Raw genomic sequence first — 57,671 nt, forward strand, 5'->3', positions numbered from 1 at the left:
TTTCTGTTAAGAACAACAAATATAATCCTGGTGGATGTTTTTTTGGTGATTGTTGTTCTCCAGCTTTTTCTAATTTTAAAGCTGCATCCATTTTTGTTTCCCCCTAATCCTGTATAACGGATATTTATGTAATTATTTTAATTCACAAAATATTTAGAAGTCAATAGAATTATATGGAAATAGCAAGAAAATTTCTAAAAAAATCTATTTTTCTTCAACCGTTATTGTATTTTTCCCTGAAAACAAGATAATAAGCGTTTTCAAATGTAATAATTGAATTCTAAAAGAAAATAAAATAGTGATTAATCAGAAAATTTAGATTAAAAAATCTATTCTGATATAGAGAAAAAATATTTTATTTACTTTTATAATATAACATATTGGGAATAAAAATACAAAATGAAATAATGTGAAATTTAAATAAAATGAAAAATAACCAGCTCCATAGAAGGGGAGCTGGTTAGAAAAATATTATTTAACAAAGCGTTTTTCGATATCATCTAATAGTAGGTTAGCAGCCATTACACCACCAGCTGTATTCCAAATAACGTCGTCAACTTTGTATGCTTTACCATTCTTCACTGCATTTAAATTTTTAAATAGAGGATCATTTATATATTCTTTTTCTAGTTCAGAGCCTTTTTTCTCATTTCCTTTATCGAATGTGAAGTAGAATAATACATCGCCATCCATTGCTGAAATACGTTCTTTAGATACGTTACGTTCTGCGAAATCATTTTTATTTTGATCACCAGGACGTTTAAATCCAAGTTCTTTTAAAATAACACCAGAGAATGTATCACCATGATAAATACGAACATCACCAGGCATAAAACGTACCATAGAAATTTCTTGATTTACTTTATCGCCAAGTTTGCCTTTTAAATCTTTCATACGTGATTCGTAATCAGCTAAAACCTTTTGACCTTCTTTTTCTTTATTTAATGCTTTCGCATAAAATTTGAAGTTATCTTTCCATTCACCGCGTAATGTTTCAGAGAACACAGTAGGTGCGATTGCTTTTAGTTGCTCATATACTTTTTCGTGACGCATTTTGTTACCGATAATTAAATCTGGTTTTAAAGAAGCAATTGTTTCAACGTTAACTTGTCCTTCGTCGCCAACAACTTTTACATCTTTCATTTTGTCCTTAATATGTGGATACCACGGATCACCAGTCCAAGACTTTACAGCACCAACTGGTTTCACACCTAATTCAAGTAAAGCTTCAGTTCCTTCATTCGTTAAAATAACGACACGTTTTGGATTAGCAGGAACTTCTGTTTTACCCATTGCGTGTTCAACCGTAATCATTTCTTTTTTATTATCTTCTTTTGTTGCTTCTTCTTTGTTATTTGACTTTCCACAAGCACTTAAAAGCAGTGAAAATGCTAGTAGAAATACAAATACTGTAAACGATTTCTTTTTCATGAAATTCATTATGTACCCCCTACATGTTGAGAAAATTTTTCAATTGCAAGCATGATATTAAAACTTTGCTGCTCGGTTGTCAATATATATCACTGAAAATGATTATCAGTTTTATTGACAATGCGAATTAAGTTGAAATAAACTAACAACGTATCATTATACATTGAAGGGGAAACGCTGCATGTTATTAAAAACAAATCAAGCAAAATGGATTGGATTATTTGTTGGGATCATTGCAGTCGTTATTTGTATTTGGGGAAGTATTATTTTCGGATATACAAATACGAGTTGGAAATTAGCGTTAGATGCTTTTTTCCATTTTAATGGTTCAAATGAACATATTATTATTCAAAATGTGCGCCTACCAAGGGCACTAATTGCAGCCAGTGTTGGTGCTAGTTTAGCCATAGCGGGTTGTTTAATGCAAACTTTAACAAAGAACCCACTTGCTTCTCCAGATTTTATTGGATTAAATTCAGGTGCTGCTTTCTTCATAGTTGTAGCAATTGTGATTTTTTCCGTTACATCATTATCAGCTTTCACTTGGATTGCCTTTTTAGGAACGGCAGTTGCAGCAGTACTAGTATTCGCTTCTAGTTCTTTAGGAAAAGAAGGGACAACCCCGCTCAAGTTAACATTAGCGGGTGTAGCGATAAGTGCTTTGTTTTCATCATTAACACAAGGGTTACTTGTATTAAATGAAAAGGCGCTGGAAGAAGTTTTATTTTGGCTTGCTGGATCTGTACAAGGGAGAAAGTTAGAAATTTTACAATCTGTATTCCCGTATTTATTAGTAGGTTGGATTGCATCTCTTATGATGGCAGGGAAAGTAAATACATTGATGATGGGAGAAGACGTCGCGAAAGGACTTGGACAACGAATAATTTTAATGAAATCATTCGTACTACTTATTATTGTACTGTTGTCTGGTGGTTCAGTTGCGGTTGCTGGCCCAATAGGATTTATTGGAATTGTTACTCCGCATTTTGCTAGATCTCTTGTTGGAGTTGATCACAGATGGAGAGTACCCTATAGCGGCTTGTTAGGTGCAATACTACTAATCTTGGCTGATATAGCAGCAAGATATGTCATTATGCCACAAGAAGTACCAGTAGGGGTTATGACAGCATTTATCGGAGCCCCATTCTTTATTTATATTGCACGTAAGAGAGGGCTTAGCAAATGAAGAAGTATATTCCGTTTCGTATAGGAAAAGATGGGTTCTCGTTTTTAATGTATAAACGAGCTATTCTAGTCTTATTAAGTTTACTAGCTATTTTAATAGGATTATTTTTTGCCAGTGCAGGGATGGGCGATATGAAAATTGCTCCTTATGATGTATGGCAAGCGATTACCGGAAATGGCGATGAGATGTCAAATATGGTTGTAAATAAGTTTCGTATGCCACGTATTTTAATTGCTATTCTTGTAGGAATCGCACTTGCTGTAGCAGGATGTATTTTACAAGGGCTCGTTCGAAATCCACTTGCTTCTCCTGATATCATTGGAATCACAGGTGGTGCAAGTGTTGCAGTTGTACTCTTTTTAGCGATATTTAGTGATAAAAATAATGCGCTAACAGTAAGCATTCATTATATGCCGCTCGCAGCTTTTGCTGGTGCGACGATTGTTGCGTTTTTTGTATATTTATTTGCATGGAGAAATGACGGGTTATCACCGATTAGTCTTGTTTTAATTGGTGTTGGATTTTGGGCATTAACGAAAGCGGCAACGACTTTATTTATGTTGTTAGCCCCAATTTATCAAGCGAGTCAAGCGAATGTATGGATTACAGGTACTGTTTATGGTTCTTCATGGCAAAATGTTATGGTACTTGCGCCTTGGGTTCTCATTTTAACGGTAATATCATTTATCGCTGCGAGACATTTAAATGCACAAGAGCTAGGGGATGATATAGCAGTGGGACTTGGTGTTCCTTTAACGAAGTCGCGTGTATTTATGTTGTTACTTAGTACAGCTTTAATTGGCGGGGCAGTTGCCTTTGCAGGAGGAATTGGATTTGTTGGTTTAATGGCACCTCATATTTCACGAAGGTTAGTTGGCTCTTTCTACGGTGCATTGCTCCCAGTTGCGGCGATTATCGGTGCAATTTTAGTACTTGCTGCAGATTTAATTGGGCGTACAGTTTTCACACCACTTGAAATTCCAGCAGGGGTATTTACATCAGCAATTGGTGCACCTTATTTTATTTATTTACTTTATAAAAGTCGGAATTCATAAAGGGAGATGAATATGCAAAAAGCATTGGAGACGAAACGCTTGACGCTGTCGTATGGTGAAACAATTATTATTGATGAGCTGAATTTAGAAATTCCAAAAGGGGAAATTACAATCTTCATCGGTTCTAACGGTTGTGGGAAATCAACTTTATTACGTTCACTAGCTAGATTATTAAAGCCAACAACCGGTGACATTTTGTTAGATAATCAAGCAATTCAAAGTATGCAAACGAAGCAAATTGCTCGTCAAATGGCGATTTTACCGCAAGGTCCACAAGCGCCAGAAGGACTTACAGTATTGCAACTTGTTAAGCAAGGACGTTATCCATATCAAACATGGCTGAAGCAGTGGTCAGAAAAAGATGAGGAAATGGTACAAAAAGCGCTTGCGGCAACGGGTATGACAGAATTTGCTGAGCGTGATGTTCATGCTCTTTCAGGTGGACAACGTCAACGTGCTTGGATTGCAATGACCCTTGCACAAGATACCGATATTATTTTACTGGATGAGCCAACTACATATTTAGATATGACTCACCAAATTGAAGTGTTAGATTTATTATTCGAATTAAATGAAACAGAGAAAAGAACGATTGTTATGGTATTGCATGATTTGAACTTGGCATGCCGTTATGCAGACAATATTGTAGCTATTCAGGATAAACAAATATATGCGCAAGGTAAACCAGAAGAAGTTGTTGATCAAAAGTTAGTTCGTGATGTATTCCGTATGGAGTGTCAAATAAGCGCTGATCCGTTATTTGGAACACCGCTCTGTATTCCACATGGAAGAGGAAGAAGTGTACGTAAAGAAGCTGTTCAGGCGATGAGATAATAAAAAAACGATGAGCAATTCATCGTTTTTTTTATTTTTTGCAAGAAAATAGTAGGAAAAGGGGAATACGTAAGCGACGTTCATATTCTTCTTTACCCTGAAAATATTTTTGATTTGGTGTGGCTTCTTTTAAGTTTGTAATGGTAAATCCGGCTTGTTGTAATAATGTAAAATATTCTTCCGTTGTCCGATGATATTTAATAACTTCTTGATCAATCCACGGCTCAACTCGTTTCCCCGTTTTGAAATAATCATCGACGAGCCAGCTAGTTCTTTTACAACTTGTTTGTAAGCTTGCAAACGAAGAGGTAATAACGGGATGTTGAACGCTAAAGGTAAAGGTCCCGTTTGTTTTTAAAGTTTGAAACACATTTTGAAAAATGATATCAAGATGTTCAATATAATGTAAGGCGAGTCTAGATGTTACTAAATCAAAAGTAGAAGGAGGATAGGTATAGTCTTTGAGGTTTATAAAATGAACAGATCCATTTTTATTTTCTAGGTGCTTACTAGCTTTTTCATACATAAGCTCGGAGCCTTCAATGCCAGTGTAAGAGAGGCATCCATTTTCTAATAATTCTTCGCCGAATTTAGCATCACCACAGCCTAAATCGAGAATTTGTTTTCCTTGTACATTACCAATGAGCTGAAAGAATGCTGGTTTTTCAAGTACTTCGTTTGGGCTATTTTCTCGATATCTTCGCTTCATATATTGTTCTAAAAACGATTCGTTATTATATATATCAGATTCAGTAAATGCCATGTTTGAAGCCTCCTTAAATATTTTTTTAATTCTATCAAATTCGAAAAGTAAATAATAGATTTCTTTTACTCAATAATATATAATCTAAAACTGTAAGCGTTTTCTTTAAACTATTTTTCTATAACAAATTTCGAAAACGTGTTAAGCTAGTAGAGGGATTATTGGAATTATTGAGATATTAATCCGCTTACATGAACGATGGGAGGCTTCACGATGTCTAGTAAAACACTTGCAAACTTTTTAGAAGAAAATTTAGAGGATTTAAAATCAAAGGGGCTTTATAACGTAATTGATCCGCTTGAAAGTCCAAATGGACCGATTATTACAATTAGTGGAAAAGAATATATTAACTTATCTTCAAACAACTATCTTGGATTAGCAACTGATAATCGCTTACAAGAAGCAGCAATTGGTGCAATTCATAAGTACGGCGTTGGAGCAGGAGCTGTTCGTACAATTAATGGTACTTTAGATTTGCATATCAAATTAGAAGAAACAATTGCAAAGTTTAAGCATACAGAAGCAGCAATTGCTTATCAATCAGGATTTAACTGTAATATGGCAGCGATTTCAGCTGTTATGGATAAAAATGATGCGATTCTTTCAGATGAATTAAACCATGCATCTATTATTGATGGTAGTCGTCTATCAAGAGCGAAAATCATCGTTTATAAGCATTCTGATATGGAAGATTTACGCAAAAAAGCAATCGAGGCAAAAGAATCAGGTCTTTATAATAAATTAATGGTTATTACAGACGGTGTTTTCTCAATGGATGGAGATATTGCAAAATTACCAGAGATTGTTGAAATTGCAGAAGAGCTGGATTTAATGACATATGTAGATGATGCACACGGTTCAGGTGTACTTGGCAAAGGTGCAGGTACTGTAAAACATTTCGGTCTTTCTGATAAAGTTGATTTCCAAATTGGTACATTATCAAAAGCAATTGGGGTAATTGGTGGATATGTAGCTGGAAAACAAAACTTAATCGATTGGTTAAAAGTGCGTTCACGTCCATTCTTATTCTCAACAGCTTTAACACCAGCTGATGCAGCTGCTTGTATGAGATCAATTGAAATTTTAATGGAAAGCACAGAGTTACACGATCGTTTATGGGAAAATGGTCGCTATTTAAAACAAGGGTTAAAAGAACTTGGCTTTAACATTGGAGAAAGTGAAACACCAATTACACCTTGTATTATTGGTGATGAAGTATTAACGCAAGAATTTAGTAAACGTCTAAATGAAGAAGGCGTATACGCAAAATCTATCGTATTCCCAACCGTAGCAAAAGGAATGGGACGCGTTCGTAATATGCCTACAGCAGCTCATACGAAAGAAATGTTAGATGAAGCAATTCGTAAGTATGAAAAAGTAGGGAAAGAAATGGGTATCATTTAATTAACGACATCTTTTGAATAGCTTGCAAATGAGGAGTGGGAAAAATGAAAAAAATTCTAGTAACCGGTTCTTTAGGGCAAATTGGTTCTGAACTAGTAATGAAACTTCGTGATGTATACGGCGCATCAAATGTTATTGCAACAGATATTCGTGAAACAGATAGTGAAGTGGTAACGTCTGGTCCATTTGAAACGTTAGATGTAACAGATGGACAAAAATTACATGATATTGCAAAGCGTAATGAAGTAGATACAATTATTCATTTAGCGGCTTTACTTTCAGCAACTGCAGAAAAAAATCCGTTATTTGCTTGGAATTTAAATATGGGCGGACTTGTAAATGCATTAGAAGCAGCACGTGAATTAAACTGTAAGTTTTTCACGCCAAGTTCTATCGGTGCATTTGGTCCATCAACGCCAAAAGATAATACACCACAAGATACAATTCAACGTCCTACTACAATGTATGGGGTAAACAAAGTAGCAGGAGAATTACTATGTGATTATTATCATCAAAAGTTCGGCGTTGATACGCGCGGCGTACGTTTCCCAGGCTTAATTTCTTACGTAGCTCCTCCAGGAGGCGGAACAACTGATTATGCAGTTGAAATTTATTATGAGGCGATTAAAAAAGGTACATACACCTCATACATTGCTGAAGGAACATACATGGATATGATGTATATGCCAGATGCTTTACAAGCGATCATTTCATTAATGGAAGCTGATTCAAGTAAACTCGTGCATAGAAATGCATTTAACATTACAGCAATGAGCTTTGAACCAGAGCAAATTGCAGCATCAATTCGTAAACACATCCCGAACTTTACAATGGATTACGCTGTAGACCCTGCTCGTCAAACGATCGCTGATAGCTGGCCAAACTCTATTGATGCAACTGCAGCAATGAAAGAGTGGGGCTTTAAAGCAGAATATGATTTAGACAAAATGACAACTGACATGCTTGCTAAGTTAAAAAAAAAGCTTGCAGATGAGTTAGTGATGAATTAATAGGAAGAGCTGATTCTTAGGAATCGGCTCTTAATTATTTTAGGAAGGGAGAAAAGCAACATGCAAAGAGTTGATGTTGTATATGCACTAATATACGATAGCGAAAAAGATAAAATATTAATGGTACATAATGTAGAACAAAACGTTTGGTCACTACCGGGCGGGGCAGTTGAAAAAGGTGAAATGTTAGAGGAAGCACTAGTAAGAGAAGTGAAAGAAGAGACAGGTTTAACTGCTGCACTCAGTGGACTTGTCGCATTAAATGAGAAGTTTTTTGAAGAGAAAGGACATCATGCATTATTTTTTACATTCCGAGCAAATGTAGTAACAGGTGAACTTGGTGCAGAAGATGAAGGAGAAATTTCCGCAATCGAGTGGGTAGATAGAAAAATCGCGAATGAGCGATTCCCATACTACGATGGAGGGTTCGAATTATTATTAGAAGTTTCCATTCCATACAAGTTTCAACCAGAAACAAAGTAAGTTAACGAAGAAAAACAGGAGCCTCGTGGCTCCTGTTTTTTTATTCAATCGTCTTCAGTAATAGTTTCTTCAACAATGGTTTAATCTTCAGGCGTAAATCTTCAGCATGATTTGCAACTAAGAAGTGATGGTTATAAATGTTTTTCATTAGTTGATAAGTCGCTTCTTTTGCTTCGCCTTCTTCGATAAAGATGCCGATTACTTCCATACCACTTTTACGAGCAAGTTTGACTGCTTCGTGCGTATCTAAAATTCCGTCTTGTTGATAGTCTAGTGCAGAAGGTTCACCGTCTGTAAAGACAAGTAAGAATTTATGTTTTTCTGGTCTTTTCGCAAGCTTTTCAGAAACGATACGAATAATATACCCGTCGCGGTTATCTTCTTCTTCGCGAAGTTGCATAATCTCTGGACCGACGTTTGGTAACGTTGAGTTTTTATATGTCACTACTTCATGGATAACGTTCGGTTTATCTTCAGGTTTAGCACTAGAAGCATCTTCCCAAAATCCGCTAATAGCGTGCGGGATTTTTAAAGATTTTAAAGCTTCATGGAATAGGACCACACTCTTCTTCGTTTCTTCCATTTTGTTATACATAGAACCAGAGCAGTCCACTAATAGTTGGAATGCAACGTCTAATTCTTGAGATTCTTGTCCTTTTTTATAAAACATACGCGGCTGCTTTTCAGTATAAATACGAAGGAATTTCTTACGAAGTCTTCCGTAATATTTATCACTATTTGCATTCGTTTTGTTTTCAATTGTTTTTTCGATGATTTTCTTTAATTCTTTTACATCTTTATTAACGACTGATTTGATAGCTTGGTAATCTTTTTTCTCATCAGGATTTGATTTGCGAGCTTCTTTAAATGTATGAGAAGCTCCCACATTATACTTTCCGTATGCGCCGTCGTTTTGGCTAGAAGCATGAGACGCTCTTGCTTCCTCTGTATCAGCACCATCAAAGTTAGATTGTGTACTTTTTTGGGAAGTACCTTGTACAGAACCAAGTGCTTGGTCACCATCTTCTGATTCACGAGCAGTATCACCCATCATATTTGTTTTTGTTCCGCTTTCTAATTCAAAGCGTAAAAAGTTCTCGTTTTCATTGTTTTTATTTTCACGGTGCCATGTCGAGAAGCTTTCATCCATTTTGTTTTTGTTATCATCGTCATCTAGGAGCTGCGTATCATCATTTGCTAATTTTTCAGCGCGACTGTCTTTCTCATCTGCAATAACAGATAAATAAAGCGGGGCATGTCCGAAATAATTATTAAGCATATCACTTTCAAGAAGCCCTTCTAAGCGATAGCGAATTTTCTCAACGATATACATAATATCTTCCGTATTACGGGCTTGGAATGTTTCATGCAAAATTGATTCAATTTGCTCGAAATATTCATTATTAAACATTTCATATTTATCACTCGTTAATGAAAGATAGCATAGACAAAATAGACGGTCACCGTGATAGTTACGAACACGATTTATTTCATTTTGTGAGCCAAAGTAATTGCGATACATTTCTTTTCGGCGTTTAAAAATGTGTTTTGTGCCAGGACGTAAATTTTTGACGATTTCCTCAACACGTAAATCTTCTAATAGAACAAATAATTGTGTTAAAAACTTTTTTAGAGGCGATTCTTGTAATTCAATCGCATAAGAACGAATTAAAGTCATGTCCGAGTAATGTTTATTACCAAGTGCCTTTAAGAACACTTCGCTTTTTAATCCGATTACTGTATCCTCTTCTTTTCGATCATCCCAAAAGTGACTAATGACAACCTTTTTTTCAATTTCGTCGTAGTATGCTTTATAGCCATACTCAAGATAGGCATCGTCTTCTTTTAGAAGAGCATACATTAAGTTTTCCATTTGTAGAAACAGCGACGCATCAATTTTTTTGTCACTAAAAATTTGTCTCATGAATTATTCCTCAAAGAAATAACTTTCTGCTAATTCACGGACAGTCATTTGTTCTGTTTCATCGTTTAATTTTGCGATAATACTACGTTCAATTGCACGCATAACAGGAATATATACACCTAAATCACATGCATCGATAATGCCACGAATACTAGCTGCTTCTTCACTTACGCGTCCATCACGAGCTAAAGGCATAAGATCGCTTGCGAATGCAACGAACTTTTCAATTGTTGCAACATCATTTAATTTTGATTCAGATAGTAATAGTTCTTTTAATGTATCACCTTGAATGTAAGGAACTTCAATAATAACGAAACGGTTTTTTAACGCTTCGTTTAGTTCACTTGTCCCAACATAACCTTCGTTAATCGCAGCGATTACGCGATATTCGTCATCACCGTATACAACTTCTTGTGTAAATGGGTTTGTAATCATTTTACGATAATCTAACGCACCATGAAGAAGTGGTAATGTTTCAGGTTTTGCCATATTGATTTCATCAATATATAAGAAATGACCGTTCTTCATTGCCTTCATAAGAGGACCATTAACGAATGTAACTTCAGATGCACCCTCTTTTGTTTGTAATGTGTTGTATCCTAAAATACCTTCTACATCTAAGTCGACAGAACAGTTAATGCTATGCATTGGTTTTTGGAATAAAGAAGAAAGAGTTTCCGCTAGTACTGTTTTACCACTACCAGTAGGTCCCTTTAATAGAATGTTTTTACCAAGAAGAAGTGCTGTAATAGCATCTTCGATGATGCTTTTATCAGATGCTTTATATACTTTCTTTCCAATTAAATGTGCATTTTCGCCAGCTTCTTGTTTATTCTTTTCGTGAATGGCTGAGAGCTGTTGTTTTAAATCAGCATGTATATGAAATTGTTCTAACATGTATTTCCCACCTAACATTATTTTCATAAAGTAATACATCTTATGATAACTTGTTTTAATATGGTATGCAAAGAAAAGGAGAGAGGGGAAATGTAAAAGAAAAAGCAATCAATATTATATTGATTGCTTATAGCAAAGGAGAAATGAGTCGCATGAAAGACTCTAATATTCGTTTTTTGATACTTCTTTTTTGGAACGAGTTCCATTTAATTTCAGTGGAATGCTTAAAGTCTTCTTCAAAATCATGTTTAATATCATGAACGGTTTCTGATTCATAAAGTACACTAATAATTTCATAATTTAATTCAAAGCTACGTACATCCATATTTGCTGTTCCAATTGTTGCGATCTTATCATCAACGAGTACAATTTTCGCATGCATAAAACCATCTTTATAACTGTAAATGGAAGCACCAGCTTTTAAAAGTGGAGTGAAATAGGATTGAGATGCTTGATCACTAATAATACTATCACTTTTACCTGGATATAAAATGCGTACATCTATGCCAGATATTGCACTTAAGCGTAATAATGTTAAAGTTTCTTGATCGGGAATAAAGTATGGTGTAGCAATCCAAATAGATTTTTTGGCAGAGCCCATAACAGCTAGTAATGTATTACGAATACTTTTATCATCTGAGCTTGGTCCACTTGCTACAATTTGAACAGCACCTTCTGCATTCGAAATTTCTTTACCAGGGAAGTATTGTACATTCATAAATTGATCCCAAGAATAGTTACTTAAACCACTAGAGGCATAGAGCCAATCTTCTAGAAAGATTGCTTGTAATTTATATAATGCTTTTCCTTCTATTTTTAAATGACTATCACGCCAAACGGGAAATTTCTTTGAACGGCCGAGATATTCGTCACCGACGTTGAGTCCTCCAGTAAATCCAATTTCTCCATCTACAATAACAATTTTACGATGGTTACGATAATTGACTGTTTCAAGTAACCAAGCTGAAAAAATAGGATCAAATTCCACAATTTCAATTCCAGCTTCTTTCATAGGCTGTAAAAATCGTCTTCTTAACGTGTTACTTCCGAGTCCATCATAAAGGAAGCGTACAATAACCCCGGATTTTGCCTTCTTTATTAAAGCATCCCGAACTTTTGTACCAATCTCATCGGCTTTATAAATATAGTATTGAATATGTATATGGTGTTTTGCATGCTCAATAGCGTGCAGAATTTCTGAAAATGTTTGATCTCCGTTTGTTAAAAGTTTTGTAGTCGTTCTATCTGCGGCAGGACCGCCTCCGAATTTTTGTACTACTTCTGTTAAATGGATAGAACGCTCATGTAATGGAACTGTAAGAGAAAGTTCTAGTCGTCTTCCTTCTAATATTTCACGGAATAATTTTCTTTGTTCTTCTGAACGATGAAGATGTTTTTTTCTTCTCCAACGGCTACGACCGAAGAGGGAGTATAAAAGCACACCTACAACAGGAAGAAGTGCTAATACTAAAAACCACGCTAAGGTACTTTGAGGAGACCTGTTTTCGATAAAAATAACGAATGAAATTCCTACGATTGTGATGGACCATAGAGCACCAACAAACGTATATAACGAAATAACCGATGTATTTAATAGGAAAAGAACGATAGATACGATTGTAAATATTAATAATAATTGAACGATAGGCTTCTTCATTTCTATAAAATTCCTCTAATCTTTCTTAAATATAGACTTCTTATATAAAAGGTGTAATCTGACATTCTTATTATAAAGTGTTTTGTTTTTTTTACAAAATATAGACATTTTCCCCATGCTTTCCGCATTTGTCCTACATACAGTATATTATTACATTTTTATATAGAAAAGGGGATGAATAAAATGTATGGTCGTCCAGTTGGAGGGTTCGGACATGGCGGATTTCATGGGAGTTTTGGGCATTTTCCATTTTTTGGCGGAGGATTCTTTCCTGGATTTGTAGCAGGGGCTTTACTTAGTCCTGCGTTTGGTTATGGCGGATATGGTTATCCATATTATTCAGATACTCCATACTATACGGATTATCAGTAGAATCCTTATTATTCCACATATAAAAGAGAGGCAGAACTATATGCTAAAAGGAGAGGAAGAAAAATGAACTATAATGGAAATTATGGAGGATATGATCGGAATCATCACGGTGGACACAATCATTATGATCATCATCACCACCATCACGGCGGCGGCTGGGGCGGCAGCTGGGGTGGCGGCTCGTGGGGCGGAGGATTCTTTCCAGGAAGTTTTGCTGGTGGAGTATTAGGAGGACTTACAGCTGGAGCGTTAACAGGTGCAGCTAGTGGTGGGGGATATTACCCAGCGCCGTATCCAGTAACTTACCCAGCACCATATCCGGCACCATACCCAGGTTATCAGCAAATACCGTATCCAAATTATTAAACTAAAAAAAGAGGATATCCTCTTTTTTTAGTTTAATAATTTATTTATAAAATACTTCCAAAATTAAGGTGAAAATATGTTAATATTTTGTTATTGTAATACAGTATATTAAATGCAAATTTTGATTTTATCCCGCATTAACGGGCAGTAAGACTCCCACCTCAAAATTCGGCGAATGCGAGGAAGTTAGGTGGGAGATAACTGCCCGTAAAAGCCCGATTGGTGAAGGCTAATAATCAGTGGGGATGGACAAAACCCCCACTGATGAAAGTTTCACCTTATATTATTATTCGTGAATCGTTGTATTTTGTATACTAATCTCTATTTCATTATGTATCGGCAGCTAGATTTACATCTTAAGATTTCATGACATAAAAGAGATTAGGTGTGAGGCTATATTAGTAGGGAGTAGAGGCTAATATTGATGGAATTGTCACTTTACAAATTCAAAGAATGTAAGAGAATACTGTATAATAAGCTTAGATAAGCAGAGAGATGAGAAGCTTCTACTATAATTAAAACAGCACCATATTGCTTTTTTTTATAAATAATATTATGTTATTTTAATCGGCCTATTTAGAAAAAATTTGTGATTTATCCCGCATTAACGGGCAGTAAGACTCCCACCTCAAAATTCGGTGAATGCGAGGAAGTTAGGTGGGAGATAACTGCCCGTAAAAGCCCGATTGGTGAAGGCTAATAATCAGTGGGGGATGGACAAAACCCCCACTGATTAAAGTTTCACTTTATGTAAAGGCATATTGTTAGAAAATGAAATATCTCTATTTCTATGAAGAGAAACGAATTGTGTTTTAGTCAGATAGGAAGCAAGGAGAGGTGCGCATGCTAGAACAAAGAGGTCATGCATTATATGACTCTTCATTGCAAGATTTAAAATTAGCATTAGATGAGTCTTCAATTGTTGCTATTACAGACCGAAATGGTCTTATTACATATGTGAATGATAAATTTTGTAAAATCTCAAAATATAAAAGAGAAGAGTTAATAGGAAAAGATCACCGTATTTTAAATTCCAGATATCATCCGAAAGCATTTTTTCAAATCCTATGGAAGCGTATTTTGAGTGGAAAAGTCTGGACGGGGGAAATTCGAAATCAAGCAAAAGATGGTACGTATTATTGGGTTAAAACAACAATTGTTCCATTTTTAAATGAAAAGGGAGAACCCTATCAATTTATTGCAATTCGAAATGATATAAGTAGTAGGAAAGAAGCAGAGCAAAGATTACGATTAAGCGAAAGTCGTTATAGGGAACTTGCTTATCATGATGCGTTAACAAGTTTACCAAACCGTTTACAGTTAATTACGACTGTAAATAAGATGATCGCAGAGAAAATAGAGTTTGGCATGATTTACTTTGATTTAGATCGCTTTAAATTAGTGAATGATACGTTAGGTCATATGATAGGAGATTTACTTTTAAGTGAAGTCGCTTCCCGATTGCATTATGTACTAGGAGATAAAGATGTTCTGGCTAGGCTTGGTGGAGATGAATTTGTACTATTAACAAAAAAACATACACAAGATGAGATGAGGCAGTTAGCGACATATGTGTTGTCATGCTTTCAAGCACCATTTATGCTGGAAGGTCATGAAGTATATATTTCAGCCAGTCTAGGACTTTGTTCCTATCCGCAAGATGGAAAAGACGTTGAAACATTATTGAAAAATTCAGATTTAGCCATGTATAGTGCGAAAGAGCAAGGAAGAAATGGGGCGTGCTTCTTTACAGATGAATTACGTGCGAAAATAAATCGTAGAATGAAAATAGAGTTTGCTTTGCAAAAAGCAATTCGTGACGAAGAATTAAAAGTGGCATTACAGCCCATTATTGATTTGAAAACAAAGAAATGTACTGGTATTGAGGCTTTAGTACGCTGTAAGACAGAAGAAGGTCCTATTTCACCAAGTGAATTTATACCTGTAGCTGAAGAGTGTGGACTTATTATAAAACTAGGAGACTGGGTACTAGAAAAGTCATGTCGATTGTTTAAAACTTTGCCAGAGTATCAAGAGGGACTGAAGTTATCTGTTAATTTATCAATACAACAATTGATGCAAAAGCGCTTTATTTTATCTGTTCGTAGTATATTGAAGCGAACAGGATTTCCACCAAATCGTTTAATATTAGAAATAACAGAAAGTATAGCTGTACGTCATTTTGATTATATTATTGCTACATTACAAGAATTAAGAAGTATGGGGATTTTAATCGCTTTAGACGATTTCGGAACAGGATATTCCTCATTATATTATTTAAAAAAACTACCACTTGATATTGTGAAAATTGATCGTAATTTTATTCGTGAGTTTCATTATGATCACGCACAGCCAGAGCGAACGATTGTAAAATCAGTTATTGAAATTGCCCATAGTTTAAATTTATTAGTGGTTGCTGAAGGGGTAGAAACGGTAGAACAAGAAAGTTTATTAAAATCAATGGGTTGCGACTTTGTACAAGGTTTTTATTATGCGAGACCGTTAGATGTAGGTGAACTAAAAGAAAAGTTATTAACTGACTTTTAATAAAAAAAAGAGAAGCGGAAAGCTTCTCTTTTTTATTATTTTTTTTGTGAATCTTTTATTAAAATTGGATAAAGAATAAGGCCTAATACAAACAACCCAATTCCTAAGAAGAACGTTTTTAAATCAGCAGTTCCTGTTTTAATAACCCAAATGGAATATAAAAATGCTAGTGCAGTAATGATCCCATCTTTTATTCGAGATCCAGGCATTATATCATACGTTTCTCCCGTAATAACTAATTTTAACTGGTACAAGGTAGAAACAAGGTACGGGATTAAATATGCTAATGTCGCTACAACAATAGCGAAATTATATGCTTCGGAAACAGTACCAGAAATCGTTGAAAATAAGAAAATTTGTGTCATCACATTTGTAATAAATAATGATTTTGAAGGACTTCCTTTTTTATTTGTTTTTCCGAAAAACTTAGGGAAAACCCCATTTTTTGCTGCTTGGTAAGGTACTTCTGAGCTAACAACGATCCATCCTACAGTAGAGCCGAATAAAGATACGAGTGCAAGTAAGGCCATTATATAAGCACCCTTAGTACCAATTGCTAAATTTAATGCATCTACTAATGGCTTTTGAGACTCTTTTAAAACGTCTTGTGGAAGAGCACCCATTGTTAGTAGAGTAATTGCCATGTAAATAAGAAGAGCGATGATTAATCCGAAAATCGTAGCTTTCTTAACATCGTGCTGAGATTTTGCGCGGTTAGAGAGCATAACTGCTGACTCAATGCCGATAAACGCCCAAAGTGTTGCAATAGCAGCTGAATTTATTTGTCCACCCAACGAAATAGGTTGTCCAGCTTCATTCATAAATGTTTGACCGTCCCCGAAATTAGAGGCATTGAAAATGAATAATGTGATTACAATAAACATTGTAAATCCGATGATTTTTGCGATTGTTGCAAGAAGGTTCATATTTCCTGCTCTATCAATATTTTGAGAAAGAATATATTGAATTCCCCATAGCATCATACTACATACTATGAAGGTTAAAGCTTTTCCAAGTTCTAATGAAAATCCGTTTGTTGAAAAGAGAATTTGCTTACTTTGTAAAACTGGGAAGAATGTTGATAAATATCCTGCAAAGGAAATAATTACAGATGCTGTAGCAGCCCAGTTAGCAGCCCAGTACCCCCAAGCCATACTATATCCTGCAACTTTACCTGCCTTTTGGGAGGTAAACATTGCTTGGGCGTAACTTTGTGGTCCTGCTTTTAATTCTGGTTTACGAATTGCTAAATTTCCAAATACGAGTGCAATCATAAATACACCAAGTCCTGTAATACTCCATGCAAGTGTAGATCCCATTGGACCTGATACGTGTGCTAAATTTGCTGGGAGCATAAATACGCCACCGCCAACCATATTCCCGATAACAAAAGCTGTTAAAATCCATAATCCCCATTTTTTCGTTTCCATTTTTGTTAACTCCTTTGTAGTAAGTTTTGCTTAAACATCATTTTTTACTAGCATTTTTTGCAATAAAAAAAGAGCCATGTAGATAAAAAATACCTACATGGCTCTTTGCCAAAGCGTAGGTACAATGGGAATAACCCTTGTACCTACGCGTAATTTTTCCGCTAGGTTTCAAGGGTTAAGTATGATGATGATGTTTTTGTGCAAATGTAACTACAGTTGTATAAGTAAGCATAGTTTTTTGCTCCCTTTCTCCTCTGATTTTGAAGTTAGTATACTACATGTTTTTTTGAATGAAAAGAGAAATATAAAAAAATTTATAAAAATACGTTTTAGAGACTAAATATTTACCTATAGTTTTCTTGTACTGGAAAATAAGTGAGAGATTGGCAGAAGAGTATAGCGTGGTATAATACATATAGAACTAGAAGGTGACAAGGGGCTATTGTAGATGATGAGTAAGTATGAACAAATTTATACAGAAATCAGCAAGTCTATTGATAATAAACAATTAAAAGAAGGATGCAAAATTCCATCAGAAACGGAATTAATGAAGCAGTATGAGGCAAGCCGGGGTACTGTAAGAAAAGCTGTAGATTTATTGCAAGAGCGTGGATATGTTCAAAAAATACACGGAAAAGGTGTTTTTGTATTAAAGCGCAAAAATATTGAATTTAACTTTGGTGGTATTGTAAGTTTTCAAGAAGAAAATGAACGTTTAGGACGTTACTGTATTACGGAAGTCGTGGAAATAGAGAAAATGACAGCTACGAAAGATGTAGCAAAGTTATTAAACGTGAAAGAAAAAACGGAAATAGATCATATTAAACGTGTACGAAATATTGATGGAGAAAAAGTAATTTTAGATATAAACCATTTTGTATCGGAGTATATTCCAGGATTAACGAGAGAAATTGCAACTGCATCGATTTATAAATACATTGAGAAAGAATTAGGGCTACATATTAGCTATTCACAGCGGGTAATTGAAGTACAACCATGTACAGATGATGACCGAAAGTATTTAGATTTAAATGGAACAGACTATGTTGTCGTTGTAAAAAACTTTACTCACTTATACGATGGGAGTCAGTTCGAATATACGGAATCACGTCACCGTTTAGATATTTTTCACTTTTCGGATGTGGCGCGAAGAAAATAAAGAGATGGAGCGAAATAATCGTTCCATCTCTTTATTTATCCCGCTATTTGTGGGCAGTAAAACTCCCACCTCAAAATTCAGCTGGAGCAAAGAAGTTAGGTGGGAGATCAACTGCCCGTAAATGCCCGATTGGTTCAACTAATAATCAGTGGGGGATGAACAAAACCCCCACTGATTAAAGTTTCACTTTATAAAAAAATCACCAACTTATATATACGAGTGTTGACTAACTTATATATACGAGTTAATATGTAAGTGTAAACGGTATCAAAAAAAGAAAAGAGGGACGGGAATATGGGGAAAGACTATCGTAAAACAGCAGAAGAAGTGTTGCAGTATATTGGTGGGAAAGACAATATTGAACAAGCTGCGCACTGTGTAACGAGGCTCCGTATCGCTGTAAAAGATGAAAGTAAAATAGATAATGATAAATTACAGTCTGTTTCATTAGTAAAGGGAGCGTTTCATAACGCTGGGGTATTTCAAATTGTAATTGGTCCAGGTGATGTCGATCGAGTATACGCTGAATTGATAACGCTTGCAGGTATGGAAGAATCGACAGTAGCTGACGTAAAAGATTCTGGAAACCAAAAGTTAAATCCAGTTCAAAAGTTTGTAAAAGTATTTTCAGATGTATTTATGCCGATATTACCAGCGATTGTAACAGCTGGTTTACTGATGGGGATTAACAATTTATTAGGAGCAAAGGACTTATTTTTTGATGGTAAAAATTTATTAGATGTTTATCCGAACTTAGGCGGGCTTTGGGACTTAATTAATATGATGGCCAATACAGCATTCGTATTCTTACCGGCACTTGTTGGTTGGTCAGCGACGAAGCGTTTTGGTGGTAGTCCAATACTAGGTATTGTTATGGGATTAATGCTTGTGCATCCGGCCTTATTAAACGCGTGGGATTATGGAAAAGCAGCGACTGGTTTAGAGGGACAAAAGATTGAGTACTTCGATATTTTAGGGTTATTCCAAATTGAAAAGGTAGGGTATCAAGGTCAAATCCTGCCGGTTTTAGTAGCAGCATTCGTATTAAGTAAAGTGGAAATCTTTTTAAAGAAACATGTGCCAAACGCAATTCAATTATTAGTTGTGCCAATTACAACAATCGTTGTAACGGGTGTATTAGCATTAGGGATTATCGGTCCAGTTACACGTCATATTGGAGATTTATTAACAGCCGGATTAGTAGGAGTATATGAAACGGTACCAGCACTTGGGGCAATATTATTTGGAGCATTATATGCACCGCTTGTAATTACAGGAATGCATCATATGTTTATTGCAATCGACTTACAATTAATCGCGCAGCACGGCGGTACATTTATTTGGCCAATGATTGCTCTTTCTAACATTGCACAAGGTAGTGCGGCACTAGCGATGTTCTGGATTTCTAAAAATCAAAATGATAAAAGTATGGCATCAACATCAGCAATTTCAGCGTACTTCGGTATTACGGAGCCAGCGATGTTCGGTGTAAACTTACGAAATAAATTCCCGTTCTATGCAGCTATTATTGGATCTGCTATTGCGGCGATATTCATTACTTTAAATGGTGTATTAGCACCTGCTATCGGGATTGGCGGATTACCAGCATTTATTTCTATCATTCCGAAATCGATTCCAATATTTATTGTCGGGATGATTATCGCGGTTGTAATTCCATTTACGTTAACATGGTTATTTGCAAAACGAGTAAAACAGAAGTAGGAGGAAGTTAAACATGAAGGATTGGCATAAAAGTGTAGTCTATCAAATTTATCCGAAGAGCTTTAATAGTTATTACAATAAAGAAACTGGTGATATAAAAGGAGTTACAGAGAAACTAGATTATTTAAAAGAACTCGGAGTAGATTATATTTGGTTAACACCGATATACGAATCACCACAAAACGATAATGGATACGATGTAAGTGATTATTACAGTATTGATCCATCTTACGGAACGATGGAAGAGTTTGAAGAGCTTTTAGAAAAAGCGAAAGCACGTAACATTGAAATCATGCTTGATATCGTTGTAAATCATAGTTCGACGGAGCATAAGTGGTTTAAGGAAGCGAAGGAAGATAGAAATAGCCCATATCGTAATTACTATATTTGGCGTGATGAAAAAAATAATTGGCAGTCTAAGTTTGGTGGATCTGCTTGGAAATATGATGAGAAGACAGAGCAATATTTTTTACATCTATTTGATGAGACACAAGCTGATTTAAACTGGGAAAACGAAAACCTTCGTGAAGAAGTGTATGATATGATGCGCTTTTGGCTGGAGAAAGGTGTAAAAGGATTCCGCCTTGATGTTATTAATTTAATTTCAAAAGATCAAAGATTTTTAAGTGATGAAGGCACCACGGCTACAAGTGATGGGCGTAAATATTATACGGATGGTCCACGCGTCCATGAATATTTACAAGAGATGAACCGAAATGTTTTTGAAGGGAAAGATGTAATTACAGTTGGAGAAATGTCATCTACGACAATTGATAATTGTATTAAATATTCAAACCCAGAGCGTAATGAACTAAGTATGACGTTTAGTTTCCATCATTTAAAAGTAGATTATCCGAATGGTGATAAGTGGACGAAAGCTGATTTTGATTTCATTAAATTAAAAGAAATTATGTCTGATTGGCAAAGTGAAATGCAAAAGGGCGGAGGATGGAATGCGTTATTTTGGTGTAATCATGACCAGCCTCGTATTGTTTCACGGTTTGGTGATGATGAGAAGTACCGAAATGAATCTGCTAAAATGTTAGCGACAGCTATGCATATGCTGCAAGGAACACCGTACATTTATCAAGGGGAAGAAATCGGTATGACGAATCCTAACTTCCATTCTATCGAGCAATATCGTGATGTAGAATCGTTAAATATATATGATATAAAACAAGAAGAAGGATTATCCAGAGAAGAGATTATAGAGATTTTAAAACAAAAATCTCGTGACAATTCACGTACTCCGATGCAGTGGAATGAAGAGGTGAATAGTGGTTTTACAACAAGTACACCTTGGATTTCAGTGGCTGAAAACTTTAAAGAAATAAACGTAGGGAAGGCATTAGAAGATAAAGAGTCTGTCTTTTATCATTATAAAAAGTTAATTGAACTTAGAAAAAAATACAATGTAATTACAGAAGGGAAATATGATGTTTTAGATGGGAATCATCATAAGATTTGGGCATATACACGTACTGTAAATAATGAAGTATTGCTTGTTATCAATAACTTCTACGGAGAAGAAATAACGTATTCTGCACCAGTGAATGTTCAATTGGATGGAATGAAACAAGAAGTATTATTATCAAATTACAAAGATTCAAGTAAGGATATTACGAATCTTAACTTAAGACCGTATGAGTCAATTGTATATCGATATACGAAATAAAAAGGTTGTATGCCCGCTTGGCATACAACCTTTTTATTTTAAGACGCCGCTATATAAAATCTTTACTTCTACTTCCGGTTTAAATTTTACCTTTGCATAATCTTTATTCCAATTCTTTTTCTTCCATAGACAAATCAGATCGAGTTAATAGTGGTTCAAGAGCTAATTGGTGAATTAAATTGGGGTCTGTTAAAGATTCGATATATAAGATTTTTCCTTTTCCATTTTGAAAAGGAACATCTAATTTTTTTATATCATCGGAATGAGAGAGCTTGTTTTCAATGTAATTAATATTTTCCGCAAGTGATGGAAACATAGGCTTCGTTTTATTCGTCTGTTGGTTATTGTTTTGTTCTGTCACATTGTCCACCCCTTTTAGGATTAAATTATCACTGTTAATTTTTGTTTTTTATGAAAAATTTATGCTTGGATTATTTAAAAAAAATTAACTTGAAAGTTACGTTACGTCATCTTCTATACTAAAGAAAATGAGAAGTAGGGGATGGTATATATGACTTTAAAATATATGTGGGGATGGAAAGAAATTTTATATTTATTTGTTTTTGTATTTATTATTGTTCCAGTAACAATTGAATCCATTTTTTATAAATATGCTTTAAATCTATTAGGGAATTCATTATATGCTGGGATTTTAATGGGATTTATTATGGCAGTTGTATTTACTTTTTTAGTTTATGTGTTTTGCATAAAAAGATATAACTTGTCGTGGGCAGATATTGGGATTCGGAAGCTTTCATGGAAAGATTACTTGTGGACATTTGTAGCGGTTATTTCTTTGATTGTAGTTAGTATTGGTGTATTAATGATAATGGAGAAAATGGGTATTTCCTTTGAAAATAGTAAAACGGATACGGTCCAAAATGATAAATCAATATATTCATTTTGTATCGCGGTAATTGGAGCGGCGGTTATATCACCAATATATGAAGAGATTTTATATCGGGGTGTTTTTTATACGTTTTTTCGAGATAGATATGGCATATGGGGCGGTGTGCTTATAAGTTCAATAATATTTACAGTTGTTCATATTCCCACATATAACACATTACCGGTGAATTTTTTAAGCGGAGTAGTATTTGCGTGGTTATATGAGAAAACAAATTCTATTTTATCGGCCATGATTGCCCACGCACTATTTAATTTCATAGCAGTACTTCTCACATTCATGTCGAATTAAAATAAAGGATATATAGGAGGGATACATATGGAGATAGCAGTAGAACGTGTTTTTACGAATGAAATTTTAGCAAGAGCTGCAAGGGTGTTTCATGTAACAGTGGAAGAAAAACCACTTGGTGATTTTGAGAATTATATTTTTAAGGCGAAGGGTAAAAATAATGAAGATTACGTATTACGCTTAACTCATTCTTCTCATCGTTCTAAAAAAGAGGTAGAGGCCGAACTAGATTTTTTACGGTATGTTGCGGAGCATGGGGCGAAAGTGGCGGGACCTCTTAATTCAATATCTCAAAATCTTGTAGAAGAAATCGGAGCGGAAGATGGTACTTTCTTTTTTGCATCTTTATTTACATATGCAAAAGGTGAGCAAGTAAAAGGAGATGAATCGCCTTATTGGGGAGATGCTTACTTTGAAGCGTGGGGAAAAGCGATTGGACAACTGCACCGCCTTACACTGAATTACCCTATAACTGACTACCGTGATACGTGGGAAGAGGACGAGAGTGCAATTGTTAATGAATTAGAAGATGAGAAAGTGAAAGAGATTGCTGCTATATTAATAGATGAAATAAAGGCTCTTCCAATCGAAAGAGAAACGTTCGGCCTTATGCATGGCGATATTCATCCAGGCAATTTTCATTATGATGGAAAAGAGCTAACAATCTTTGATTTTGATGACGCTGCCTATAATTACTTCATTCATGATTTGGCAATGGTTCTTTATTACTCTGTTCTTTTTACACCGTGGACATTGGAGAAAAAGACGGAATTTGCTCGTAAACAGTTACAAGTGTTACGAAAAGGGTATGAATATGAGCACAGACTGGCGGATAGTTGCTATGAAGCGTTACCGTTATTTTTACGTCTACGTGATATTGGTTTATACGGTACGCTTCAAAAGAAGTTTAAAGGGAAAGATATGCCAGATCATTTCCGAGAATTAGCAGAACAACTCTATGAAAGAATTATAAAGAAGGAAGCAATTGTGAATATATAATACATTCATCTCAAAACAAAGTATGTAAAATAAATATATACTTTGTTTTTTTATACAAAAATATGTTTGTTTTATTAAAATAATATTGTCATAGATTCGGTTTGCATTATATAATTTTATGTATATTCTGAATATTCTTCACAAAAAGGAGGAGGAATGTTGGAAGCTATCGTAAGTTGGATAAATAATATTGTTTGGAGTCCGGCACTTGTCTATTTATGTTTAGGAGTAGGTCTATATTTTTCCATTCGAACGAGGTTTTTACAAGTAAGACATGTAGGAGAAATGGTGAAGCTTACATTTCAAGGAGAAAAGTCTGATGCGGGTGTTTCTTCTTTCCAAGCGTTAGCACTTTCATTATCAGGGCGCGTTGGAACGGGAAATATTGCCGGTGTTGCAACGGCTGTTGCCTTTGGTGGTCCAGGGGCTGTCTTTTGGATGTGGGCGGTAGCCTTTCTAGGAGCTGGTTCTGCATATGTAGAATCGACACTTGCACAAATATATAAGACGAAGCATCAAGGACAATTCCGTGGTGGTCCGGCTTATTACATTGAAAAAGGACTAGGGGTTAAATGGTACGCATTAGTGTTTGTTGCAGCGACAATTCTTGCAACAGGAATGCTGCTTCCAGGTGTTCAAGCGAATAGTATTGCTGTAAGTCTAGAAACAGCTTTTGGTATTAATACTTCTGTATCCGGAGCAGTATTAGTAGCGGCATTAGCACTTATTATTTTTGGTGGAGTTAAGCGAATTGTTAACGTAGCGCAAGTTGTAGTACCGTTTATGGCGCTTGGCTATATTTTAGTAGCTTGTGTAATTGTAGGTATGAACATTGAAAAATTACCAGATGCTTTTATGTTAATTATAAAAAGTGCATTTGCATTAGAAGCAGCTTTTGGCGGGATTATCGGTTTAGCAATTTCTTGGGGTGTAAAACGTGGTATTTATTCAAATGAAGCAGGGCAAGGAACTGGGGCTCATGCAGCGGCAGCTGCTGAAGTATCGCATCCAGCTAAACAAGGATTAGTACAAGCATTTTCCGTTTACATTGATACATTATTTGTTTGTTCAGCAACAGCATTTATGATGATTATTACAGGCATGTATAACGTATTTGATGCAAGCGGAAAAAACTTTATCGTCAATAAATTAAATGGTGCACAGCCAGGTCCTGGTTATACACAGGCAGCGGTAGAATCTGTTTTCCCTGGATTTGGAAACGGTTTCGTCGCAATCTCTCTACTATTCTTCGCATTTACAACAATTATGGCTTATTACTACATTGCAGAAACGAATATAGCTTACTTAAATCGTGATAAAGACCGCCCTTGGATGTCTATCGTACTAAAGTTTGTATTCTTAGGAGTTGTATTCTACGGTTGTGTAAAAACAGCAGAAACAGCATGGGCTTTAGGAGATATTGGTGTAGGAATTATGGCGTGGGTTAACATTATTGCGATTTTATTATTACAAAAACCGGCATTGATCGCATTAAAGGATTATGAAAAGCAGAAAAAAGAAGGAAAAGATCCAGTATTCGATCCACAGTCATTAGGAATTAAAAATGCTGATTTCTGGGAGCATGAATATGGGAAAGATAAAAAAGAAGAAGTATCTTAATAGAATAGGAATGAGAGAGCAAAGGGAAATCCCTTTGCTCTTTTTATGGACAAAATGAAGCTGAAAGTTATTTTTTTGCCTATTTTTGAATATAAAAAGAATGTACATGCTTTGTTAGGGGAAGGGGGGAGTATGTTGATTGAGTTTCGTAAAGTTAATAAATATTACGGTAACTTTCAAGTTTTGAAAAATATTAATGTACAAGTGAAAAAAGGTGAAGTGGTAGTAGTTGTTGGCCCTTCGGGATCAGGAAAAAGCACGTTGCTGCGGTGTATAAATCAATTGGAGGCAATTACCGATGGAGAATTAATTGTACAAAATACGGAAGTACACAATGCGAAAACAAATATGAATGAATTGCGCCGAAATATTGGGATGGTCTTTCAACACTTTTATTTATACCCGCATAAAACAGTTCTTCAAAATATTACACTAGCACCGATTAAAGTAAATAAAGTTTCCAAAGAAAAGGCGGAGCAAACAGCGATGTTTTATTTAGAGAAAGTGGGGATCCCGGAGAAAGCAGGTGTATATCCACATCAATTATCTGGTGGACAACAGCAAAGGGTGGCGATTGCTAGAGGGCTCGCGATGCAACCGGAAATTATGCTATTTGATGAGCCTACGTCTGCTCTTGATCCAGAGATGATTGGGGAAGTGCTTGATGTTATGAAAGCGCTGGCTAAAGAGGGCATGACGATGGTTGTCGTCACACACGAGATGGGATTTGCACGTGAGGTAGCAGATAGGATTTTATTTATGGATGATGGTCAAATTATTGAAGATACAACACCAGCACAATTTTTTGCAAATCCTGAACAAGAAAGAGCTCGTCTATTTTTAAGCCGAGTGTTAAATCATTAAAGGAGGAATTTCATGCTTAAAATGAAAAAGCTGTTTACCCTAATCGTATTCTCATGTTTATTCGTGCTTATTGTTGCTGGATGCGGGGGTAAAAAAGACGAGGCGAAAGAAACAAATACGAAACAAGGCGGAGTTGTTGAACAAATTAAGAAGCGCGGGAAATTAGTAGTCGGAGTGAAAAATGATACGAATTTATTTGGATTGAAAAACCCTTCAACAGGGCAGGTAGAAGGATTCGATATTGATATCGCGAAGGCGCTTGCGAAAAAAATTCTTGGTGATGAAAAGAAACTAGAGCTGAAAGAAGTAACGTCTAAAACACGTATTCCAATGCTGAAAAATGGTGATATTGATGCCATTATTGCGACAATGACAATTACGGAAGAGCGTAAAAAAGAAGTGGATTTTTCAGATGTATATTTTAAAGCGGGTCAATCGTTACTTGTGAAAAAAGGGAGTAATATTAAAAATATTGATGATGTGAAACAAGGCGTTAAAGTATTGGCTGTAAAAGGCTCAACATCTACAAATAACATCCGTCAAAAATCACCAGAAGCAACAGTATTAGAGTTTGAGAATTATAGTGAGGCATTTACAGCGTTAAAAGCAGGTAAAGGCGATGTTTTAACGACAGATAATGCGATTCTTTATGGAATGGCAAAACAAGATTCTAATTATGAAGTTGTAGGGAAAAAATTTACGGATGAACCGTATGGAATTGCAGTGCAAAAAGGTGCAGACGATTTAACGAAAGAGGTTAATAGTTTATTAAAAGATATGAATGCGAATGGGGAATACGATAAATTGTATGAAAAATGGATCGGTCAAAAGCAAGAAAAATAAAGTGAAACGTTAATAAGTGGGGAAGGGTTAGCTCCTACTGATGATTAGCAGCTTATACCAATTGGGATAAATAGTAAGAGTGAGAGGATGAGGGATGCTCATCCTCTTCTTATAAAGAAAGAGGGGAGAATATGTGCCTGACTTTTCTATTTTGACGAATAATATTGATATGTATTTAGAAGGATTTAAATATACGGTAATGTCTAGTGTAGTTGCGCTAATAGGAAGTTTTGTTTTAGGAATTATTATGGCAGTGATGCGAATTTCACCTATTCGTATTTTGAATTGGATTGGCTCTGCCTATGTTGAGTTTGTTAGAAATATTCCACTCGTATTAATTGCATTCATTTTTTATTTTGCTTTGCCTGTAATAGGAATTACTTTCAACGGTTTTGTAGCAGGGACAGTTGCACTTACAGTTTATACAGCGGCTTTTATTGCGGAAGTAATTCGTGCTGGTATTTTATCAGTCACGAAAGGTCAAATGGAAGCAGCGCGTTCTTCAGGATTAACTTATACGCAAGCGATGTATTATGTCGTCTTACCTCAAGCGATGAAAATCGTAATTCCTCCTCTAGGAAATCAATTTCTCAATTTAGTAAAAAACTCTTCAATACTCGGAATTATTGCTGGAACGGATTTAATGTATCAAGGAGACTTAATTTCAACGAAGACGTTTGTTACGTTTGATGTATATATATTTGTGGGGATGTTTTATTTAGTATTAACAATTCCGCTAAGTATGCTGGTGCGTTATTTGGAAAGACGCTTGGCAAAGGAGGGGGTGTAGATGGATTTTCAAGGTGCTATTACAGGAGATCATATACTCTTTTTATTAAAAGGATTGCTTATCACGCTAGAAGTCGCTCTTGTAGCGATTGTACTTAGTTTTATTATCGGTAGTGTAATAGGAACGTTGCGCTATGCAAAAATACCCGTCATCTCACAAATACTAGGCTTTATCGTTGAAGTTATTCGGAATTTACCACTTCTTTTAATTATATTTTTTACGTATTTTGCACTTCCAGAGGCAGGTTTGAAGTTAGAAATTATAACAGCCGCAATTGTTGCTTTAACGATATTTGAAGCAGCGATGATATCTGAAATTGTTAGAAGTGGCTTATTATCTATCGAAAGAGGACAAATTGAAGCGGCGCGCTCTTCAGGATTAACATATGTCCAAACGCTTTGGCACATTATTTTACCGCAAGCACTTAGAAGAATGGTTCCGCCGCTTGTTAGTCAATTTATTTCATTGTTAAAAGATACGTCATTAGCGGTTGTTATATCATTGCCAGAGCTTATGCATAATGCTCAAATTATTAGCGGGCAGAATGTAAATTATATGATTCCGACATTTATACTAGCAGCCTGTATGTATTTTGTTGTAAACTACGGTTTATCAATTTTATCTAGAAGATTAGAAATACGTTAACTCTTACAAAAAATGTAAGAGTTTTTTTCCTTATAAATCCTTTTTTACCTCAAATTAGTATTGTAAGCTCTTAATAGTTGAATTTTTATATTATTTTATCAGAAAAGTTTTAATTTTATATAGAAATTGTAACCGCTTTCGTGTATATTTTTATTATCAGAAAATTTTAACAAGATATAGGGGTACTTGTAGGGGAGGATTAAGATGCAGCAAACAACGAATGAGCAATTACATCGTACGATGAAGAGTAGACATTTATTTATGATCGCACTAGGTGGTGTAATCGGAACTGGTTTTTTTCTAGGTTCAGGTTACACCATTAATCAGGCTGGACCAGGGGGAGCCATCCTTTCATATTTAGTGGGCGGAGTTATTATGTATTTAACAATGCTTTGTCTTGGAGAGCTAACGGTAGCAATGCCAGTTTCAGGATCTTTCCAAAAGTATGCGACGAAGTTTATTGGACCAGGAACTGGATTTATGATCGGCTGGCTATACTGGATTGGATGGGCAGTAACAGTAGGATTAGAATTAACATCGATCGGTTTAATGATGAAAAGATGGTTTCCGAATGTTGATGTTTGGGTGTGGTGTCTCGTATTCGGAGTTATTTTATATGCTTCAAATGCAATATCAGCGAAGAGTTATGCTGAATTAGAGTTTTGGTTCTCTAGTATTAAAGTAGTTACAATTATTGCATTCATTCTACTTGGTGGTAGCGCATTACTAGGATTTTTACCATACGACGGAAAAGAAGCAGCGCCTCTTTTCTCTAACTTTGTAAGTGATGGTGGGCTATTCCCAAATGGACTAGCTGCAGTGCTTCTTACGATGATTACAGTTAACTTTTCCTTCCAAGGAACAGAGTTAATCGGGATTGCAGCAGGAGAGAGTCAGAATCCTGAAAAAACAATTCCACGTGCAATTCGTAATACAGTATGGCGCATTATGTTATTCTTCATTTTAACAATGACAATTTTAGTAGGGTTAATTTCTTGGAAAGAAGCAGGGATAATTGAAAGTCCATTCGTAGTTGTATTTGATAAAATCGGTATCCCATATGCAGCTGATATTATGAACTTCGTTATTATTACAGCTCTTCTATCTGTAGCGAACTCAGGGTTATATGCAGCAACGCGTATACTATGGTCACTTGCAAATGAAGGAATGGCACCAACTTCTTTCAAGAAAGTAAATAAACGTGGTATTCCGATTACAGCGTTAGTCGTAACAATTGCAGTAGCGGGCCTTTCTTTATTAACAAGCTTCCTTGCAGAAGATACAGTATATATGTACTTATTATCTATAGCTGGTTTATCTGCTGTTTCAAGTTGGATCATTATTGCTTTATCGCAACTTCGCTTTAGAAGTCAGTATTTAAAAGGCGGAGGAAAATTAGAGGACTTAAAGTATAGAACACCACTATACCCGCTTGTTCCAATTTTAGCTTTAATTACAAATAGTATCGTTGTTATTAGTTTAGCGTTTATTCCAGAACAACGAATGGCGTTATATTGTGGTATTCCATTTATCATTTTCTGCTACATATATTATTATATGAGTAAGAAACGGAAGAAACCGATGAAAGTGGAGATGGAAGCAAAGTATGAAAATAAAAATTAAGCATGATGATATAGAGGCAGATTTATCGTATGGTTCATTGGCGATAGGGAAAGAAAACGGGTATTCACCGTTACAATTACTCGTTTCTTCTATTGCAGGGTGTAGTGCAATTGTTTTTCGAACGATTTTAGAAAAGAAACGCATTACATACGATACGTTTACAATTGAAACTGAAATTGGTAGAAGTGAAGCTCTATCAAAACCAGTTGAAAGTGTTCATTTGCACTATAAAATTAAAGCGCAAAACATTACAGAAGAGCAATTAGACAAGGCACTGCAACTTGCAGTAAAGAATTGTACGATTGTTCAATCTGTAAAAGATAGTATAAAAGTTACGGAAACAATTGAATTAATAAAGTGAAACATAAAAACGTGAGAATAGGGCGCTCACGTTTTTATGTTTTTAGCAGAGGGGGAAGCATGATGGAATGTTTAGGGTGTAAATTAGCAAATGAAGAAGAAAGTATATATAAAGTGTATGAAGATGAGTATGTAACGTGTTTTTTAGATCATGTGCCCTTCTACCCAGGACATACTTTAATTGTGCCGAAGCAGCATGTTTTAGCAAAATCAATTATGGATGCTTCTAAGCTTATTGCAAAAGCGATTAAGGCATTATATCAACCTGATGGAATTACAATTTGTCAAAATGGTGGAATCTTTAACGAGTTAACGCATTACCATATGCATGTCGTACCAAGATATAAAGAGCGCGCATTTGCTGAATTTTATACGGTACAACCGGGAGAAAAGCAGAATCATAACTTTGAAGAAACAAAGACATTGTTAAAAGAAGCGATAGAGAACATACTGCATCCTGAAAAAGCATAAGAGGGATGTTCTTAAGGGGACAGTCAGGAAAATTCTAATATTAAAAAGCTCAATTTCTCAGTTAAAATAGAGAAATTGGGCTTTTTTTATTCTATTATTCGATTTTACCTATTAAAGTCTTCTACATTCATGTCTTCAGTGTCACAAAGTATATTGCTCATTCGTTATATAAAGTGAGAGGAGGTATTATATGAAATTTACAAACAAAGATTATGAAAAGATGGAAGAGCTATACGAGTTATATGAACAAAAAATTTATTATGTGGCTTATTCTATTTTAAATAATATTCAGCAAGCTGAAGATGCAGTTCAAGAGACATTTATTACTCTTTATAAGAATTTGGAAAAGCTTCATAGTTTGAATACTCAAGAGCTTAAACGGTACATTTTGAGGATTGCGAAAAACAAAGCGATTGATAGCTACCGGAAAAATAAACGCCACGAAATATTTTTAGAAGAATATCAAAGAGAATCAACAGAAGTAGCAGATGAAAATATTGAAGAGTGGGAAAAACGTGTAATGTCTGAGGTTCAAATTGATACATTGCTAAAAGAGTTAAATGAGTCTAACCGACAAGTTTTTAAGTACAAAGTCTTCTATAACTTAACGTATCAGGAAATTTCAAATGTAATGGGGATAACTGAGGCTAATGTCCGCAAGCAATTTGAACGCGCTCGAAAACGAGTACAAAATATTATAGGAGGTATACAAAATGACGAATTCAAAGAACTCCAAAGAAATGTATGACCTTGCTGAAAAAATTGCTTTAGATGATTTTGATAAACTGGATGAACAACATGAATTTTCACATACATATACGCGCAAAAAGAAATTGTTTATGGAGGAAATGAAGCTGAAAGGCGAGCAACCGCAGAAAAAGCGTAAAAGACATCGTATGTTAATCGCTGCTGCTTGCTTATTGATTGGCATGCCGACAACTGTTTTTGGTGCAGTAAAAGTATACGATATGATTGTCAAAAAACAAAATTACGAAGTAAATGTTTCGGTAACAAATAAGGATCCGAAAAAGATTGATAAGTGGTATAAGTTGAAAGTTGGTAAATTACCAGAAAATATGGAAGCAATTGATGATACCGCTATGAAATATTCATTTAAAGATAACGACGCAAAAGGTGGGTTTTCATTCGCTCTTCGGAGAGTGGAGAAAAATGCGGATTTTCAAACTCTGTACTCGAAAAGTTACGAAGAAAAAGAGATAAATGGTAGGAAAGCAGTAATTGTCCATAAAGAAACGGGAAACAACAATGTAATGTTTGACAGGAAGGCCTTTCTCTTTTTTGAGAAAGAAGGGATTATGTTAGAAAGTGATATTGGATCCGATGTAAACGAAGAACAAATGATGGATGTGTTAGGGAACATTTCACTTGAGCCTACGTCAAAAGAAAATGCATCACATATAGTAGATTATGATGAAAATCGTTCTAGCAAAGCAGATGAACCTAAAAAAACTAGCGTTATTCCTTTGAAAAAAGATAGCAACCGACTATTTCATATAGGGCAAAAGGTTCCAGTAACGATAGAGCAAATTACAGATAACAGTAAACTTGAATATGTTATAGAAAAAGTTGAAGTCTTTGATTCAATCAAAGATTTTAAACAAGAGAACTTTTATGAAATGGGCTTAGGAATACTAAGCAGGAATCAAGCTTTGGATCAAGCGGGACAATTGATACCATATAGACGAGATAAATATAAGATTGGAAATGGTAAAGATTCAATTGATAAATTAGTAGAAACAAAATTAGTTAATCCTAAATTTGTTTACTTAACAACAACAGTGAAAAATATTGGTACAAAATCGACAGAAGAAATCTATATGCATCCAGCCGTAAAATTGCTTAAATCTGAAGGGAATGCATGGAAATACGCTAAAGAAGATGGAATTGCCGAAAAAAATATTATGACGGGCGAGGTTGATTATCTAGAACCCCACGGAGACGGAAAAAGCTTTTATAATATTGGCAGTATCCGACCAGGACAAGTGATGAAAGTTAACTTAGGTTATTTTGTAGATGAGGATAAACTAGATTCAATCTTCCTTGATGCTTTCCATTACAGAGGATTTAGTGGCACTGAAAATATGAATGCGGAATATCGTTGGTGGATTGATATTCGTCAATAGTAAAAACAATAGGAACAACTAGACTAAAAAGCTGCTTATATTTAGCAGCTTTTTTCGTCTCCATACATATGTAAAACTTCTTTCGCACGTATACGTAAGCCATCTATTAATTCTTTCGGTTCTAAAACTTTTGCATCTTTTCCAAGCCTATAAAATAAAGGGGTAATAAAGTTAATTTCACCTTTATCAATTGTTGAATTTATATATCCTGTCCCGTCTTCGTTTACTACAACGAACTCTTCAAGGTAAGGAACGCTTTTACATTGGCGCACGCCTTCTGTCGTTAATAAAACATGTAACTGAGTAGGAATGTTTATTACGTTAGAGTTAGAGGCAAACCATTCTTCTAAATTCATGAATGTATCTTCATTTTCTTCCGTTGATAGTATAGAAAGAATACGATCAACGCGATACAATAATACCTTTTTTCTACTATAGTCATAGGATGGCAAATACCATAAACCGTCGTGAGCATACACACCGATAGGATGAACATATTTTATTTTTATCCCCGATTTAGATTCGTATTGAAAGTGTAAATTTTTGTTTTCAATAGCTGCGGTTAACACTTCTTTTAAAAGTGGTGTATCAATTGCTCTCTTCGGATTCCAAAAAGAGATATAAGAACGTATTTTATCAACTTTCGCTTTCGCATCATTTTGTAGAGAGCCATACAGTTTATGTGTAACGGAATTAATTTCTGTATTAAAAGGCAAGTCACGATAGTAACTTAAAGACTGAAAAGCAAAAAAAATGGATACTGCTTCTTCTTCGGTAAATAAAATAGGCGGAATGACTCTATTCGTTAATACTTTATATCCTCCGTTACGACCTTGTTCAGCGTAAATGGGTAAACCCATATCGCTTAAATCTAAAATATATCTATGGACAGTACGAACGGATATATTGAACTCATCAGCTATTTCTTGAGCTGTAAATGTTTTTTTCGCAGAAGCAAATATAAGAATATCTAATAAACGTTTTGCTTTTGACAAATATATCACCTTTTTCTTTTTTAACATGACATAAATTGTCATGTTTTATGGTTAGTATAGTGCTTATAAGATGATTTTATCAATATGAGACGCAAGGAGGAAAAGATATGTCACGTGAAATTGTTTTATTTATTGCAGCGAGCTTAGATGGATTTATCGCGAAAGAAGACGATGATTTAGAGTGGTTAATGGAAACCGAAGGAGAGGGAGATAACGGTTATACAGAAATGTACGAAACGATTGATACAATAATTATGGGAAAAAGAACGTACGATTATGTAGTAGAGCATACAGGGACATTCCCGTACTTAGATAAAGTGTGTTATGTTTTTTCTAATTCAGAAAAAGGAACGAATGGACATGTAGAGTTTGTAAATGAAGATGTAGTGGAGTTTACAAAAAGGTTAAAAGCACAAGAGGGATCTAAAATATGGATGGTCGGTGGAGGAAATCTATTAAGAGAGTTCTTTAAAAATAATCTAATTGATGAATATATCGTTACGATTACACCGCATATATTAGGTTCTGGAGTTCCGTTATTTCAAGACAAGAATCCAGAAATTAATTTAACTTTAACGGATACAAAACGTTTTGGTCAGTTTGTAAATCTATATTATAAAGTAAAGTCCTAGAGGATAAGAAAACACGACTATTGATGATAGTCGTGTTTCTATATAGACGGCAATGAAATTGTAAAGCAAGATCCGTGATCAACTTCACTTGTGGCAGTAATATTCCCGCCGTGTAGTTCTACGATTTCCTTCACGATAGAAAGTCCTAAACCGGTTCCACCTGTAGCTCGTGTTCTTGCTTTATCAACACGATAAAAGCGGTCGAAAATGTGAGGGAGGTCTTCAGGGGGAATACCTTCGCCTTCGTCCTCAATTTTGATGGAAATACGTTTATGTTCTTCTGTAACAAAAATGTTTATATAAGAATGTTCCTTTGAATGCCTATACGCGTTATTTAAAATGTTAGCCATAACTTGTTCAAAGCGCTGCTCATCTAGCTTTACTAAGAGTGAGGAAGGACATGTGAAAATAACCTTAATTTGTTTTTCTCCGTACATCACATTTATTTTTTCAGTGATGCGAGTAAGGAAGGAGTGTAGATGAACTTCCTTTACTTGAATGAAAAAATTATGCTTTTCCATTTGAGCGAGTGAAAATAAATCTTGAACTAAGTTTGTAATATAATCAGATTCGTCTTTTATAATGGATAAGTATCGTAAACGTTGCTCAGGAGGTGTGCTTTCTTTTAATGCAATGTCAGCATAACCTCTTACATATGTTAGAGGTGTTCTTAATTCATGAGCAACACTTGCTAGAAATTCACTTCGCTCTGTTTTCATATAATGTAAATCATTAGCAAGCGTTTGAATAGACGATGCTAGTTCACCAATTTCGTCATTTCGAGTAGTCGTTAATGAAACGGATAAATCGCCTTTACTCATTTTTTCAGTGGCATGTTTCATGTGTAACAATGGTTTTGTTAACAACCGTGATAATAGAAAGATGGTGATGGCTGTTAATAGAAAAGTAATGACTCCAGCAATAATGAATTGTCTTGTTAGCCCGTTAACCATTTCCTCGATTGATTCCGTTCCGAGAAACATATATACATAACCTTCCGTTTTTCCTGCCACTATAATGGGGCTAACTGTACATATATAATTAGATGTTTTCCAATGATTCTCTATAATTGCTCCGTCATGATCTGTCCGTGTTTGCATTCCTTCAATATGTTTTTTTATAGTAGTATTTATTTCGTTGGATTTAGCTAGTACATCCTTATTTGCATTTGTAATAACAACAGTGGTTTCGGCTTCGGATTCCATTAGTGCAACATGGGAGATTGTTTGCTTATCAAAATACTTTTCAAGGACATCTCGGTGACTATTTCCACGCTTTAATAAAGCTGTCATTTCTTCATTTACTCTATTGTTGACAAGGCTATAATAAAGCAAGACAAATAGAACACTTTCGATTAAAAGTGTAACAATTAAAAAATAAAATCCGAGCTGAATAGAAATTCGCTTCATTGCTTTGCTCCTTAATCTAGAGTATCAACCCATCGATATCCGACTCCGTAAACTGTTTTTAAATGGTGATCAATAGGGAAATTTACTTTTCGTAATTTATCACGCAAATTACGAATATGTGAATCGACTGTTCTATCTTCTGTATTTGTATTTAATCCCCAAATTCGTTCAATGAGCTGATCACGGCTTAATACGTAGTTCACATGACGTAAAAATAATCCGAATAAAGAGAATTCGATTGGAGTGAGAAGAAGTTCTTCATTATAGACGGAAACGAAATGTTTTGCCTCATCCCATAAAATGCCGTGATATTGGATTTGCGTACGTTGATTCGTTCGCCTTAAAACAGCTTCAATTCTTGCGAAAAGCTCCTCTTCATGGAAAGGTTTCGTCACGTAATCATCCGCTCCAAGTTTTAACCCTTGGATGACATCTACCGTTTGATCACGAGCAGTTACCATAATGATTGGAACGTTACTAAATGATCGAATTCTTTTGCACGTTTCCCACCCGTCCATCTTTGGCATCATAATATCGAGTAAAACAAATTTGAAGTTTCGATTTTCTATATGTGAAATAGCTTCTTCTCCGGACACTGCACATACGCAGTTGTATCCGATTGGAGTAAGATAAAGTGATAATAATTCAAGCATTCTCGGTTCATCATCTACAAGTAGTATATCGATCATAGAGTACCTCCGCATTTGTAGTTATTACTTAAATTGTAAGTCGAAATCATGAAGAAATGGTGCAGATTATAATGCATCTGCATAATTTCTTCAGAATTGCTTGTTATTGTAAAGTTGAAATTCCATTTTAGGTAATAATATTGGCTCGAAAACGATTAATACGGAGGCGATATAGTGAAAAAGATGGCCCGAATTTTTGGGATAACAATAATTGCGGCAGCTGGTCTTGCGGCGTGTGGGCAAACGAACACAGATCATAAAAATCATGAATCTACAAAAGAGAAGAAAACAGAGCAAAAGGAAATGAAAATGAATCAGGAGGTAACTGCGCCGAAAGAAATGAATGCCGGGGCATCAGATGATTTATTAACGACAAGTTTAAAAAATGTAACGAGATTAAATACAAATGATCCTCTGCAAATGGCAGTGTTAACTTCGCAAACAATATGGCCAGCAACGCATAAAGAGAATCAGCCAGGTGCTGTTATTTTAGTGCCAGTGAACGAGTGGCAATTAGGTATTGCAAGTGCGGATCTTATTCATCATCCGAATAACGGACCGATTTTATTTATAGAAAAAGAAGTGGTACCCGAAATGACGTTAAAAGAAATAAAACGATTAAATCCGCTCGGAACGAAAGATGGAACGCAAATTATGGTGATGGGGGATGTAGAGGCATCTACGCTTGAGCAATTAAAAGAATATAAAGTAAAGCAAATAAAAGAAACGGATTCAGCTAAATTTGCTAAAGATGTTGATAAAGAATATGCCGATATAACAGGGAATTATCCAAATAGCGTTATTATCGGTTCGTCTGAAGAAGAAGGACGTTTATATACAACACCAGCTGTAAATTGGATTTCTCATATGCCAGAGCCACTTTTATATACAGAAAAAGATAAGGTGCCAGAAGCGACGATAGAGGCATTAAAAATGAGAAAAGATAAAGCAAATATATATGTGTTAGGACCAGAAAAAATCATTTCAAAAGAAGTAGAAAAAGAGTTAAGTAAATACGGTAAAGTAACACGTATTAGTGGGGAGACTCCAACAGAAAATTCGGTTGCATTTGCGAAATTTAAAGATAAAAAAACGAAATTTGGCTGGGGGTTCACAAAACCTGGTCACGGTTTGTCGTTTGTTTCGAGTAAAACACCAGAATTAGCAATTGCGGGAGCACCGTTTTCACATATGGGTAAACATGCCCCTGTTGTTTTGCTTGAGGAAGGAAGAGCTTCACAACCAGTTTATGACTTCCTTGCTACTATTCAGCCGAAGTTTAAAGATGATCCAACACTTGGACCGTATAACCATGGTTTCCTATTAGGAAGTACTAGTGATATTTCATTTGAAACACAAGGGATATTAGATGAGAGGTTAGAGATTGTTCAGGAAAGTGGTCAAGGTCACGGTGGACATTAATGAAATGAGAAAAGACGCTGTTAAGGTAGCGTCTTTTCTTTAGGAAACTTTTACATAGCACAACATCCTTTGCTCGTTATATAATAGCCTTCGTGCAGTCGGCCTAGATTTTCTTACGGAGAGAATCAAATGATAAAAGAGTAGAGGGTGGTAGCTTGTTTCAAAAGATAAAAAATGAATGGTTTTCTAATGTGAGAGGGGACGTGCTATCGGGGATTGTTGTTGCTTTAGCATTAATTCCTGAAGCGATAGCTTTTTCTGTTATTGCAGGTGTAGATCCGACGGTTGGATTGTACGCGGCCTTTTGTATTGCGGTTACAATCTCATTTGTTGGCGGAAGACCTGGGATGATCTCGGCGGCAACGGGTGCGATGGCATTATTAATGGTGACACTCGTTAAAGATCATGGTTTGCAATATTTATTTGCTGTGACAATAGTAACAGGTATTGTTCAAATTATTTTTGGCTTGTTCAAACTGAGTTCATTTATGAAGTTTGTTCCTAAATCCGTTATGAGTGGGTTTTTAAATTCACTTGGAATTTTAGTTTTTACAGCACAATTGCCACATTTTAAAAATGCAACTTGGCAAATGTATGCACTTGTCGCATTAGGACTTGCAATTATATATGTATTTCCACGTATTACGAAGGCTGTACCGTCTACACTGATTTCAATTATTATTGTGACAAGTATTGCACTTATGAGCGGATTACAGTTGAAAACAGTAGGGGATATGGGAAGCTTACCGAAAGAATTACCGTTCTTTAGTATTCCTGATGTGCCGTTTACACTTGAGACATTAGGTATTATTTTACCGTACTCAGTTATGCTTGCAATTATCGGCTTACTAGAGTCATTATTAACAGCTTCGGTTTTAGACGATATGACACATACGGAAAGTAATAAACATAAGGAAGCACGTGGGCAAGGTATTGCAAACATTGTCGCTGGTTTCTTCGGAGGAATGGCAGGATGTGCAATGATTGGACAATCTGTTATTAACATTAAATCAGGTGGTCGCGGGAGATTATCGACGTTTGTAGCCGGTGGATTTTTAATCGTATTGCTATTTATTTTAGGTGATTACGTTGTTCATATTCCGATGGCTGCTTTAGTTGCTGTTATGATTATGGTTTCGATTGGGACGTTTGATTGGAACTCTGTAGCAACGATTCATAAAGTACCAAAAGGAAACGCATTTGTTATGATCGTAACAGTTGTGATTGTCCTAATTACACATAATTTGGGATTAGGTGTAATTATCGGAACGATAATTAGTGCAGTTTTATTTGCATTCAATATGGCAAAGATTCACGTGAAACATTTGTATATTGAAAATAAGAAAATATACGAAATTCACGGCCAACTATTCTTCGCATCTACGGCAGATTTTATAAATGCTTTTTCATATAATGAAGATGTGAAAGAAATTGAGATGAATTTTACTAACGCACACGTATGGGATGATTCAGCAGTAGCGGCAATTGATAAAGTTATCATGAAGTATGAACAGAATGGTGTGAAAGTAAGGATCACAGGGTTAAATGAACGTAGCTCGAAGATTGTTTCAAATCTAGCTACTTATAATAAGAGAATTGCTAGTTAGAAGCCTCCTTTTTAGGGGGCTTTATTATATAATACGAGTAGGATAACGAAAAGGGGATTCAGCATATGTACAAACAAATTTTATTAGCATGTGATGGTTCTGAACATGCACTTCGAGCAGCCGAGCATGCAACATATATTGCGAAATTTAACGAAGAAACACATGTTGAAGTTGTGTACGTAGTAGATAATAGAACGGCAAAATCAGATATTATACAAGGACAAACGGATTTAGAAACAATATCAGCTAGTCGAAAAGATAAATTAAAAGAGATTGAGGGTTTATTAAAGAAAGAGAACATTTCCTACAAAATTACGATTCTACATGGCGATCCAGGAGATACGATTGTTCAATATGTAAATACAGGAGATATAGATCTTGTTATTGCTGGGAGTAGAGGGCTAAATACACTGCAAGAGATGGTGCTTGGTAGTGTAAGTCATAAAATAGCAAAGCGTGTGAAATGCCCGGTGATGATTATAAAGTGAAACTTTAATCAGTGGGGGTTTTGTTCATCCCCCACTGATTATTAGCCTTCACCAATCGGGCATTTACGGGCAGTTGATCCCCCACCTAACTTCTTTGCTTTCGCTGAATTTTGAGGTGTGGGTCTTACTGCCCGTTAATGCGGGATAAAATAAATTGAGTGAGATAGTCTGTAGTGTAAGCGAGACCTTGATATAATTCGAGGTCTTTTTTGATGTATAGAGGGGGAGATTATGGCCATACTAGATATAAGTTTAGAGGGGAATTGTTAACTTACAAATTTGTAAGTTAGTTGTCAGTGAAATCGATGTTATGAAATTTTTTCCATTGATAAAATAAGAATATCAAAGGGGATATAGGGAGGATGGAAGGTATGAAATCATTTCAAAATTTGTCTTATAGCCAAGGAGTAAGTTTAATTTGTTTAGGTGGATTTGCTGGATCTGTTATGTTAGCTGTTTTAATAAAGATGTTTCAGCAAATGTTTTAATCGTATGAATAGAAAATAGAAGGGAATTGATTAATATAAATAGCAAGAGAAGAACGATAAATAAAAAATAGCTCTCAGCATGTAAGTAAATGCTGAGAGCTATTTTTATGTTTATTTTTCTGCACATTATATTTTGTTTAAACTGCTTTTGATTTTGCAGATCCTGTATTTAAAGTAAGAGCAAGGAAGAACATTGCAAGCACACAAGAAGCAAGGAGCAAAATGAATCCGCCATCCCATCCGAATCCATCTACAATAAAGCCCATAGCTGCGCTAGCAAAAGTAGCTCCGCCTAGGTAACCGAAGAACCCAGTTAACCCAGCAGCAGTTCCAGCAGCTTTTTTTGGTGCTAAGTCTAGCGCGTGAAGACCAATTAACATAACAGGTCCGTAAATTAAAAATCCAATGGAAACAAGTGCGATACTATCAATGATTGGGTGACCAGCGGGATTTAGCCAGTAAACGAGAACGGCAATGAATACACCGACCATAAATAAAATACCAGCAGGTGCGCGGCGCCCCTTAAATAGTTTATCACTCATCCATCCGCAAAGAAGTGTACCTGGAATACCAGCCCATTCGTATAGAGCATAAGCTGTACGTGAGCTACTATGAGTAAAGCTTTTTTCTTCTACTAAATAAGTAGGAGCCCAGTCTACAACGCCGTAACGAACGAAATAAACAAAAACGTTAGCGATAGCGATATACCATAAAAATTTATTGTTTAATATGTATGTAAATAAAATTTCCTTTACCGAAAGCTCGCGTTCACGGTCCGCTACTTTTTCATCTGATGGATATTCCCCAGTATGTTCTTCAATAGAAGGTAATCCGCAAGATTGAGGTGTATCTCTCATCGTAATTAATACATAAATACCCACTAAAATTGAAAGAATACCTGGGAAGTAAAATATACTTTTCCAGTCATTTGCAAAGAAATATAAGCCTAATGTAACGAGAGAAGGCATAAGCGCGCCGCCGACATTATGAGCGACGTTCCAAATAGACATTTTTGTACCACGTTCACTAACGGAGAACCAATGAACCATCGTACGGCCACAAGGAGGCCATCCCATACCTTGTACCCATCCATTTAAAAACTGAAGTACAAACATAAGTATAATGCTCGTTGTAATGAAAGAAAATGAGCCGAAAATAATATTAATGATACCGGATAAAAATAGCCCAGCTGCTAAAAAGTAGCGAGGATTACAACGATCGGATACGATACCCATAAGAAATTTACTTAATCCGTAAGCGATAGATACTGCTGAAAGGATAACCCCAAGTTCCCCTTTACTAAAGCCTTGTTCGATTAAGTATGGCATTGCGAGTGAAAAGTTTTTTCGAACAAAGTAGTAACCCGCATAACCGATGAAGATGCCTAAGAATACTTGTAAACGCAATTTGCGGTATTCGCTATCAGTGCGATCAGCTGGTAAGCGTTCTGCGTGGGGCGCAGGTTTAAATAATTGTGTGAAAAACATAAAATGAAAATCCTCCTCTAATTAATTAGAAGCGTTTTAAGACAGAGAGAATACAAAAAGGCTATGAAATATAAAAAAGTTCCCTTTTTTATGATTCATAGCCGTATACTCCGATTCTCCGTGACTGTCAATATTAACTTCGACGAAAATTATACAACTTTGTGACAGGAATGTAAACGTTTTTATAAAGAAAGTTGTTGACGTATTTTGTTTGTGGGATTAATATTTAAATACGTTAAATATTTTATTGCTTAAATAAGAGGTGGATAACATGCCAAATGATATGACTCATATTGATAAGATTCAAGCTCTTACATTCGCTATAGGAAAGAAAATGCAAACAGAGCTATTAGAACAAATGCAAGCATCAGGACTTACACCACCGCAGTTTTATATTTTAAAGATTTTAGATCATTACGGAGCTTCAAGAGCGACACAATTGGCGGAGAAAATGTACGTGAAACCGAGTGCGATTACAGTAATGATTGATCGTTTAATTGATCATGGGTTAGTAGAGCGCTATCACGACGATAATGATCGCCGCGTTGTTATCATTGAGCTAACTAAAAAGGGGAAAGCTACAGTAGAAGAAGCGATGGCGGCTCGTAATGAGCATATCGCAAAATACTTCTCACACTTAGAATTACAAGAGAGGGAAGATTTGTTACGCCTCTTTGAAAAGCTAGAAACAATTATTTGCGGGACACAAGAGAAAAAAGAGAAAAACTAAGAGGAATTGAGGAGATTACATGGAGCAACAAGAAAATCAGAATAGAAAGTTGTTGTTAATCGGTTTAGTAATCGCGATGCTATTTGCTGCATTGGACGGAACAATCGTTGGTACAGCAATGCCGCGTATCGTCGGTGAGCTAGGCGGATTAAGTTTAATGACATGGTTAACAACAGCTTACATGTTAACATCAACAACGGTTGTACCGATTGCAGGTAAATTAGCGGATTTACTTGGGCGTCGTAACGTATATATAGCAGGATTAATTATCTTTATGGCTGGTTCAGCGTTATGTGGTATGGCAAACGGTATGACAGAATTAATTATTTTCCGTGGTATTCAAGGTCTTGGTGGCGGTATTATGATGCCAATGGCTATGATTATTATCGGAGATATGTTCACGGGAAAAGAACGTGCTAAATGGCAAGGTATTTTTGGAGCTCTATATGGTCTTGCCTCTGTAATTGGACCACAAGTTGGTGGTTGGATTGTAGACGCAGTGGACTGGAGATGGGTATTCTATATTAACTTACCAGTTGGTATTTTAGCGACAATCTTTATTGCAATGGGATTAAAAGCACATAAACAAACAGGACCAATTAAAATTGATATCGCTGGAATCTTCACGATGATTCTCGGTGTTGTAAGTTTATTACTTGCGTTAACGTTTGGTGGAAAAGATTATGCATGGGGTTCTTGGCAAATTATCGGGTTATTTGCACTAGCTGCCATTGGTATTGTTAGCTTTGTTATTGTTGAAACGAAGGCTGAAGAACCAATTTTACCGATGCACTTCTTTAAAAACCGCACATTTACACTACTGAATGCGATCGGTTTCTTTATGAGTATCGGAATGTTTGGAGCAATTATGTTCGTACCGTTCTTTATGCAAGGAATTGTAGGCGTAAGTGCTGCTGAATCAGGAACGATTATGACACCGATGATGATCACAATGATCGTTATGAGTATTATCGGTGGTCAACTTGTATTAAAAGTTGGTGTGAAACCACAAATTATTACAGGGATGCTTATTATGGCTAGTGGTTTCTGGTTATTAACAACGATGGATATGCACACAACTAAGCTTACCGCTACTTCTTATATGATGATTATCGGTTTAGGAATGGGTCTTGTTATGCCGATATTAACATTAGCATTACAAGAAAGCTTCCCGAAAAAAGATCTTGGTGTTGTAACATCATCAAGTCAATTCTTCCGTCAAATCGGTGGAACGTTTGGGATTACAATTTTAGGATCAATTATGAATAACACTTCAGGTACAACGTTAACAAATAAATTAGTACCTGTATTAGATACATTCCCAAAAGAAGCGGGACAAATGGTAACAAAATTGAAAGATATGATTCATACAGATCCACAGAGTTTATATTCTATGCTCTTTAGTCCAGAGGCATTAAAACAAATGCCAGAAGCATTTTCTAACAGTATCGTACCGGTTTTGAAAAGTTCTTTGGTAGATTCGCTTCATACTGTATTTTTAACAGGATTAGTATTTATCGTAGTAGGTGCAATCTTTACGATTTTCTTACAGAAGATTAAACTATCTGATCGTAAAAAAGCTGCAGAAGAGCCTGCTGTAGAAGAGAAAGAACAAACTGTATCATATTCATAATGAAAAAGCATCGCCTTATGGCGGTGCTTTTTTTGAGTATAACCTTAAAAGCTTTTTAGTGAGAAATGATTGACGTATTTTTATAAATGCGTTATATTATTTTCTGTAAACGGTTACATGAAATGAGGAGAAAAGAGAATGAGTACGATTAAAGACGTTGCAAAATTAGCAGGGGTATCTGTTGCGACCGTTTCCAGAGTGTTAAATAAAAATGGATATGTTCATGAGGATACATTAAAAAAAGTAGAGCGAGCAATTGAAATGCTAGATTATAAGCCTAGTACAGTAGCACGATCTTTATACAATAAAAAATCTCGTTTAATTGGCTTAGTTGTTCCAAATATCGTGAATCCATTCTTTCCAGAAGTTGCACGTGCCGTAGAAGATGTAGCACATAAGCAAGGTTACACAGTTGTCCTTTGTAACTCTGATGAAAATTTAGAAAAAGAGAAACAATACATTGATGTGCTTAGACAAAATAATGTGGATGGGTTTATTGTGGCAACGAATCCACAAAATAGTGTTAATTACATGAATTTGTCTATTCCAGTTGTTGCGATTGACCGTATGTTTAATGAGCGCATTCCTACTGTATATGCAGATAACTATGCAGGGAGTCAGGCGGCGACAAAGTTATTAATAGACAAAGGGTGTAAACATATTGCACATATTCGTGGACCTCGTGATGTGAGTACAGCCAATGAACGTTTTGAAGGTTTTGTAGACGTTATTACGCAAAATAATCTTTCTTATATGATTGCAGAGAGTACATTCGATCCAGCTAATAGTGAACGGGTAGCGGTGGAATTATTAGAAGAATATCCGCATATTGATGGAATTGTTGCTGGGAATGATTTAATTGCAATTGGTATCGTAAAGGCTGCACTTCAAAAAGGAATTTCTATTCCAAACGATTTACAAATTATCGGATTCGATGGAATTTCTTTAACAGAAATGATGTATCCATCTATTACAACTGTTGCACAGCCAATTTATGAGATGGGGAAAATTGCAACAGAGTTGTTGTTAGAGCAGATGGAAGGAAATCCATTAGAAGAGAAACACTATCGTTTACCGATTGAAATTATAGAACGAAATACAACGAAGTAAGGAGATGAGACAGATGCCAAATATTGCAGTAGTAGGTAGTATTTCAATGGACTTAGTGGCTGTTTCAAAAATACGGCCGAAAGCAGGCGAAACGGTAATTGGTGAAGCATTTCATACGATCCCAGGAGGGAAAGGGGCCAACCAAGCAGTAGCTGCAGCTAGATTAGGAGCAAATGTAGCGATGGTTGGTGCAGTAGGAAATGATGATTACGGAACAGTAGTTAGAAAAAATTTAGAGAACGAACGCGTTTTTATCGACTATGTGGTACCGGTTACAGATAGAACGACAGGAATCGCTCATATCGTTTTAGCAGAAGAAGATAACAGCATTGTTGTCGTACAAGGAGCAAATGCTCTTGTAAATGAGTCGATTGTAGATCGTTCAAAAGACCTTCTTGTAAAAGCAGATATGGTTGTTCTTCAACTAGAGATTCCGCTTGAAACAGTAAAATACGTTCTGGCTATTTGTGAGGAGCACAAAATTCCAGTTATGTTGAATCCGGCTCCAGCACAATTTTTATCAGAAGATATTTTAGAAAAAGCGACTTATATTACGCCGAATGAGCATGAATGTCGCATCGTATTAAATGATTTCACATCACCAATTGAAGAGTTACTGGCTAAATATCCAAACAAACTACTGATGACAGAAGGTTCTAATGGTGTTCGTTTTCATAACGGAACGGAAGTTGTTCAAGTTCCAAGTATTGCCGTAGATGTAGTAGATACGACTGGAGCTGGTGATACATTTAACGGCGCGTTAGCAGTTGCGCTTTCTGAAGGAGAAACACTTCAACAGGCTATTCGTTTCGCAAATATTGCTGGTGGTCTTTCTGTAACAAGACTTGGGGCACAGGGCGGTATGCCAACGAGAGATAGAGTACGTGAAGTGCAGGTGATTGTTGGATGAAAAAGCACGGTGTATTAAATAGTGAAATTGCGGCAGTCCTTGCTTCACTTGGACATACAGATACGATTGTAATTGCTGATTGCGGGTTACCTATTCCTGATGGAGTAAAACGAATTGATTTAGCAGTTGAAATCGGAAAGCCTAGCTTTTTAGACGTATTACAAGTTGTTGCTGATGATATGGCAATTGAAAAAGTGATGTTAGCAGAAGAAGTCATTATGAATAATGCGGTGGTAAATAAAGAAGTTGAGATGCGTTTAATAGAGCCAGCATTTGAATATGTGTCTCATAAGGAATTTAAAGAGTATACAAAGAGAGCGAAGGCGATTATTCGTACAGGAGAAGCAACGCCTTATGCGAATGTTATTTTACATGCAGGCGTGATTTTTTAATAAAGGGATGTGATGAGAATGCATATTGAAATGAAGAACATTTCAAAAGCGTTCAGTGGTAATCCTGTTCTAAAAAACGCACAGTTTATGATTGAAACAGGAGAAGTCCATGCATTGATGGGGGAAAACGGAGCGGGGAAATCGACGCTCATGAAGATTCTAACAGGTGTATATAAAAAAGACAGTGGAGCAGTCACAATTGATGGACAAGAACGAGCTTTTAAAAATGCCAAAGAAGCGGAAGAGTACGGTATTGCATTTATCCATCAAGAGTTGAACATATTACCGAATTTAACGGTAGCTGAAAATATGTTTCTTGGAAAAGAGTTAATGTATGGGAAAACGGGCATTTTACGTACGCGTCAAATGAATGCGATTGCCCAGCAGCAATTGGCAGATCTTGGTCTGCATGTGAGAGGTGCTATGCTAGCAGGTGAATTATCAGTTGGACAACAGCAAATTATTGAAATTGCTAAAGCATTAATGACAAATGCGAGCGTTATTATTATGGATGAACCTACAGCGGCATTAACAGATCGCGAAATTGAAACTCTGTTTATTGTTATTAATAAATTACGTAAAGAGGGCGTTTCATTCGTTTATATTTCACACCGGATGGAAGAAATTTTTTCAATATGTGATGCTATTACGATTTTGCGTGATGGAGAATATGTAGGGAAAAGATTAATTCCGGAGACATCATTTGATGAAGTAGTTAGCATGATGGTGGGCCGCAGTATTGGTGAACGTTATCCAGAACGAAATAGTCAAATTGGCGAAGTGATTTTTGAAATGCGTAACGGAACGAAAAAGGGGAAATTTGAAAATGTTTCGTTTCAAGTTAGAAAAGGTGAAATCCTTGGTGTTGCGGGCTTGATGGGAGCTGGTCGCACGGATATTATGAAAGCAATATTTGGATATGAACCACTTGATTCAGGACAAATTTTTATGAATGGACAAGAAGTGAAAATTGATAGTCCAATTGATGCGATTAGACAACGAATTGCCTTTATTACAGAGGATAGAAAATCTGAAGGGCTTGTGTTAGATTTTTCGATTCGTGAAAATTTAGCTTTACCAAATTTAGAAAGTCTTTCAAAGGGAAGCGTTGTTAATAAAGGTTTAGAACAGCAATTTACAGAGGATATGATGAAGCTTCTTAATGTGAAAGCAGCAAACGGAGAGCAAGCTGTAAAATCTCTTTCTGGTGGAAATCAGCAAAAGATTGTAATTGCAAAATGGTTAGGTATTCATCCGCAGTTACTCATTTTAGATGAACCAACGAGAGGTGTAGATGTTGGGGCTAAAAAAGAAATTTACTCTATTATGAATAAGCTTACCGAGCAAGGAGATTCCGTTATTATGGTATCGTCTGAGCTTCCAGAAGTTTTAGGAATGAGTGATCGTGTTCTCGTCATTCATGAGGGGAAAATCGGTGGTATTTTAGAGAAAGATCAGGCATCGCAAGAGTCTATTATGGCACTAGCTACAGGGGGAGAGTAAGATATGGCTAAGAAGGGGAATGTATTACAACAACTTGGTTCTTTAATTGGATTAGTATTAATTATCGTAGTAATTACAGCTTTAAATCCAGCATTTATTGAAATTCCAAATTTATTTAATATACTGCGCCAAGTATCGATTAATGCACTCATTGCATTTGGAATGACCTTCGTTATTTTAACAGGGGGTATTGACTTATCGGTAGGTTCTATTTTAGCATTATCAAGTGCACTTGTTGCCGGAATGATGGCAAGTGGCATGGATCCTTTCCTTGCAATGGTAGTTGGATTATTAGCAGGTCTTGCAATGGGAATTATAAACGGTATCATTATTGCGAAGGGAAAAGTAGCTCCGTTTATTGCAACTTTAGCAACAATGACTATTTTTCGCGGGTTGACGCTTGTTTATATGGACGGACGTCCGATCACTGGTCTTGGTGATCATTTAATGTTCCAAATGTTTGGCCGTGGTTATTTCCTTGGTATTCCTGTGCCAGCCGTTACAATGATGATCGCTTTTGCAGTACTGTACTTTATTTTAAAGAAAACAACGTTTGGTCGCCGTACGTTTGCGATTGGTGGAAATGAAGAAGCGGCAGCTTTATCTGGTATTAATGTTACGAGAATTAAAGTAATGATTTACGGTCTTTCCGGAATTTTGGCAGCGCTTGCAGGTATTGTCTTAACATCAAGATTAGATTCTGCACAGCCGACTGCTGGTACTTCTTACGAATTAGATGCAATTGCTGCAGTTGTGTTAGGAGGAACGAGTCTTTCAGGTGGAAGAGGATGGATTGTTGGTACATTCATCGGTGTGCTTATTATTGGTGTACTAAATAACGGTTTAAATTTATTAGGTGTATCTTCTTTCTTCCAACAAGTTGTAAAAGGACTTGTAATCTTACTAGCTGTACTAATTGATCGTCGAAAAGAAGCGTAATGGAGGGGCAATTCATGAAAAAATGGTTACTGATACTCGTTGCATGCATCATGGTAGTTACTGCTGGTTGTTCAATGGAACCACCAGATTGGGCAAAGGATTCTAGCGATAAAGGTCGAAATAAAACTATTAAAGTTGGATTTTCTGTTTCCACTTTAAATAATCCATTTTTCGTCACGTTGAAAAAAGGTGCAGAAAAGAAAGCAAAAGATAGTGGCATTGAACTAATTGCTGTTGATGCACAAAATGATGCAGCGAAGCAAACAAACGATGTTGAAGATTTAATTCAAAAAGGTGTCGATGTAGTTGTTATTAACCCAACTGACTCAGATGCCGTTGCTTCAGCGGTAAGTGCAGCTAATGCAGCCAATGTTCCTGTTATTACAGTAGACCGAGTTGCGAATTCAGGTAAAGTTGTTTCTCACATTGCTTCTAACAATGTCGAAGGTGGTCAAATGGCTAGTGATTACATTCGGGAATTAGTTGGTGAAGGAACAAATGTTGCTGAGTTAGAAGGAATCCCTGGATCGTCTGCTGCTCGTGAGCGTGGGAAAGGATTCCATAACGTAGCTGATAAGTCTTTAAAAGTAGTAGCAAAACAAGCAGCTGATTTCGATCGTGCAAAAGGGTTATCCGTTATGGAAAATATTTTGCAAGCAAATAGCGATATAAAAGCAGTGTTTGCTCATAACGATGAAATGGCATTAGGCGCACTTGAGGCGTTGAAATCTGCTGGCAAAACGGACGTAGTCGTTGTTGGATTTGATGCAACGGACGATGCTGTAAAAGCGGTTAAAGATGGGCGCATGGCAGCAACAGTCGCTCAAAAACCGGAATTAATCGGAGAGAAGGCGATGGAAACAGCGAAAGAAATAACACAAGGTAAAAAAGTGGACAAATTTGTTCCGATTGAATTAGAGCTTATTAAGAAAAAATAAATAAATATAAAATGAAAATTAGGAAGGAAGAATAACAAATGAAATTTTTTATTGATACAGCAAACATTAACGAAATTAAAGAGGCAAATGCATTAGGTGTAGTAGCTGGAGTAACGACAAATCCATCACTTGTAGCAAAAGAAGGCGTAGATTTCCATGAGCGTATTCGTGAAATTTGCAGCTTTATTGAAGGACCTGTAAGCGCAGAAGTAATTAGCTTAGAAGCTGATAAAATGATTGAAGAAGGAAAAGAGTTAGCAAAAATCGCTCCAAACGTTGTTGTAAAAGTTCCAATGACAACAGAAGGCTTAAAAGCAGTAAAAGCATTCTCAGATTTAGGAATTCGTACAAACGTTACATTAGTATTCTCAGCAGTGCAAGCATTACTTGCAGCTCGCGCTGGTGCGACATACGTTTCACCGTTCTTAGGTCGCTTAGATGATATCGGTCATAACGGTATGGACTTAATTCGCCAAATCGCAGAAATCTTTGCAATTCACGGCATTGAAACAGAAATCATTGCAGCATCTGTACGTCACAGTGTTCACGTAACAGAAGCAGCATTAAACGGTTCACATATTGCAACAATCCCAGCAAACGTAATCGCTTCATTAGTGAAGCACCCATTAACAGATCAAGGAATTGAGAAATTCTTAGCTGATTGGGAAAAAACACAAGAGAAATAATACGAAATAGAGAACCCGAGTTTAATTAACTTGGGTTCTTTTTTTTGTTTGAAAGAATTTTCATGCAATTGTGCATATTGTCTTTTAAATTTTTAATATAAGCTATTTAATATATAACAAATCACTCTTTATTTTTCACATTTCGACATAAAAAGATAGAGGGCCTGACCAGAAAACTGGAGGGCATGATTCTATAACAGAAAGCTTATTGCTTATAGAATCATGTCTTTTATTATACAAGGGAGGATAGATTACGTGTTTTTATCTGAAGTTTAAGATTGATACAAGGGGATGATTAAAATGAGAAAAAAAGCGCCATTTAAAGTGTTGTCATCATTAACGATCGCGACATTCATCGGATGCTCAGCTGTAATGAGTGCTCCGTTAGCATACGCAGAAACGCCAGCAAAAGAAAGTGTGTCTACAACGCCAATTGATCATAACTTAATTCAAGAAGATCGTTTAGCGGAAGCGCTGAAAGAAAGAGGAACAATTAATCCAGCATCATCAAAAGAAGAGACAAAAAAGGCTGTAGAGCAATATATTGAAAAGAAACAAGGGGATCAGGCAAATAAAGAAATTCTTCCAGATGATGCTGCTCAAGAAGCATCTGATTTCGTGAAAAAGGTAAAAGAGAAAAAGATGGAAGAAAAGGAAAAAGTAAAGAAAGCTGAAAAAAATGTTAGCCCTGAGCAAAAGCCAGAGCCAAATAAAAAGCAATTAGATGGGAAAGTTCCAACTTCTAAGGCGAAACAAGCTCCATATAGTGGATCTGTTCGCAATGATAAAGTGTTAGTGTTACTCGTTGAATTTAGTGATTATAAACATAATAATATTGAACAAATACCAGGTTATATGTATTCGAAAGATTTTAGTAGAGACCATTATCAAAAAATGTTATTTGGTAATGAACCTTACACATTATTTGATGGTTCGAAAGTAAAAACATTTAAACAATATTATGAAGAGCAGTCTGGCGGTAGTTATACGACAGACGGATATGTAACGGAGTGGCTAACTGTCCCAGGCAAAGCATCTGATTACGGAGCTGATGGTAGCAGTGGTCATGATAATAAAGGACCAAAAGGTGCACGTGATTTAGTGAAGGAAGCTTTACAAGCAGCTGCTGAGAAAGGGTTAGATTTATCTCAATTTGATCAATTCGATAGATATGATACAAATGGTGATGGGAATCAAAATGAATCTGACGGTGTAATTGATCATTTAATGGTAATCCATGCTGGTGTTGGTCAAGAAGCTGGTGGCGGTAAATTAGGTGATGATGCGATTTGGTCACATCGTTCAAAATTAGCAAGAGATCCAGTAGCGATTGAAGGTACAAAATCAAAGGTAGATTATTGGGATGGAAAAGTAGCAGCGCATGATTACACAATTGAACCAGAAGACGGTGCAGTAGGTGTGTTTGCACATGAATTTGGACATGACCTTGGTTTACCGGATGAATATGATACGAAGTATACTGGAACTGGATCACCAGTCGAAGCTTGGTCATTGATGAGTGGAGGTAGCTGGACAGGGAAAGTCGCAGGAACAGAGCCAACTAGTTTTTCTCCACAAAATAAAGACTTTTTACAAAAGAATATGGGCGGCAGCTGGGCGAAAATTTTAGAAGTAGATTACGATAAAATTAAGCGTGGTGTAGGAGTTCCTACATATATTGATCAAAGTGTTACAAAATCAAATCGTCCAGGTATAGTACGTGTCAATTTACCAGATAAGAGTATCGAAACAATTAAGCCTGGGTTTGGAAAACAGGCATACTATAGTACAAGAGGCGATGATATTCATACGAAATTAGAAACACCGTTCTTTGATTTAACGAAGGGAACAAATGCAAAGTTTGATTATAAGGCGAATTATGAATTAGAAGCTGAGTGTGATTTCATCGAAGTACATGTTGTAACTGAAGATGGAACAAAAACATTGATTGATAGATTAGGAGAAAAGATAGTACAAGATGATAAAGATACAACAGATGGGAAATGGATTGATAAATCATACGATTTAAGTCAGTTCAAAGGGAAGAAAGTTAAACTACAATTCGACTATATTACAGATCCAGCTTTAACATATAAAGGTTTTGCAATGGATAATGTAAATGTAATAGTTGATGGACAAGTAGTATTTTCAGATGATGCAGAAGGACAATCTAAAATGAAGTTAAATGGATTCGTTATTTCTGATGGGACAGAAAAGAAGCCCCATTATTATTATCTAGAGTGGAGAAACTATGCTGGGTCAGATAATGGATTAAAAGCGGGAAGAGGTCCGGTGTATAATACAGGTCTTGTCGTTTGGTATGCAGATGATAGCTTCAAAGATAACTGGGTTGGGGTGCATCCAGGTGAAGGATTCCTTGGTGTTGTTGACTCTCATCCAGAAGCGTTAGTTGGCAATCTAAACGGGAAACCAGCGTACGGTAATACTGGAATGCAAATTGCAGATGCTGCATTTTCATTTGATCAAACGCCAACATGGAGTGCAAATTCATTAACACGTGGACAATTTAATTATACTGCATTACAAGGTGTTACAACATTTGATGATTCAAAAGTATACAGCAACAAACAAATTGCTGACGCAGGACGCAAAGTTCCAAACCTTGGTCTTAAATTCCAAGTTGTTGGACAAGCAGATGATAAGTCTGCAGGTGCTGTTTGGATTAGACGTTAATAAAATAAAATAAAATAAAATAAAAGCACATTCTTCATATGAAGAGTGTGCTTTTATATTTGTACAGTAAGTTATTATTTTAGCTTGTGTAATACAACTGTTTATCTATATGTAGTGTATCAAATTATGTGGGGAAAGGAAATATTTCCGAGGAAATTGTCGAAGTATCGTTGGTATTTATAAACTTTCTTTTTAAAAGAAGAGATGTAGCATTGCTTTTACAGTGCAATTTATTTACATTGTTATTTGGCTATACACAAAAGTAATATATTAGGCGAAAAAAGAGCTCTATTGGATAGAGCTCCTTTTTAATGACAGAAAGGAGTGAGTTATAAATGAAAGAAACAATTGCATGTCCACAATGTGAAGAGATTATTACTGCACAACATATTATCGATATCCCACATCCTTTTTCATTAAGGTGTCCGCATTGTAAGGTAAAGCTGAAAGAAATGAGGATAACACCATGTTTAATATTAGCGGCAATTTGTATTATCCCACTGTTTATTATTATTGGAGAGAGTATTAAAGAATTGCTAGGAAAACATTTTTCTATTGTAGATCATGTACCAACCGTACTTATTTTCTTCTTATTTTGTTATCCGTTGTATTATTTCTATGAAAAATATAATGCCATATTATTCATTAAATATGGTTTGTTGAAAGTTAAAAGTTGAATTGAATAGGAGATTATCATTATGTTGTGGAAAATTTATTTAGTAATTGTAGCGATATTAGCTATTACTTCGTTAGTAAGAGGGATGTTTCAAACACCGATTCAAAAGTTTGATTTTGTAGTGTCTATTATTACATGGATAGGACTATTTGGATTTGTTTTTGATGTACAAATATTGACGCCGATCGTTTGGTAATGCATCTTTGTGTTTAGCATCATTTGGACTTTAACTGCAGTTTTTGTTTTACGATTATATGAAGAGAAAGATGAGCCATTACCTTTTATATTTAAATTAATTGGCATTATCCCAACTTTTCCGTTATATTACGGATTATATCAATATGCATTTTAAAAAAAAGACAATGATGGAATTAACCCATCATTGTCTTTTTTACTTTGCTTCTTACATAAATCATTCCGGCAAATGTTAATAAGAATGCTGTTCCGATAACAAAGCTAGCGCTAGGAGATGCTCCGATTGCTCCGACTGTAAAGGAGCCAGCAACAACTCCTAACGAGAAGAATGCATAAAACAATCCGAATGCTTTCCCTCGGTTACCATCTGTTGTATTTTCAACAAGTAAAGCATTAATTGCTGGGAAGAGGATAGCGAATCCAATTCCATAAATCATCATAACGATAAAGAGCATGCCTTTTGTTGCAAATAATCCGAGTAAAGATAACGCTAGTGCCATTACTGCAATCCCGATTAGCATTAGTTTTGAACGATTAAATCGATCGTAAATGCGATTTGTTGGCAGTAAGAAGAAGAGGATAGCGGTAATTCCGAATACACTTAACATCATGCCTGTTGTAGATGCTTTAAGTGCTAACGCCTCAACTTTTACTGGTAACATATAAGTGACAATCCCTTGTGAAAACATTAGTGTGAAAGCACCAATATATGCTTGTAATAAAGGTTCAGATCTCAATAGTTCAATCATATCTTCTTTGTTCATCATTTGTGTTCTTGATGTATCTTTCCTTGATACGTTATTTGGTAAGAAGAATAGAGATACGATTGTACCAAGGACCATTAAAATAGAAATGGTAATGAACACCCACTCTATACCAGCTGTTGCTTTCATAATGCCGCTGAAAGCAGGTCCTACGATTGCCGCTGTTCCAACAGCAGCACCAGATAGAGCCATTGCCTTACCTTGCCTTGCTGAATTTGTTTGTTTTGATAAAAACGTAAAGGCAGCAGGAATTAAAAATCCGTCACTAAAACCGTGCATAAAGCGCACAACTAATAGTTGTTCACCACTTTGAACAACGGTGTATAACAAGACTATGAAACTCGTAATTCCCATGCTTATATAAAGGATTTTTTTTGCACCAAATTTATCAACAGCGGCTCCAGCAATAATATTACCGATCATATTAGCGAATGAGTACATACCGACAACTAGCCCGATAACAAGAGGGGTTCCTCCAAGGCTTTGAGCGAAAGTACTCATAATAGGTAATTGTGAAAATGTATCTAAAAACGCTACGATAACAATAAAGTAAATAAAATATTTCAAGCGATATTCACCTCTCCTATGCTATTATGGCATAATGCTAATTTCAACCGCAATGAAATTGAATTAACAGATGTGGAAAAAAGTACAAAGTGACAAAATATTGAACGTTATTTGTTAAAAATTAGTGAAAATGAGATTGTTTTTTGAAATATATGGATAAAAGTATTATAATAGATTTGTAAACTTCATCAGGTTAAGTATATACATAGAGAGGGATGTATAAAATGAAAGCATTACTTTGGCATAACCAATATGATGTACGAGTAGAAGAAGTACCAGAACCAACTGTAAGACCAGGAGCAGTGAAAATTAAAGTTAAATGGTGTGGTATCTGCGGGACAGACCTGCATGAATATTTAGCAGGTCCTATTTTTATTCCAACAGAAGAACATCCATTAACACACGTAAAAGCACCGGTTATTTTAGGTCATGAGTTTAGTGGTGAGGTAGTAGAAATTGGTGAAGGAGTTACATCTCATAAAGTGGGAGACCGCGTTGTTGTAGAACCAATTTATTCTTGTGGTAAATGTGAAGCTTGTAAACATGGACATTACAATGTTTGTGAACAACTTGTTTTCCACGGTCTTGGTGGAGACGGCGGTGGTTTCTCTGAATATACAGTAGTACCAGAAGATATGGTTCATCATATTCCAGATGAAATGACGTATGAACAAGGTGCGCTTGTAGAACCAGCAGCAGTAGCAGTTCATGCAGTACGTCAAAGTAAATTAAAAGAAGGGGAAGCTGTAGCAGTATTTGGTTGTGGTCCAATTGGACTTCTTGTTATCCAAGCAGCTAAAGCAGCAGGAGCAACTCCTGTTATCGCAGTGGAACTTTCTAAAGAACGTCAAGAGCTAGCTAAATTAGCAGGTGCTGATTACGTATTAAATCCAGCAACTCAAGATGTACTAGCAGAAATTCGTAACTTAACAAATGGTTTAGGTGTAAATGTTAGCTTTGAAGTAACAGGTGTTGAAGTTGTACTTCGTCAAGCAATTGAAAGTACAAGCTTTGAAGGCCAAACTGTAATTGTTAGTGTGTGGGAAAAAGATGCGAAAATTACTCCGAACAACCTTGTATTAAAAGAAAAAGAAGTTATCGGTATTCTTGGATATCGTCATATATTCCCAGCTGTTATTAAATTAATTAGCTCTGGCCAAATTCAAGCAGAGAAATTAATTACGAAAAAAATTACAGTGGACCAAGTTGTTGAAGAAGGCTTTGAAGCACTTGTAAAAGATAAAA

53 protein-coding genes and 2 pseudogenes (2 of these 55 only partly in view) are annotated in these 57,671 nt (G+C 35.8%); 42 read left to right on the forward strand and 13 right to left on the reverse strand.

The annotated features are described in order from the left end of the window. Both NSQ47_RS23725 and NSQ47_RS23730 read right to left on the reverse strand, forming a co-directional pair. Window positions 1-91, reverse strand: partial view of a peptide MFS transporter gene (locus tag NSQ47_RS23725; protein ID WP_002169176.1) — the beginning only. The gene continues 1,295 nt to the left of window position 1, outside the view; only the first 91 of its 1,386 coding nucleotides appear in the window; its start codon is at window positions 89-91; its stop codon lies off the left edge, out of view. 380 nt (window positions 92-471) lie between these two features. Next, a complete protein-coding gene (locus tag NSQ47_RS23730) occupies window positions 472-1,440 on the reverse strand; it encodes an ABC transporter substrate-binding protein (protein WP_016103511.1) in 969 nt (322 codons plus the stop codon). Window positions 1,441-1,612: 172 nt separating this feature from the next. Here NSQ47_RS23730 and NSQ47_RS23735 point away from each other — a divergent pair, with 172 nt between their 5' ends. The 3 genes from NSQ47_RS23735 to NSQ47_RS23745 are packed head-to-tail and all read left to right on the forward strand — an operon-like array spanning window position 1,613 to window position 4,506. Then, on the forward strand, window positions 1,613-2,617 hold the full coding sequence (locus NSQ47_RS23735; protein WP_341038094.1) for a FecCD family ABC transporter permease: 1,005 nt from the start codon (window positions 1,613-1,615) through the stop codon (window positions 2,615-2,617). Beyond that, window positions 2,614-3,672, forward strand: coding sequence for a FecCD family ABC transporter permease (locus tag NSQ47_RS23740; RefSeq protein ID WP_002114017.1), 1,059 nt, complete (start codon window positions 2,614-2,616; stop codon window positions 3,670-3,672). Before NSQ47_RS23735 ends, NSQ47_RS23740 begins: the two co-directional genes overlap by 4 nt. A 12-nt stretch (window positions 3,673-3,684) precedes the next feature. Further along, the gene (locus NSQ47_RS23745) at window positions 3,685-4,506 is read left to right on the forward strand and encodes an ABC transporter ATP-binding protein (RefSeq protein ID WP_002114020.1); all 822 of its coding nucleotides are present in this window, start codon (window positions 3,685-3,687) and stop codon (window positions 4,504-4,506) included. 31 nt (window positions 4,507-4,537) lie between these two features. On the opposite strand, the gene NSQ47_RS23750 is transcribed toward NSQ47_RS23745, so the two are convergent. Further along, window positions 4,538-5,269: a class I SAM-dependent methyltransferase gene (locus NSQ47_RS23750; RefSeq protein WP_088077467.1), complete on the reverse strand. Its 732-nt coding sequence runs from the start codon at window positions 5,267-5,269 to the stop codon at window positions 4,538-4,540. Between the two features lie 213 nt (window positions 5,270-5,482). Between NSQ47_RS23750 and NSQ47_RS23755 the strand changes: the two genes are divergently transcribed. From NSQ47_RS23755 to NSQ47_RS23765, 3 genes are read left to right on the forward strand one after another with little or no spacing between them, the layout of a single operon-like run. Next, window positions 5,483-6,673 (forward strand): glycine C-acetyltransferase, encoded by a 1,191-nt coding sequence (locus NSQ47_RS23755; RefSeq protein ID WP_078180279.1) that lies wholly within the window; start codon window positions 5,483-5,485, stop codon window positions 6,671-6,673. A 44-nt stretch (window positions 6,674-6,717) separates the two neighbouring features. Then, window positions 6,718-7,683: an L-threonine 3-dehydrogenase gene (locus tag NSQ47_RS23760; protein ID WP_078173847.1), complete on the forward strand. Its 966-nt coding sequence runs from the start codon at window positions 6,718-6,720 to the stop codon at window positions 7,681-7,683. Between the two features lie 60 nt (window positions 7,684-7,743). After that, window positions 7,744-8,166 carry an NUDIX hydrolase gene (locus NSQ47_RS23765; protein WP_078173846.1) on the forward strand — a complete coding sequence of 141 codons (423 nt, stop codon included), beginning with the start codon at window positions 7,744-7,746 and terminating at the stop codon, window positions 8,164-8,166. Window positions 8,167-8,206: 40 nt separating this feature from the next. On the opposite strand, the gene NSQ47_RS23770 is transcribed toward NSQ47_RS23765, so the two are convergent. The 3 genes from NSQ47_RS23770 to NSQ47_RS23780 form a co-directional block, all read right to left on the reverse strand. After that, window positions 8,207-10,090 (reverse strand): vWA domain-containing protein, encoded by a 1,884-nt coding sequence (locus NSQ47_RS23770; protein ID WP_002114034.1) that lies wholly within the window; start codon window positions 10,088-10,090, stop codon window positions 8,207-8,209. A gap of 3 nt (window positions 10,091-10,093) precedes the next feature. Further along, entirely contained in the window at window positions 10,094-10,987 is an 894-nt protein-coding gene (locus NSQ47_RS23775; protein WP_341038095.1) for an ATP-binding protein, read from the reverse strand. 127 nt (window positions 10,988-11,114) lie between these two features. Beyond that, window positions 11,115-12,644 (reverse strand): cardiolipin synthase, encoded by a 1,530-nt coding sequence (locus tag NSQ47_RS23780; protein WP_078173843.1) that lies wholly within the window; start codon window positions 12,642-12,644, stop codon window positions 11,115-11,117. A gap of 183 nt (window positions 12,645-12,827) precedes the next feature. Here NSQ47_RS23780 and NSQ47_RS23785 point away from each other — a divergent pair, with 183 nt between their 5' ends. The 3 genes from NSQ47_RS23785 to NSQ47_RS23795 all read left to right on the forward strand — a co-directional run bounded on the left by NSQ47_RS23785 (window position 12,828) and on the right by NSQ47_RS23795 (window position 15,929). After that, the gene (locus tag NSQ47_RS23785) at window positions 12,828-13,016 is read left to right on the forward strand and encodes a hypothetical protein (protein WP_341038096.1); all 189 of its coding nucleotides are present in this window, start codon (window positions 12,828-12,830) and stop codon (window positions 13,014-13,016) included. A 63-nt stretch (window positions 13,017-13,079) separates the two neighbouring features. After that, window positions 13,080-13,382, forward strand: a complete 303-nt coding sequence (locus tag NSQ47_RS23790; protein WP_341038097.1) for a hypothetical protein — start codon at window positions 13,080-13,082, stop codon at window positions 13,380-13,382. Window positions 13,383-14,225: 843 nt separating this feature from the next. Further along, a complete protein-coding gene (locus NSQ47_RS23795; RefSeq protein ID WP_341038098.1) occupies window positions 14,226-15,929 on the forward strand; it encodes a putative bifunctional diguanylate cyclase/phosphodiesterase in 1,704 nt (567 codons plus the stop codon). Window positions 15,930-15,964: 35 nt separating this feature from the next. Here the strand turns inward: NSQ47_RS23795 and NSQ47_RS23800 are convergent, their stop codons facing one another. Next, the gene (locus NSQ47_RS23800) at window positions 15,965-17,359 is read right to left on the reverse strand and encodes an amino acid permease (protein WP_341038099.1); all 1,395 of its coding nucleotides are present in this window, start codon (window positions 17,357-17,359) and stop codon (window positions 15,965-15,967) included. Window positions 17,360-17,807: 448 nt separating this feature from the next. Here NSQ47_RS23800 and treR point away from each other — a divergent pair, with 448 nt between their 5' ends. The 3 genes from treR (at window position 17,808) to treC (ending at window position 21,915) form a co-directional block, all read left to right on the forward strand. Continuing rightward, complete coding sequence (treR, locus tag NSQ47_RS23805; protein ID WP_002114059.1) at window positions 17,808-18,518, forward strand: trehalose operon repressor; 711 nt, start codon at window positions 17,808-17,810, stop codon at window positions 18,516-18,518. A 294-nt stretch (window positions 18,519-18,812) separates the two neighbouring features. Next, entirely contained in the window at window positions 18,813-20,240 is a 1,428-nt protein-coding gene (gene treP, locus NSQ47_RS23810) for a PTS system trehalose-specific EIIBC component (RefSeq protein WP_002114061.1), read from the forward strand. A gap of 13 nt (window positions 20,241-20,253) precedes the next feature. Continuing rightward, entirely contained in the window at window positions 20,254-21,915 is a 1,662-nt protein-coding gene (gene treC, locus NSQ47_RS23815; protein WP_341038100.1) for an alpha,alpha-phosphotrehalase, read from the forward strand. 118 nt (window positions 21,916-22,033) lie between these two features. Here the strand turns inward: treC and NSQ47_RS23825 are convergent. Further along, a pseudogene (locus NSQ47_RS23825) lies at window positions 22,034-22,231 on the reverse strand (hypothetical protein); the annotation flags it as partial. A 195-nt stretch (window positions 22,232-22,426) separates the two neighbouring features. Here NSQ47_RS23825 and NSQ47_RS23830 point away from each other — a divergent pair. The 12 genes from NSQ47_RS23830 to NSQ47_RS23885 all read left to right on the forward strand — a co-directional run bounded on the left by NSQ47_RS23830 (window position 22,427) and on the right by NSQ47_RS23885 (window position 33,472). Further along, window positions 22,427-23,113: a CPBP family intramembrane glutamic endopeptidase gene (locus NSQ47_RS23830; RefSeq protein ID WP_341038101.1), complete on the forward strand. Its 687-nt coding sequence runs from the start codon at window positions 22,427-22,429 to the stop codon at window positions 23,111-23,113. Between the two features lie 27 nt (window positions 23,114-23,140). After that, entirely contained in the window at window positions 23,141-24,112 is a 972-nt protein-coding gene (locus NSQ47_RS23835) for a phosphotransferase enzyme family protein (RefSeq protein ID WP_341038102.1), read from the forward strand. Window positions 24,113-24,271: 159 nt separating this feature from the next. Beyond that, complete coding sequence (locus NSQ47_RS23840; protein ID WP_341038103.1) at window positions 24,272-25,732, forward strand: alanine/glycine:cation symporter family protein; 1,461 nt, start codon at window positions 24,272-24,274, stop codon at window positions 25,730-25,732. Between the two features lie 45 nt (window positions 25,733-25,777). Continuing rightward, window positions 25,778-26,596 (forward strand): amino acid ABC transporter ATP-binding protein, encoded by an 819-nt coding sequence (locus NSQ47_RS23845; protein ID WP_033714299.1) that lies wholly within the window; start codon window positions 25,778-25,780, stop codon window positions 26,594-26,596. Between the two features lie 12 nt (window positions 26,597-26,608). Further along, window positions 26,609-27,439: a glutamine ABC transporter substrate-binding protein GlnH gene (gene glnH, locus NSQ47_RS23850; protein WP_341038104.1), complete on the forward strand. Its 831-nt coding sequence runs from the start codon at window positions 26,609-26,611 to the stop codon at window positions 27,437-27,439. 133 nt (window positions 27,440-27,572) lie between these two features. Next, on the forward strand, window positions 27,573-28,229 hold the full coding sequence (locus NSQ47_RS23855) for an amino acid ABC transporter permease (RefSeq protein WP_341038105.1): 657 nt from the start codon (window positions 27,573-27,575) through the stop codon (window positions 28,227-28,229). Next, window positions 28,230-28,874 carry an amino acid ABC transporter permease gene (locus tag NSQ47_RS23860; RefSeq protein ID WP_078180786.1) on the forward strand — a complete coding sequence of 215 codons (645 nt, stop codon included), beginning with the start codon at window positions 28,230-28,232 and terminating at the stop codon, window positions 28,872-28,874. It abuts the gene before it with no gap. 204 nt (window positions 28,875-29,078) lie between these two features. Further along, window positions 29,079-30,497, forward strand: coding sequence for an amino acid permease (locus NSQ47_RS23865; protein WP_341038106.1), 1,419 nt, complete (start codon window positions 29,079-29,081; stop codon window positions 30,495-30,497). Next, window positions 30,481-30,858 carry an OsmC family protein gene (locus NSQ47_RS23870; protein WP_002159300.1) on the forward strand — a complete coding sequence of 126 codons (378 nt, stop codon included), beginning with the start codon at window positions 30,481-30,483 and terminating at the stop codon, window positions 30,856-30,858. Before NSQ47_RS23865 ends, NSQ47_RS23870 begins: the two co-directional genes overlap by 17 nt. 11 nt (window positions 30,859-30,869) lie before the next feature. Continuing rightward, complete coding sequence (locus tag NSQ47_RS23875) at window positions 30,870-31,328, forward strand: HIT family protein (protein ID WP_341038107.1); 459 nt, start codon at window positions 30,870-30,872, stop codon at window positions 31,326-31,328. Between the two features lie 190 nt (window positions 31,329-31,518). Continuing rightward, window positions 31,519-32,076 carry an RNA polymerase sigma factor gene (locus tag NSQ47_RS23880; protein WP_341038108.1) on the forward strand — a complete coding sequence of 186 codons (558 nt, stop codon included), beginning with the start codon at window positions 31,519-31,521 and terminating at the stop codon, window positions 32,074-32,076. Beyond that, window positions 32,042-33,472 carry a DUF4367 domain-containing protein gene (locus NSQ47_RS23885; RefSeq protein ID WP_341038109.1) on the forward strand — a complete coding sequence of 477 codons (1,431 nt, stop codon included), beginning with the start codon at window positions 32,042-32,044 and terminating at the stop codon, window positions 33,470-33,472. Before NSQ47_RS23880 ends, NSQ47_RS23885 begins: the two co-directional genes overlap by 35 nt. Before the next feature lie 41 nt (window positions 33,473-33,513). Here the strand turns inward: NSQ47_RS23885 and NSQ47_RS23890 are convergent, their stop codons facing one another. Next, window positions 33,514-34,509, reverse strand: coding sequence for a helix-turn-helix transcriptional regulator (locus NSQ47_RS23890; protein WP_341038110.1), 996 nt, complete (start codon window positions 34,507-34,509; stop codon window positions 33,514-33,516). Between the two features lie 65 nt (window positions 34,510-34,574). Between NSQ47_RS23890 and NSQ47_RS23895 the strand changes: the two genes are divergently transcribed. Then, entirely contained in the window at window positions 34,575-35,099 is a 525-nt protein-coding gene (locus NSQ47_RS23895) for a dihydrofolate reductase family protein (RefSeq protein ID WP_341038111.1), read from the forward strand. A gap of 38 nt (window positions 35,100-35,137) precedes the next feature. Here NSQ47_RS23895 and NSQ47_RS23900 read toward each other — a convergent pair whose 3' ends face one another. Together NSQ47_RS23900 and NSQ47_RS23905 are read right to left on the reverse strand one after the other, a co-directional pair. Next, window positions 35,138-36,508, reverse strand: coding sequence for a sensor histidine kinase (locus tag NSQ47_RS23900; protein ID WP_341038112.1), 1,371 nt, complete (start codon window positions 36,506-36,508; stop codon window positions 35,138-35,140). Between the two features lie 11 nt (window positions 36,509-36,519). After that, window positions 36,520-37,197 carry a response regulator transcription factor gene (locus NSQ47_RS23905; RefSeq protein WP_078173830.1) on the reverse strand — a complete coding sequence of 226 codons (678 nt, stop codon included), beginning with the start codon at window positions 37,195-37,197 and terminating at the stop codon, window positions 36,520-36,522. Window positions 37,198-37,371: 174 nt separating this feature from the next. On the opposite strand from NSQ47_RS23905, the gene NSQ47_RS23910 reads away from it, so the two are divergent. From NSQ47_RS23910 to NSQ47_RS23925, 4 genes are all read left to right on the forward strand, one after another. Next, the gene (locus tag NSQ47_RS23910) at window positions 37,372-38,619 is read left to right on the forward strand and encodes a cell wall-binding repeat-containing protein (RefSeq protein ID WP_341038113.1); all 1,248 of its coding nucleotides are present in this window, start codon (window positions 37,372-37,374) and stop codon (window positions 38,617-38,619) included. 155 nt (window positions 38,620-38,774) lie between these two features. Further along, window positions 38,775-40,226, forward strand: coding sequence for a SulP family inorganic anion transporter (locus tag NSQ47_RS23915; protein ID WP_088077488.1), 1,452 nt, complete (start codon window positions 38,775-38,777; stop codon window positions 40,224-40,226). Window positions 40,227-40,291: 65 nt separating this feature from the next. After that, window positions 40,292-40,714 carry a universal stress protein gene (locus NSQ47_RS23920; RefSeq protein WP_002159291.1) on the forward strand — a complete coding sequence of 141 codons (423 nt, stop codon included), beginning with the start codon at window positions 40,292-40,294 and terminating at the stop codon, window positions 40,712-40,714. Between the two features lie 371 nt (window positions 40,715-41,085). After that, window positions 41,086-41,202, forward strand: coding sequence for a DUF4027 family protein (locus NSQ47_RS23925; RefSeq protein ID WP_002125236.1), 117 nt, complete (start codon window positions 41,086-41,088; stop codon window positions 41,200-41,202). A 137-nt stretch (window positions 41,203-41,339) separates the two neighbouring features. Here the strand turns inward: NSQ47_RS23925 and glpT are convergent, their stop codons facing one another. Next, entirely contained in the window at window positions 41,340-42,689 is a 1,350-nt protein-coding gene (gene glpT / locus NSQ47_RS23930) for a glycerol-3-phosphate transporter (protein WP_002114112.1), read from the reverse strand. Window positions 42,690-42,960: 271 nt separating this feature from the next. Here glpT and NSQ47_RS23935 point away from each other — a divergent pair, with 271 nt between their 5' ends. The 12 genes and pseudogenes from NSQ47_RS23935 (at window position 42,961) to NSQ47_RS23990 (ending at window position 55,252) form a co-directional block, all read left to right on the forward strand. After that, window positions 42,961-43,419 carry a MarR family winged helix-turn-helix transcriptional regulator gene (locus NSQ47_RS23935; RefSeq protein ID WP_002114114.1) on the forward strand — a complete coding sequence of 153 codons (459 nt, stop codon included), beginning with the start codon at window positions 42,961-42,963 and terminating at the stop codon, window positions 43,417-43,419. A 19-nt stretch (window positions 43,420-43,438) separates the two neighbouring features. Then, window positions 43,439-45,052, forward strand: coding sequence for an MDR family MFS transporter (locus tag NSQ47_RS23940; protein WP_002114116.1), 1,614 nt, complete (start codon window positions 43,439-43,441; stop codon window positions 45,050-45,052). A gap of 138 nt (window positions 45,053-45,190) precedes the next feature. Then, window positions 45,191-46,162, forward strand: coding sequence for a ribose operon transcriptional repressor RbsR (gene rbsR / locus NSQ47_RS23945; protein WP_061673981.1), 972 nt, complete (start codon window positions 45,191-45,193; stop codon window positions 46,160-46,162). Window positions 46,163-46,175: 13 nt separating this feature from the next. After that, complete coding sequence (gene rbsK / locus NSQ47_RS23950) at window positions 46,176-47,072, forward strand: ribokinase (protein WP_002159289.1); 897 nt, start codon at window positions 46,176-46,178, stop codon at window positions 47,070-47,072. Next, window positions 47,069-47,464: a D-ribose pyranase gene (rbsD, locus tag NSQ47_RS23955; protein WP_341038115.1), complete on the forward strand. Its 396-nt coding sequence runs from the start codon at window positions 47,069-47,071 to the stop codon at window positions 47,462-47,464. Before rbsK ends, rbsD begins: the two co-directional genes overlap by 4 nt. A gap of 18 nt (window positions 47,465-47,482) precedes the next feature. Then, entirely contained in the window at window positions 47,483-48,967 is a 1,485-nt protein-coding gene (rbsA, locus tag NSQ47_RS23960; RefSeq protein ID WP_002159287.1) for a ribose ABC transporter ATP-binding protein RbsA, read from the forward strand. A 3-nt stretch (window positions 48,968-48,970) separates the two neighbouring features. Continuing rightward, window positions 48,971-49,906, forward strand: coding sequence for an ABC transporter permease subunit (locus tag NSQ47_RS23965; protein WP_002114125.1), 936 nt, complete (start codon window positions 48,971-48,973; stop codon window positions 49,904-49,906). Between the two features lie 14 nt (window positions 49,907-49,920). Then, window positions 49,921-50,844, forward strand: a complete 924-nt coding sequence (rbsB, locus tag NSQ47_RS23970; protein ID WP_002159286.1) for a ribose ABC transporter substrate-binding protein RbsB — start codon at window positions 49,921-49,923, stop codon at window positions 50,842-50,844. Window positions 50,845-50,882: 38 nt separating this feature from the next. Further along, window positions 50,883-51,530, forward strand: a complete 648-nt coding sequence (gene fsa / locus NSQ47_RS23975) for a fructose-6-phosphate aldolase (RefSeq protein ID WP_000667669.1) — start codon at window positions 50,883-50,885, stop codon at window positions 51,528-51,530. Window positions 51,531-51,830: 300 nt separating this feature from the next. Further along, window positions 51,831-54,224, forward strand: a complete 2,394-nt coding sequence (gene inhA2, locus NSQ47_RS23980; protein ID WP_341038116.1) for a M6 family metalloprotease immune inhibitor InhA2 — start codon at window positions 51,831-51,833, stop codon at window positions 54,222-54,224. A 335-nt stretch (window positions 54,225-54,559) separates the two neighbouring features. Continuing rightward, a complete protein-coding gene (locus NSQ47_RS23985) occupies window positions 54,560-54,901 on the forward strand; it encodes a hypothetical protein (RefSeq protein WP_002201770.1) in 342 nt (113 codons plus the stop codon). 21 nt (window positions 54,902-54,922) lie between these two features. Next, window positions 54,923-55,252, forward strand: a pseudogene (locus NSQ47_RS23990) (hypothetical protein). 19 nt (window positions 55,253-55,271) lie between these two features. On the opposite strand, the gene NSQ47_RS23995 reads toward NSQ47_RS23990, so the two are convergent. Beyond that, window positions 55,272-56,426 carry an MFS transporter gene (locus NSQ47_RS23995; protein WP_002114139.1) on the reverse strand — a complete coding sequence of 385 codons (1,155 nt, stop codon included), beginning with the start codon at window positions 56,424-56,426 and terminating at the stop codon, window positions 55,272-55,274. Between the two features lie 224 nt (window positions 56,427-56,650). Here NSQ47_RS23995 and bdhA point away from each other — a divergent pair, with 224 nt between their 5' ends. Next, on the forward strand, window positions 56,651-57,671 hold the 5' portion of the coding sequence (gene bdhA, locus NSQ47_RS24000) for a (R,R)-butanediol dehydrogenase (RefSeq protein ID WP_341038117.1). Its footprint extends 32 nt past the window's final position; only the first 1,021 of its 1,053 coding nucleotides appear in the window; it begins with the start codon at window positions 56,651-56,653; its stop codon lies beyond the right edge, outside the window.

Origin of the sequence: Bacillus sp. FSL R10-2780 (assembly GCF_038006125.1) — a bacterium.
GTDB classification, from domain to species: Bacteria; Bacillota; Bacilli; order Bacillales; family Bacillaceae_G; genus Bacillus_A; species Bacillus_A cereus_U.

Bases quoted from the DNA above. Each gene is read 5' to 3' on its own strand.
- NSQ47_RS23870 (WP_002159300.1), top strand. From the start codon at position 30,481: ATGAAAATAAAAATTAAGCATGATGATATAGAGGCAGATTTATCGTAT.
- NSQ47_RS23730 (WP_016103511.1), bottom strand. From the start codon at position 1,440: ATGAATTTCATGAAAAAGAAATCGTTTACAGTATTTGTATTTCTACTA.
- NSQ47_RS23755 (WP_078180279.1), top strand. From the start codon at position 5,483: ATGTCTAGTAAAACACTTGCAAACTTTTTAGAAGAAAATTTAGAGGAT.
- rbsB (WP_002159286.1), top strand. From the start codon at position 49,921: ATGAAAAAATGGTTACTGATACTCGTTGCATGCATCATGGTAGTTACT.
- NSQ47_RS23770 (WP_002114034.1), bottom strand. From the start codon at position 10,090: ATGAGACAAATTTTTAGTGACAAAAAAATTGATGCGTCGCTGTTTCTA.
- NSQ47_RS23965 (WP_002114125.1), top strand. From the start codon at position 48,971: ATGGCTAAGAAGGGGAATGTATTACAACAACTTGGTTCTTTAATTGGA.
- NSQ47_RS23830 (WP_341038101.1), top strand. From the start codon at position 22,427: ATGACTTTAAAATATATGTGGGGATGGAAAGAAATTTTATATTTATTT.
- NSQ47_RS23735 (WP_341038094.1), top strand. From the start codon at position 1,613: ATGTTATTAAAAACAAATCAAGCAAAATGGATTGGATTATTTGTTGGG.
- NSQ47_RS23905 (WP_078173830.1), bottom strand. From the start codon at position 37,197: ATGATCGATATACTACTTGTAGATGATGAACCGAGAATGCTTGAATTA.
- NSQ47_RS23920 (WP_002159291.1), top strand. From the start codon at position 40,292: ATGTACAAACAAATTTTATTAGCATGTGATGGTTCTGAACATGCACTT.
- NSQ47_RS23925 (WP_002125236.1), top strand. From the start codon at position 41,086: ATGAAATCATTTCAAAATTTGTCTTATAGCCAAGGAGTAAGTTTAATT.
- NSQ47_RS23845 (WP_033714299.1), top strand. From the start codon at position 25,778: ATGGACAAAATGAAGCTGAAAGTTATTTTTTTGCCTATTTTTGAATAT.
- treR (WP_002114059.1), top strand. From the start codon at position 17,808: ATGATGAGTAAGTATGAACAAATTTATACAGAAATCAGCAAGTCTATT.
- NSQ47_RS23795 (WP_341038098.1), top strand. From the start codon at position 14,226: ATGCTAGAACAAAGAGGTCATGCATTATATGACTCTTCATTGCAAGAT.
- treC (WP_341038100.1), top strand. From the start codon at position 20,254: ATGAAGGATTGGCATAAAAGTGTAGTCTATCAAATTTATCCGAAGAGC.
- treP (WP_002114061.1), top strand. From the start codon at position 18,813: ATGGGGAAAGACTATCGTAAAACAGCAGAAGAAGTGTTGCAGTATATT.
- fsa (WP_000667669.1), top strand. From the start codon at position 50,883: ATGAAATTTTTTATTGATACAGCAAACATTAACGAAATTAAAGAGGCA.
- NSQ47_RS23785 (WP_341038096.1), top strand. From the start codon at position 12,828: ATGTATGGTCGTCCAGTTGGAGGGTTCGGACATGGCGGATTTCATGGG.
- NSQ47_RS23835 (WP_341038102.1), top strand. From the start codon at position 23,141: ATGGAGATAGCAGTAGAACGTGTTTTTACGAATGAAATTTTAGCAAGA.
- NSQ47_RS23760 (WP_078173847.1), top strand. From the start codon at position 6,718: ATGAAAAAAATTCTAGTAACCGGTTCTTTAGGGCAAATTGGTTCTGAA.
- rbsD (WP_341038115.1), top strand. From the start codon at position 47,069: ATGAAAAAGCACGGTGTATTAAATAGTGAAATTGCGGCAGTCCTTGCT.
- inhA2 (WP_341038116.1), top strand. From the start codon at position 51,831: ATGAGAAAAAAAGCGCCATTTAAAGTGTTGTCATCATTAACGATCGCG.
- NSQ47_RS23740 (WP_002114017.1), top strand. From the start codon at position 2,614: ATGAAGAAGTATATTCCGTTTCGTATAGGAAAAGATGGGTTCTCGTTT.
- NSQ47_RS23985 (WP_002201770.1), top strand. From the start codon at position 54,560: ATGAAAGAAACAATTGCATGTCCACAATGTGAAGAGATTATTACTGCA.
- NSQ47_RS23750 (WP_088077467.1), bottom strand. From the start codon at position 5,269: ATGGCATTTACTGAATCTGATATATATAATAACGAATCGTTTTTAGAA.
- NSQ47_RS23885 (WP_341038109.1), top strand. From the start codon at position 32,042: ATGACGAATTCAAAGAACTCCAAAGAAATGTATGACCTTGCTGAAAAA.
- NSQ47_RS23775 (WP_341038095.1), bottom strand. From the start codon at position 10,987: ATGTTAGAACAATTTCATATACATGCTGATTTAAAACAACAGCTCTCA.
- NSQ47_RS23900 (WP_341038112.1), bottom strand. From the start codon at position 36,508: ATGAAGCGAATTTCTATTCAGCTCGGATTTTATTTTTTAATTGTTACA.
- NSQ47_RS23865 (WP_341038106.1), top strand. From the start codon at position 29,079: ATGCAGCAAACAACGAATGAGCAATTACATCGTACGATGAAGAGTAGA.
- NSQ47_RS23765 (WP_078173846.1), top strand. From the start codon at position 7,744: ATGCAAAGAGTTGATGTTGTATATGCACTAATATACGATAGCGAAAAA.
- NSQ47_RS23800 (WP_341038099.1), bottom strand. From the start codon at position 17,359: ATGGAAACGAAAAAATGGGGATTATGGATTTTAACAGCTTTTGTTATC.
- glpT (WP_002114112.1), bottom strand. From the start codon at position 42,689: ATGTTTTTCACACAATTATTTAAACCTGCGCCCCACGCAGAACGCTTA.
- NSQ47_RS23940 (WP_002114116.1), top strand. From the start codon at position 43,439: ATGGAGCAACAAGAAAATCAGAATAGAAAGTTGTTGTTAATCGGTTTA.
- rbsK (WP_002159289.1), top strand. From the start codon at position 46,176: ATGCCAAATATTGCAGTAGTAGGTAGTATTTCAATGGACTTAGTGGCT.
- NSQ47_RS23780 (WP_078173843.1), bottom strand. From the start codon at position 12,644: ATGAAGAAGCCTATCGTTCAATTATTATTAATATTTACAATCGTATCT.
- NSQ47_RS23880 (WP_341038108.1), top strand. From the start codon at position 31,519: ATGAAATTTACAAACAAAGATTATGAAAAGATGGAAGAGCTATACGAG.
- NSQ47_RS23890 (WP_341038110.1), bottom strand. From the start codon at position 34,509: ATGACAATTTATGTCATGTTAAAAAAGAAAAAGGTGATATATTTGTCA.
- NSQ47_RS23745 (WP_002114020.1), top strand. From the start codon at position 3,685: ATGCAAAAAGCATTGGAGACGAAACGCTTGACGCTGTCGTATGGTGAA.
- NSQ47_RS23860 (WP_078180786.1), top strand. From the start codon at position 28,230: ATGGATTTTCAAGGTGCTATTACAGGAGATCATATACTCTTTTTATTA.
- rbsA (WP_002159287.1), top strand. From the start codon at position 47,483: ATGCATATTGAAATGAAGAACATTTCAAAAGCGTTCAGTGGTAATCCT.
- NSQ47_RS23790 (WP_341038097.1), top strand. From the start codon at position 13,080: ATGAACTATAATGGAAATTATGGAGGATATGATCGGAATCATCACGGT.
- glnH (WP_341038104.1), top strand. From the start codon at position 26,609: ATGCTTAAAATGAAAAAGCTGTTTACCCTAATCGTATTCTCATGTTTA.
- rbsR (WP_061673981.1), top strand. From the start codon at position 45,191: ATGAGTACGATTAAAGACGTTGCAAAATTAGCAGGGGTATCTGTTGCG.
- NSQ47_RS23935 (WP_002114114.1), top strand. From the start codon at position 42,961: ATGCCAAATGATATGACTCATATTGATAAGATTCAAGCTCTTACATTC.
- NSQ47_RS23895 (WP_341038111.1), top strand. From the start codon at position 34,575: ATGTCACGTGAAATTGTTTTATTTATTGCAGCGAGCTTAGATGGATTT.